This is a genomic window from Pedobacter sp. Bi126 (assembly GCF_918698245.1).
GTDB lineage: Bacteria > Bacteroidota > Bacteroidia > Sphingobacteriales > Sphingobacteriaceae > Pedobacter.
Genome location: NZ_CAKKMS010000001.1, coordinates 1 through 57,671, shown reverse-complemented (window position 1 = coordinate 57,671; position 57,671 = coordinate 1). Strand labels below are relative to the sequence as shown.

The window sequence follows — 57,671 nt, the reverse complement described above, 5'->3', positions numbered from 1 at the left end:
GTTAACCCTTATGCCAATATTAAATTAGCAAAGGGCTTAACTTTCAGATCTAACTTAAGCATCACTAAAACCGATGCTGCATTTAAAAGCTTTACGCCAAAAAGGCCCGAGGTAGGAAAACCGGTATTAAGCAATAGTTTACAGGAAAGCAGCAGTCGTGCCAACGATTTTCTTGCTGAGCAGGTTTTAAGTTATAAAGCAACCTTTGGTAGTCACCAACTAGATCTTACCGGTGGTTATTCTTTCCAGAAAACTAAAAGCAATAGCTTGTCAGCTTCAGGAGCAGGTTTTGACGACGAATCGCCTCAATACAGATACCTGGTTAACGCAACAGTTATCCAGCCGTCGGTTAGCGGGATGTACGAACAGGCACTTTCTTCATTATTTTTAAGGGCGAATTATAATTACAAAGAAAAATATTTATTGTCGCTAATCGGCCGTCGTGATGGATCATCGCTGTTAAGTAAAAATAACAGGACGAAAAACTACGGATCAGCTTCCTTCGGTTGGGTGGTAAGCAAAGAAGATTTTCTTAAAGATGCAACCTGGTTAAATGAATTGAAACTAAGGGGCAGTTATGGCATATTGGGTAATTTAGGATCGCTTAATGCCTCTGCTGTAAATCCATTGTTAAGTGCTACTCAAAGTTATTTCGGGCAAACACCAACTTTACAAAATGGTTATGTACAGAATGTTTTAGCCAATAAAGATTTAACATGGGCAGAATCAAAGCAAACGAACTTTGGTCTTGATTTGACAGTTCTCAACAGATTAAGCCTTAATGCTGATTATTTTATCAAAGAAACAAATAAGATGATCTTAACCAGGTCGCTACCAGGGACAGCAGGTTTAAATACGCAGACCATAAATGCTGGTATTGTAAAAGATAAAGGTATAGAACTGGGTTTAACTTATAATAGTGATAAAAATGCAGCATTTACTTATACCATAAACGCTACTTTAACTAAAATTAACAACAAAGTACAGGAATTGGCACCGGGGTTGGAAAACATTGCTGTGGGTACCAACTTCCGAAATGAACTTGCACCGCTTACCATTCGGGTTGGCCAACCTTTGTACAGTTACTATGTGTTAAAAACGGATGGTATTTTCCAGAGTCAGGCAGAAGCTGATAACTATAAAAACGCTAAGGGAACTAAGATTCAGCCGAATGCAAAAGCAGGTGATTTTAAATTTGTTGATATCAACGGCGACGGATCTATTGATGGTAAAGACCGTTATTTCGCTGGCAGCGCTTATCCTGATTTCTCTTACGGATTGAGCTTTAATGCAAGTTATAAAAATTTCGATTTCAATATTTTTGCTCAAGGTGTACAGGGAAATAAATTGTTTAATGCGGTAAAACGTACCACTTATAGTGCTAGTGGTCCATCTTACAATAAACTGGCCGGTATTCTCGATGCCTGGTCGCAAGAGAATCCTGGTGGTAAAGTGCCGATTGTTTCTACAAGTGATGCCAATGGGAACTTTAATGCTTCCGATTTTTATATCGAAGATGGTTCTTACCTGCGCATCCGTAACGTTACCCTGGGTTACAGTTTACCAAAATCAATCGCCAATAAATTAAAAACAGGTGCGGTAAGGGTTTATGCTACGGCAAACAATCTTTTCACCATTACCAAATACTCAGGCTTTGATCCCGAAATCGGAATGGACAACAATGGAGTGGATGTTGGTCGTTATCCTCAGGCCAGAAGCTTTATCCTTGGTTTAAGTGTAAATCTATAATCACAAAACAACAATGAAAACGAATTTAAAATATATGGCATTTGCCGCCCTTGCTTTTTTCTCTTCATGTACAAAAGAGCTTGATATTGTACCTGAAGGATCTCCATCGGCACAAAATTTCTGGAAAACCAAAGAAGATGCCATAAAAGCAGAAGCTGGGATGTATGAAAATTACAATGCAGAAGATTTTTACGGTCGTGGAATGTTCTGGTTTATCAATGCCAGTGATGATATGGTTACGGGACGTAATAAGCCAGAGGCCGATAATATCAAAAATTTTAACCGTACCTATGTTGGCGGAGGTTATACCGAAACCCAATGGAGCATGCGTTATGCCATTATCAAACGGGCTAACGATATTATTATTAATGTGCCGGCCATAGCAATGGATGAAACCTTGAAAAAACAGATTATTGGCGATGCTTATTTTAACGCCGGACTGGTTTACTTCCAGTTGGCTGCCAATTACGGTAACGATAAAGCCGGAGTACCGATTGTAACGCCAGAAAGTGATCCTTCTCAGCCTATTGCCCGTGCAAAAAATGTAAACGAAAACTACGATTATATCATTTCACTTTTATTGAAAGCAGCAGATAACCTTCCCCTGTTTTCGGCAATGAAACCAGCAGATTACGGTAAAGCACATAAAACGGCTGCCTGGGCATACCTATCTAAAGTGTACCTATACAAAAAAGATTATGCCAATGCCGCTAAATATGCTGATATGGTCATCACTTCAGGGCAGCACGATTTAGTAAATACAGGTTTTGCAGATGTATTTAAAGCAGCCAACAACTGGTCAAAAGAATACATTTGGTCGGTGGTGTGTACGCCAAGCGGTGGCGGAACAGGCTGGGGCAGCAAGCTCCCAGGCGTAATGTTAACCAATAAAGCCTGGGGAATTTACAATGGTTGGGGTTATTATTTACCCACTAAAGAACTTTACGATTCTTACGAAACTGGCGATCAGCGCCGTGAAGCCACCATTTTAAAACCAGGCGATAAATTTATGTTTTTTGGTGCTGAACGTAGTTTTACAAAAGATGCAGGAGCGACTTCAAATTACCAGTTTAAAAAGTATATGGAGCCGTTTTCATATGCTAATCCTATTCCAACACACGTTAATCCGAATGGAGATAATGGCACAACAGATTTAAATGTGCCTTTAATGCGTTATGCTGAGGTATTGCTGATTAAAGCTGAAGCTGCAATTAACCTGAGCGGTGCAGGGGCAGGCGATACCGAACTGAACAAAATCAGGCTACGCGCAGGTTTGGGGACTAAGACAGGAATGACTATCGACGACCTTAAACGCGAACGCCGTAACGAACTTGCAGGCGAATGGGCCGACCGTCACCGCGATTTGGTAAGATGGGGTGATGCTCAGGTAACTTATGCCAAACCATTACACGATTTTGATGGGAGCGTAATTTGGCCTGCAAGAACTTTCAATCCACAGGTACATGATGTTTGGGCCGTACCACAGAGAGAAATTGATAACAGTGCAGGTGTAATTAAACAAAGTCCAGGATGGTAAAATCGAATAAACTGATCCTCTTTTTATTATTGGGTTTAGGGGCACATTCAGTTTCTGCTCAGCAGAAACTGAATGCCGCTAATGGACACAGCCATAATGATTATAAGCAGCAGATTCCTTTGTTAGAGGCTTATTATGCTGGTATGGGATCTATAGAGGCAGATGTTTTTTACCGTAACGGAGAATTGTTTGTTGCCCACGATAGCAGCGAAATCGCCTCAGGCAAAACATTGAAAAAATTATATATCGATCCATTGGTGGCATTTTTTAAAGATCATGCCAACCATCCTTATCCTGATCCGAAACAAAAACTTCAGCTGGTTATCGATATAAAGGAGGATTATGAACACGTAATCCCGAAATTATTGGACGATTTAAAAGGTAATGAATCTGTTTTTAATCAACAGATCAATCCTTCAGCCATTAAAATTGTAATGAGCGGGGCTGTTCCGCCTGCCAAAAAGTTTAAGAATTATCCGTCACTCATCAGTTTCGATGGCCGTCCCGCAAATCAATACACAAGTGATCAGTTAGAGCACATTGGGATGATTAGTGATGATATTTCTCATTATTCGGTATGGAATGGAAAAGGTACCCCAACACCAACCGATTTAGAAAAAATGAAAGCGGTAATTGTCAAAGTACATGCACTGGGTAAACCTTTCCGCTTTTGGGCAACTAAAGATAGTCCGAACAGCTGGAAAGAACTGGAACATATGGGGGTTGATTGGATCGGAACGGATCATCCTGCATTGCTAAAAGATTTTTATCAGAACAGGGCTAAGCTCGAATATAGCAGTTCGAAAGCTTATAAGCCTTATCAGCCAACTTACAAAAGCGATGGATTAAAAAGAAGAGCCAAAAATGTAATTCTTTTAATAGGGGACGGAATGGGACTGGCACAGATTCAGGCAGGCTTGAGTGCGAATTTTGGTCAATCCAACATCATCACGATTAAACATCTTGGCCTTTCGCGTACTGAAGCTTCCAATTCAGATTTTACTGATTCTGCAGCAGGTGCAACGGCTATGGCTACAGGACATAAAACCAATAACCGCTATATCAGCGTCGATTCTACAGGTAAATCACTTCAGTCTATACCTGATATTTTGGCCCCTTATGGTCTTACAAGCGGGATCATTAGCAGTGGTGATATTACCGATGCTACTCCTGCAGCATTTTATGCTCATCAGCTTGAACGATCTATGACGAAGGAAATTGCAGCCGATTTCCAGAACGGTCATGTTGATATTCTGGTTGGTTCCAAACGCAAAAGTTTTACCGAAAATCCAGATCAAAAATTGATAGATAAAATATCGGCCAAAGGTTATACACTACAGAAAGACCTAAAAAGTTTTGTTGCCTCAAATGCAGATAAGCAAGTGGTACTTTTAGACGATTCTGCTACGCGGAAAGTATTGGATGGCCGGGGAGAAATGCTTAAGATTTCGTTCTCAAAAACGGTTGAATTGCTCTCGAAAAATAAAAAAGGATTTTTCATTATGGCAGAAGGGGCACAGATTGACCATGGAGGACACGCAAACGATTTGCCTTTTGCGGTAACCGAACAACAAGATTTCGACCGTCTGGTGGGTGAAGCCTTAAAGTTTGCCGACCAGGATGGAGAAACGTTGGTAATCGTAACAGCTGATCACGAAACCGGAGGACTGTCGCTTCTGGATGCTTCTTATAGAAAAGGAACCGTTCGTGGCAATTTCAGTACAGATGATCATACCAATATCATGGTGCCTGTATTTGCTTACGGTCCTGGTTCGGATGCCTTTATAGGGGTATATCCTAATCATCAGATTTTTTATAAAATCATCGAAGCTTATCGATTAAAGAAAAATTAATGAATCAAGAACTTAAATAAACAACCCCTATGGCGGTGTCTGTATATCACAGCACCGCTTTTTTCTTAACGTTAAGGCAACATGGCAATGCTAATTTTGAAACAGTAAAAAGAATGTGATGGAAAGAAGATCTGCACTAAAAAATATAGGTGGCCTGTTTTTGCTGCCAACCCTGCCAGCACTTTTATCGGCAGCTGATAAAAAGCCAGTGTTAAGAGTGGCGCACATCACTGACGTCCACCTTAAGAATCAATTCAATGCGCCCGCCAGGTTTGTTAAATGCCTGCACCATTTACAGTCGCAATCGCCTAAGATAGACCTGGTTCTAAACGGGGGAGATATTGTTTTTGATATGAACAAAGAAAACATCAATACCATTAACGGTCAATGGAAACTGGTAAACTAGACGATGAAGAACGAATGTAACCTTCCTGTGCATTATTGTTTGGGCAATCACGATATCTGGTGGAATGAAAACACCAAGGGCGAGGTTTTTTACGGGAAGAAATATGCCATGGATAAATTGCAGCTGGTTAAGCCTTATTATAGTTTAGTGCAGAACGGATGGAAGATTATTGTGCTGGATAGTACCCATCTGGATATCGACAATACCTGGTATATTGGAAAATTGGGCGATGAGCAGTTAACATGGTTAAAAAACGAACTCGAAACTACCAGTTCTACAATGCCTGTAATGGTAATGTCGCATATTCCAATCCTTACCGCGCTTTTAATGATAGAAGATGATATTGTAAACAAATGGACCATGCTGGGTGGCGATATGCATACCGATACGGCTAAAATCATCAATCTTTTTTACCAGCACCCTAATGTAAAACTTTGCTTAAGTGGCCACCTGCATATGCGCGATAAAGTGGTGTACAACGGTGTTACCTACCTCTGTAACGGTGCTGTATCGGGTGCATGGTGGGAGGGCAGCAGGAGAGAAACCGCCCCAGGCTATGGACTGGTCGATTTACATGCCGATGGCAGTTTTGAAGAAAAATACGTTAATTATTGATGATGTAAATTTTCGAGTTTCGTCATCCCCGTGCAGACGGGATCTTAATACAATAGTGCCTGGTCAATGGCATTACGATTACTCATCAGTTTTCCTTTTATTCAGAGGCATTCATGAGCACTCCGTGGTTCCTAATCAAGTTGGGGATGACGCCAGCATTTGAATTTATCAACAAGCTTAATGTCCTTAACTTCTTAATGGTCGAAAGCAATTAAAATAACAGTTGCTTTTTAAGATTGCATAACCTTGTGGGAGAACTATTCTTGTTATTCCCTTAACACAGGCTTCATATCTGTATGCTTGCTTTGTTCTAAAAATATTCCTAAATAAATGAAGAAAGAATTACTCACTCTAATAGTAGCCATATCTATCGGTATGGTAGCGTGTAAGAAAAGCCATGAAGAAAGCCCTTTAGAATTTAGCTATCCTGCTGTTGCAGAAGTTTCTGATCCTTCGGTACTTTTCACAACTGCTGCTGGTATAAAAGTGTACAACGGAGGTTTTGGATCAGCTGTTGCCGCCGATCCCAACTCGCCGGATGTTTTTTATATGCTAACCGATAGGGGTTCGAACGTTGCCGGGCAGCTCGCAAACTCAATCATCATCGGAAAACCTGATTTTGATCCACAGATTGGGAAATTCAGGCTGAAAGAAGGGAAATTAGTACTCGAACAAACCATCGAACTTAAAAATGCATCCGGTAATAAATTAAACGGACTTCCAAATCCTGCAGGAATGGGGGCTTCTGGTGAAACTGCTTACGACCTAAATGGACAGGTGATTGTGCCAAGTGCCGATGGAATCGACTCAGAAGGCTTGGTAAGGGCAGCTGACGGATCATTTTGGATCAGCGATGAATACGGTCCACATATTGCACACTTCGATGCAACTGGTAAAACAATTGAACGCATTAATCCATTCGGAACTGGAACCGGTGGACGTACTATTCCGGCTGTATTTGCCAATAGAAGAGCAAACCGTGGCATGGAAGGTTTGGCCATTACTCCAGATGGAAAAACGCTGGTGGGCATGATGCAGTCGCCAATGTACAATCCGTCTAAAGCTGCGGTTGCCAATTCGGTAATATTAAGAATTTTGACTTTTGATATCGCAAGCGGAGCAACCAAGCAATATGCTTACCTGATGGATAACACCTCTTTAACAGGTGTGAGCGATATTGTTGCCGTTAACAGCACTACTTTCCTAACCATCGAGCGTGACGGATTGTATGGAGGTGCAGCAAGCAACCCGGCAACATTTAAAAAAGTTTTTAAAATAGACCTGAGTGGTGCTACCGATATTTCTGATTCCGGCAATGGTGCAACAGGAAAACTTTATGGCGGTAAAACCGTGGAAGAGCTGAACAATGCAGCAGGTTTAAACACAGCCGGAATTACCTCGGTAAGCAAAACCATTGTTTTAGACCTGTTGAAGGATCTACCTTCCGTTTATCCGCATGATAAAGCAGAAGGTTTAGCCTTGCTGCCTGGCAACATCCTCGTAATTTCTAACGATGATGATTTTGGTGTGGTGGATAACGGAGCAAGTGGCTTTGCACAAAAAATATTGCCTTTAACAAATTCGGTCGATAGAAACCGTTTATACTTTGTTAAAATTAAACTTTAAAGCAATTAGCCATGTGTCAATTAACTCATGGCTAATTTATACCATGAAATAACGTGCAAGTTGATATACTGTCTCATTAGTATGCCCATTACTACCGTACTTTTACCCTTTTTTTGCATGGCTATAGGAATTGAGGTTTACATTGTTAAGCTTTGTACAGCCTATCTTAATTTGCCTATGTATTACAGTTGTGCAATTGTTGATGATGAACAGCACGCGATTGATGTACTCCAGGATTATATTGAAGATATCCGTTTTTTAAAACTGTTTAGCGCCTTTAATAATCCATTTGATGCCTTAAAAACAATTAGTGCCGGCGATAAAATCGATTTTCTTTTTTTAGATATAGATATGGATGGAATGAAAGGAACTGAACTATCCCAGCATCTCCGCTCGAAAGCCAGGTTTGTGATCTACGCATCTGCCCACCTCGAAAATGAGGTAAGAAAAATAGATTCTAGCTTTGAATGTTATCTTGGCAAACCGATCTCAATGAAACGTTTTGCTGGTACCATTAATAAACTGATACGACTTAATAATCTGCCGATAAAAAATGAAAATAGCTTATGATCGAACTTAATTACCTTTTTGAACAGGAATTTTTAGAAGATGTATCCTATCAGCTAATACAGTCAAGCATGGAAGACCCATGGTTGGTGCTGTCTGGATGTAAAGTGCTGGGGATTATTGATGAAGTTGAAGGGGACTGGAGCCAGATTATAGGTGGAGATATTCCACCAAAAGCAATTGAGGGGATGGGGGATTTGATTAACATGCAACAGTTTCGCTGGTTGCCGAATCTGATTAAAAAACAGTGGCCAAAGTATGTGCTTGATGTGGTTGTAGAAAATGTAGACCGTTACGAAATAATCTGCCATAAAGAGGCTTGTCCCAAACGTTTTAAACAACGTTTTACATTGGGTATCCATGCGCTGGCACAGCGAGAATCTGCGCTTGTTTTTAAAGTACGGTGCTTGGGGAAATCAGATTGTTATGAGGTGCTTAAAGCGCCTGCAATTGATCGGTACGTTTAATATTTGTCCTGATATTTTTAAAGGTAAACACAGGTGCTAACGCAATCGGAATCTGCTGCATTTTCAAATTCATATTAATTCTTGTTTGTTTTAAGCGCTGATGTCAATGTAATATTTAAATTTGGCCCTACAAACTCTTCCTCAACATGACCTTTGTAGAAAAACTGCAGGCCTTACGCCAGTTAATGGCTGCTCAAAAAATAGATGCTTATATTATTACCTCGGCAGATCCTCACATCAGTGAATATTTACCAGCACATTATAAAGCTATTCCTTTTGCTTGTGGATTCACAGGGTCGGCCGGCACGCTGGTCATCACTCAGGATTTTGCTGGTCTGTGGACTGATTCGCGATATTTTACGCAGGCAGAAACACAATTAAACAATACAGGTTACGAATTGGTAAAGTTGAAAGTGCCACATACGCCCGAATACATCGATTGGTTGTGCCAGGTTTTGCCAAAGGGTGCAAAAGTAGGTTTTAACCATCAGCTTATTACTGTAGGTTTAGCGTTCGAGATGCAGAACAGTTTCACCCAGAGTGAAATAGAAATAACCGACGTCGATTTTATCAGCTCGATTTGGCACGATAGAGTAGGGTTGCCAGAAGAAAATGCCTTTTTAATAGGCGAGGAAGCTGCGGGTCTTACCATTTCGGCTAAAATAAACGAGGTAAAAGCTGCTTTAAAAATAAATGGAGCAGATTATCATTTTATTTCATCGCTTGATGACATTGCCTGGCTTTTTAACCTAAGGGGAAAAGATGTAGATTATAATCCTGTAACCTTAAGTTTTGCTTTAATTACTCCTGCAGCGGTAAAACTTTTTATCGACGGACAAAAATTGTCGCAAACAGATATTGATACTTTAAATCAACAAGGCGTAACTTTGCATCCCTATGCTGAGGTGGCTGATGCATTAAAAAATCTGCCAAAAAACGCGCAGATTTTTATCGATCCTAAACGTACTTGTTTTGGCTTGTATCAGTGCTTGCCTTCAAGTGCCAAAATCGTTTCAGGCATTAATCCAAGCACACATCTAAAAAGTTTAAAGAATAATACTGAGATTAACCACATCCGTAAGGCAATGCTAAATGATGGGGTGGCTTTAACCAGGTTCTTTAAATGGATGGAAGATCATTTAGGAAAAGAAAAAATTACAGAATGGTCTGCAGCAGAGCAATTGGCCGGGTTTAGGGCCGAACAAACATCTTTCGTAGGTTTAAGTTTTAATACCATAGCTGGTTACAATGCCAACGGCGCTTTGCCGCATTACAGTGTAACAGCAGAAAGCAATCAGGAGATTTTAGCCGATGGTTTGTTTCTTGTCGATTCAGGAGGCCAGTATTTGTATGGTACAACTGATATTACCAGGGTAATGCCTATCGGTAATTGCTCATCAACCCAGGCCGATGATTATACCTTGGTGCTAAAAGGCCTGATTGAAGGTTCTAAACTGATTTTTCCAGAAGGTACCAAAGGTTATCAAATCGATTCCATCTGTAGAAAACCACTCTGGGAACATGCCATAAATTTTGGTCATGGAACGGGGCACGGTATTGGCTTTTTTCTAAATGTACACGAAGGACCTCAGAGTATTAGTCCAGCCAACGTAGATGTTGCCTTTAATCCAGGAATGGTAACCTCCATCGAACCTGGGATTTATCGTCCTGAAAAACATGGTGTACGTATCGAAAACCTTGTTTTATGTATCCCTAATGGAAAGAGTGAATTTGGCGATTTTCTCACCTTCGAAACCTTAACCTTATGTTTTATCGATACCGCGATTATCAATAAAACACTTTTGGCAGCAGATCAGATTGAGTGGTTAAATCAATATAATCAAATGGTGTTTGAGAAGCTTCAGCCCCTTTTATCTGATGAGGAAGCTGAATGGTTGAAAGTGAAATGTCAGCCGATTTAATTATTGCCATCCGGAGCTATAATTTATTTCATAAAATAATATAAGTGACAGGTACGTTTTAAGTAGTTAGTATTCTCGAGGCATCGTCATTTCGACCGTAGTGGAGAAATCTTTTAAATTTCATTTAAGTAATTTGGTCCAAAGATCTCTCCATTTCGCTGCGCTACAGTCGAGATGACGACTCTTCTATTGGTATCTGTCAATGATAGCTTAGTCGAATTATTTGTCATCGAGAGAAGAATCGAGGGATAGGAAAGCAATTCCTGCATTTCAATCCACGTCAGTCGCGCTTTCCGCTATAGCCCTCATTTCATTCGGGGCTGCCGCTGCAATCGCGTTTAGATACCTAATGTAGTGCTAATGGGTTACGTTTCCCCTCATGTGTTATTAATCTGCATGCTTTGCCTTATCTGTGGGAACCTATTTTTTTCATCGTGCTTCCTGTCTATTCACCATCAATCCCGCCATCCACTTACCGCCTTACGCCAACTTCCAGTAAATACACCAATTCTTTACCGATTTTGCGCTATTTTTAAGTTCGATGCCTGCTTTATCTTTTAAATTTTAATTTTGATTTAACTACATTCCTAAATTCCCTTTATTATCATGATTATCGAACTAAAAAAGAAGAGAAGCTTATCCATAATAACTTTTAAAGCAATATTTTGCTGTGTTTTATCTTTTCTAAATATTGAGGTAGTTCTGGCCCAATCGCCTTGGATTGCTTTAGGCAAAAAGCCATCTACGCTGGGCCTGGAAAAAGGATTTTCGACTTACAATGCCGGAGCATTCAATCTAAAGCTTGTCAAGTCATCGCAAACGGTAGCGGGCCTACAGCCTAAAATGGTTAAAGATTTCGATTTTGTACCCAGCGACAGTTTAAAAGTGCGTAGTTCAGATGGTTTATATCACTTGGGCGATATCAACTTAAAGTTACGCTACATTGGCGAAGAAGCCTGGAAAAGCTACAGCACAGCCGCAAAACGAAGCCCGGTGAAAAGTATTGCTATGGGTAAAAATGTACTCGCTGCTGCCGATCTTGCTGCAACACTTCCGGCTGATATCCCGCTGCAGGTTAAACGGATGTGGGAAATGTTTAACGGAAAGCTTGTGCTCCGCTTCGAACTGAAAAACAAGACCAATAAAAACGTAGAAATCGGGGCCCTGGGTATCCCGATGATTTTCGATAATATTCTCGAAGGCAGAACATTGGAGCAAACCCATGCAAAAAATGTTTTTTACGATCCTTATATCGGTAAAGATGCCGGTTATCTGCAAGTTACCAGGCTAAGTGGTCATGCACCTTCCTTGCTCGTTGCGCCATTGGGACATACGCCATTTGAGGCTTATAACCCGCTTAATGATGACCGGACGCCAAGAGGGATAGCTTTTGAAGGTTTTTATGAATGGATGGTTTACAGTAAAGCCTATGCAGAAAACGAATGGAAAAATGCCGAGCAGTGGAACACACCGACTTCAACCTCTTTAAAACCTGGCGAAAGCCGAAGTTATGCCCTTCAGTTTATCCTTTCTGGAGCAGCAAAAGATATCGAAAGCAAACTGATCGAAAATAAACGACCAGTAGCGATCTCGGTTCCAGGTTATGTACTGCCTAAAGATGTGGAAGGGAAATTATTTATTAACTACCCTAAAAAGATTAAAGCTATTCAGGTTCAACCCGAAAATGCCTTAAAGGTAAGTGCATTAGGTTCGACCAAAAATGGTTGGAAAAGTTATACTGTAAAGGGAAATACCTGGGGAAGAGCAAGATTGTCTATCACCTATGAAGATGGCTTGGAGCAAAGTATAAATTATAAGGTAATTGAAGCTGAAAGTGATGTAATTGCCAGTTATGGTAATTTTTTAACTACCAAACAATGGTTTAACCAGGCCGATCCTATTTTTAAAAGAAGTCCTTCAGCTATTACGTACGATAATGAAAAGCAACAGCAGGTAACGCAAGACAATAGGGCGTGGATTGCAGGTTTAAGCGATGAAGGTGGTGCAGGTTCGTGGTTGGGGGCAATAATGAAGCAATTGGTGCAGCCCAAAAAAGAAGAAGTTGATAAACTGAAACAATTTGTAGATAGTGTAATGTTTGGGCGGATACAGCTTAAAAATGGTCCTCAGAAATATGGGGTAAAAAAGAGCTTGTTCTACTATGCACCAGATTCGCTCCCTAAAGATACTTATGCCGCAGATATCAATTTTAAAACATGGTCTGCATGGCCCAAAAAAGAAGCTGATAACCTGGGCCGGTCTTATAACTACCCGCATGTTGCGGCAGCCCATTGGGTAATGTATCGGTTGGCGCGTAATTATAGCGGCCTTGTGGAGGAGCAGAGCTGGAAACAACACCTTGTCGATGCCGCTGAAACCGGCATGGCTATGGTTAATATTGCCCCTTATTACGCACAGTTTGGTCAAATGGAAGGCACAGTTTTCTATCTTATCCTAAATGACCTCAAAAACGAAGGGCTAACAGATGAAGCAACAAGGTTAGAAAATGAAATGAAGAAGCGGGCCAACCACTGGCGTTCGCTACAATATCCCTTTGGTAGTGAAATGCCTTGGGACTCTACAGGTCAAGAAGAAGTTTATGTATGGTCGAACTATTTTGGCTACCAGGAAAAAGCAAATGTAACGCTTGATGCGATATTGGCCTATATGCCTGTGGTGCCGCATTGGGCCTACAATGGTAATGCCCGTCGGTACTGGGATTTTCTTTATGGAGGCAAACTTTCGCGTATCGAACGGATGATCCATCACTACGGTTCAGCGCTCAATGCCATTCCTGTATTAATGGATTACCGTAAAAATCCCGGCGATTTCTATCTTTTGCGTGCCGGTTACGGTGGGTTATTGGGCGCGATTTCCAATATCACTCAAGAAGGTTTTGCACCTGCAGCATTTCACGCTTATCCATCAACCTTAAAAAATGACGGCATTACCGGCGATTACGGATCCGGTTTTTTTGGCTATGCGGTTAATACTTCATCGTATATCTTACAGCATCCAGAATTTGGTTGGTTGGCTTTTGGTGGCAACTTGAACAAAACAGGCAATAACGTCAATGTTAAATTAACTACGGCAGCAAAATCATCGGTTTACATTGCTGCTGTAGGACTTTGGATCAGCCTTGATGCGGGTACCATTGATGAGGTAAATTATAATATTGTAAATGACGAAATTCGCTTGAAACTGAGCAAAGCAAATGAATATACATCTACTGCCTTATTGAGGTTGTTACAGCCTGCAAAAATTAATGGCGTTGGTTCTTATGCTGTAAAAGGCAATGGCGTTAAGAAAAGGGGAGGATACGAGTTTCCGCTTGCAAAAGCGCATACAACTGAAATCATTCTTCAAAGATAATATCAATTTTTCTATCGTTTCCGCCCCGTAAACTAAAATTTACGGGGCTTTTTGTTATTAATTAGTGCTGATAATCAATTATATGTATGTTTTATTCGTCTTTTACCTTAATATAAGGTATTCGTATTAATTGTATTTCAGATTATTAAACTTAAATATTCAACTTAATAGAAATGTTTTATAGATCGAAAACCATTGATTTTGTTCTATTTATAGCTACATAATTACTTTATGTTAACTAGTTTAAAATTTAGTATTTTAAAAAGATATATATATTAATAATAATATAGTCCATTTAAATTTAGTAGATCGTCCTCGTTTATAACGAGGATGCATGAGAAAGGCGATTTTATCGCCAATAAAAACGTGCTTATTTGTAAACCCAACTGACGTCTTTCTCGCGCAGGCGGGAATCTTAAAGCTTCAAATATTGCTCATTAACCTTTCTTGATGCATTAAGATTGCCAGTCAAGCTGGCAATGACGGCCAATGCTGAGGATATAGCAAAAGATCTGTCCACATTCTAGGCGCAGGCGGGAACCACAAAGTACTCAGCGGAGCTTAAGCATTACGATTCCCAATCAAGTTGGGAATGACGGAACGACTTATAAATACCCCATGCCATCTATATCTTCGCGGCTAAAAATTGTTAACGCTATCAAAAACTTTCATTAATCACTCTTCCTATGTGCAGATTTTACCTTTCTTCTTCGCTAACCTGAAATTTATTGTGATTTTTGTGCCATAACCATAGCTTATAATTTGCAGATATAAACCATATTTTATCCATTCATTTTAATTCTGATGTAATGAATATGGCTTTTTGGATATTTGCTTAACACATGAAAAATATGTTTGAAAAGAAAGTTTACCTCCAACGAAGAGCAACATTAAAATCAAAGATAAATTCGGGAATATTACTCTTTTTGGGTAATGAAGAAAGTCCGATGAATTATAAGGACAATACCTACCATTTTAGGCAGGATAGTACCTTTTTATACTATTTTGGGATAAGTGAGCCCTCATTGGGCGCTATCATCGACCTTGATGAAGATCAGGTAATCCTTTTCGGTGATGAAATGGGAATTGACGATATCGTGTGGATGGGCAGACAGAAAACACTTGAAGAAAAAAGTTTGGATGCCGGCTTGACCAAAGTTCTGCCTTTAGCGCAACTGGACACTTATCTTAAACAATATCAAGACAAGAAGCGTCAGGTTCATTTCTTACCTCCTTACCGCTCAGAGAATAAGATTAAATTGGCCAGTTGGCTTAATCTACCTGTCGATCAGCTTAAAGAAAAAGCATCTCTAAGTTTTATTAAAGCCGTTGTGGCACAACGATCGATTAAATCTGTCGAAGAAATTGAAGAATTAGACCGTGCAGCAGCAATATCGGCCGATATCCATTTAATGGTAATGCAACAGGCAAAACCCGGCATGTACGAACGCGAACTTGCAGCAAAAATTCAAGGTGCTGCATTGGCTTCGGGCGGTAATTTAGCTTATCCGGTTATTTTAACTGTTCGTGGCGAAATTTTGCATAACCATTATCATGGGAATCAGCTACAGGAAGGTCAATTGGTTTTGAACGACTCTGGTGTAGAAACAGCTTTAGGTTATGCGGGCGATCTTACGCGTACTTTTCCGGTAGGCAAAAAGTTTAGTGCCGAGCAAAAAGATGTGTATGATATTGTACTGAATGCTTACACGCATGGCAAAAATATGTTGGCGCCGGGTGTAAAATATTTAGATGTGCATCTGGCCTCGTGTAAGATGCTGACACGGGGTTTAAAAGATATTGGTCTGATGAAGGGTAATGTAGACGATGCGGTGCAAGCCGGTGCGCATGCCATGTTTTTTCAATGCGGAACAGGCCATATGATGGGCTTAGATGTGCACGATATGGAAGATTTAGGCGAGCAATATGTAGGTTATACAGATGAACTGACTAAAAACACCACCCAGTTCGGGTTGAAATCGTTAAGGCTAGGCAAAGCACTCGAAGCAGGATATGTGTTAACGGTAGAACCAGGTGTTTATATTATTCCCGAATTAATAGACCGTTGGAAAGCCACCAACCAGTTTGCCGAATTTATTAATTACGATAAATTGGAGCAGTTCAGAAACTTTAGCGGCATTAGGGTTGAAGACGATTTTCTGGTTACCGAAAACGGAAGCCGGATGTTGGGTAAACATTTGGCCTTAACCACAGATGAAATAGAAGCGATTAGAAGTGAAGCTTATTAGCAAGGACGGTTATTTGGAATAATTTCTGTTTTTTTTGGAGCACAGGGCTTTTCGGTTTTTTTAAAGGATAGTCCTGCCATCCGCTTTATCCCGATGAAAAAATCGGGATGCCCGCTTCTGTCAGGGCTAGAAAACTAGGATAGAAGCACAGAACCACTGTTAAATAAACCTGATAGAACGGATGCTCCCGATCCTTTATCAGAGCAGGAGGGATAGCAGGGCTGCCATAACCGATGAAAAACTGAAACTGCTTTTCAAATTAATAATACGCCATTTCAATATGATAACCATTAAAAGATGAGAAAATTAACACTTGTAACCTTAACAATAATTTTAGTATTATTCAGTACCATACTTTTTGCGCAGTCGCCAAAGGTTTACACGCTGGCCGATACCTTAAGGGGGAGCTTAAATGCCGAACGTACCTGGTGGGATGTGCAGCGTTACGAACTTTCTGTTAAACCTGATTATAATGATAAAAGTATAAGCGGCTCGAATAAAATCGTATACAAAGTAGTGCAAAATAATAATGGTAGTACCCGCATGCAGATCGATTTGCAGGAACCATTAATTATTGATAGTGTGCTGTACAACGGAAGTTCGAAGGTGAAATTCGAACATGTTGGCAGTGTTTGGTATGTGCATGTTCCGGCGCAAAAGTTATCTGTACTGAATAATGTTCATATTTTTTACCATGGAAAGGTTCACCAGGCCAAAAGAGCACCCTGGGATGGCGGTTTTATCTTCACCACCGATTCGCTTTCGCGCCCATGGATGACGGTGGCCTGTCAGGGCTTAGGCGCTTCAGTCTGGTATCCGAATAAAGATCATCAAAGCGACGAACCTAATCTGGGCGCTTCTTTAACAATGACGGTTCCTGATACCTTGGTAGCAGTAGGGAATGGGCGACTGGTATTCAAGAAGGATAATCACGATGGTACCGTGACTTGTCAGTACAATGTTAAAAATCCGATCAGTAATTATTGCATCATTCCTTACATAGGCAAGTATGTGAATTTTAAGGAGAAATATGCAGGCGAAAAAGGTGCATTAGATGTGAATTATTGGGTGCTTGATTACAATTATCCAAAGGCGAAAACTTATATGCCCGACCAGGTGCATAAAATGATGAAAAGTCTGGAGCATTGGTTTGGACCATATCCTTTTTATGAAGATGGTTATCAACTTATCGATGCTTCGCACACCGGGATGGAGCATCAATCGGCAGTATCTTATGGCAATGGTTATAAGTTTGGCTATAGAGGAAGAGACATGTCGGGCGATGGCTGGGGCTTAAAATGGGATTTCATCATTATCCACGAAAGCGGGCACGAATGGTTCGGCAATAACATTACCACCAACGATCTGGCAGATATGTGGGTGCACGAAGGTTTTACAAATTATAGCGAAACCCTTTTTGTAGATTACATTTTTGGCAATAAAGCCGGTAACGAATACAATTTTGGGATCAGAAAAGGCATCCGGAATGATAGCCCCATTATTCCCCCTTATGGTGTAAATGCGCAGGGCAGTGGCGATATGTATCCAAAAGGAGGGAACATGTTGCACGCCATTAGACACAGTTTAAATAACGACGAGCTTTTTAGATCGATATTGCGTGGGCTCAACCAAACCTTTTACCATAAAACAGTAACTACCGCTCAGATCGAAAATTATGTTTCTAAAAAGGCGGGTTACAATTTTTCAAAAGTTTTTGATCAGTACCTGCGTACCGTGCAAGTTCCTAAATTCGAATATTACCTTAAAGGTGGTAAAGCTTTTTACCGTTATAGCAATTGTGTTAAAGGTTTCAATCTGCCTTTAAGCCTGAAAAAAGAAGGTGTTAAAACGCTTAAAATTATTCCATCGCAAAGCTGGCAACAGGTTGCATTGGCTAAAGGTCAGGATGCGCTTTTTACAAAATCGGGTATCGAATTTATGTACTACCTAGAGGTGAAAAACACAAAATAATTCATTGGAAGTGCTGTTGGATGTTATCATCCGACAGATTTTATTAAAAGGTATTCTTTTTCGTAAGGATGCCTTTTTTGTTATATCTCATTATAGTGCTGTTGGATGTTACCATCCGACAGATTTTATTAAAGGTATTCTTTTTCGTAAGGATACTTTTTTTTGTTATATCTCATTTCTCCTACAAGAGCCTCAGCTTTTCCAAATCAACTGTGTCTGCTTTAAATGGCGCATTTATGACCAATATTGGTTAAAATCCAACAATATTCCCGTAAGCGGATATGCTAACTTTGAGCATCATTTAAATGGGTTTGTTGCTAAATAAACTAGCTGAGTGATGTTTTGGTCAATTAAAACTAAATTTTTGGTTTTAAAAGCAGGCCTTGTTTTCTTGTATATAATTATTAAAAACATAAATTACAATGAGTATTAAATGGACTGGGGTTTTCCCTGCTGTAACAACAAAATTTACGGCAAATGATGAGTTAGATTTTCCGGCTTTCGATTTAAATATCGAAGCGCAGTTAGAAGCAGGTGCTGAAGGGATTATTTTAGGTGGGTCGCTTGGCGAAGCCAGTGTATTAACCGATGAAGAAAAGTTCGGCCTGTTATCGCATACCTTAACTGTTGTAAATGGCCGAGTGCCGGTTTTATTGAACATTGCAGAGTCAACTACCAAAAAAGCAATCGAAGTAGCTAAAAAAGCAGAATCGCTTGGCGCACAAGGTTTAATGTTGTTGCCTCCAATGCGTTATAATGCTGCTCCAGATGAAACTTTAGCATTTTTTGGTGCCATTGCTGAAAGCACAAGTCTGCCGATCATGATTTATAACAATCCTGTTGATTATAAAATCGAAGTAACTTTAGATATGTTTGAGGTTTTAACAAAATATGATAACATCCAGGCGATCAAAGAATCAACGAGAGATGTATCGAACATAACCCGATTAATCAACCGCTTTGGCGACCGCTTCAAAATTTTTACGGGTGTAGATCCATTGGCGATGGAAAGTATCGTGATGGGTGCTCATGGATGGGTTGCAGGTTTAGTAGATGCTTTCCCAAGAGAAACAGTTGCCATTTTCAGACTGATTAAAGAAAACCGCATTGCTGAGGCGCTAACCATTTACCGTTGGTTTTTACCTGTACTTGAGCTGGATATTCATGCAAAATTGGTACAGTACATTAAATTGGCTGAGGTAGCAACCGGATTAGGAACAGAAGCTGTTCGTGCACCCCGTTTACCAATAAGTGGCGCAGAGAGAGAAAAAGTATTGAAAATTATTAATGATGCATTAGCTGTTCGTCCGGAACTACCTGAAGGTAGCTGGGGAAAATAGTTTAAAAACCAAATATGAACGGAAAAAATATTGTAGCCAGCACTTATGTAGAAGTTAATGAAAGAAGCCTTAAAGCTGTTAATCCCGCAACGGGATTAACGCTTGACGGTGAATTTTTTAAAGCGAACGATAGCCTTGTTAATGATGCCTTAACATCGGCAACATCGGCTTTCCAAAGCTATAGAAACCTAAATAAAGATCTTAAAGCCGCTTTTTTAAATGCCATTGCCGATGAAATCGCTAATCTTGGCGGGGAGTTGGTAGAAAGGGCTTCGGCAGAAAGCGGTTTGCCTTTAGGTCGTTTACAGGGCGAATTGGGCAGAACCACAGGCCAGTTAAGGTTATTTGCCAATCTGGTTTCCGAAGGCTCTTGGGTTGATGCAATTATTGATACTGCACTGCCTGAAAGACAACCTTTACCACGGCCTGATATTAGACGAATGCTGATTCCAATCGGGCCGGTAGTAGTTTTTGGTGCAAGTAATTTTCCACTTGCTTTTTCAGTTGCAGGTGGCGATACAGCGTCAGCACTAGCTTCTGGTTGCCCGGTAGTAGTTAAAGCACATCCCGCACATTACGGAACCAGTGCAATGGTAGGCGGTGCCATTATCAAAGCTGCCGAAAAAACGGGAATGCCTAAAGGTGTTTTCTCTTTGTTGTATGATGATGGTTATACCATTGGAGCTGGCTTGGTTCAGCATCCATTAACAAAAGCAGTGACATTTACAGGTTCGTTTAAAGGAGGAATGGCCTTGATTAATCTTGCGCAACAGCGCGAACAGCCTATTCCGGTTTTTGCCGAAATGGGAAGCATTAATCCGGTAATCTTTCTTCCCAAGGCAATAGAAAATCAGGCAGAAGAACTGGCTAAAAAATATGCTGCATCAATTACTTTGGGGGCTGGTCAGTTTTGTACCAACCCAGGTTTATTGTTAGCGGTTCAATCGCCGGCACTCGAAAATTTTAAAGCCGTTTTAAAAGAGGCAATTTCAACTATTCCATCTGCAACTATGCTTACCGAAGGTATTGCCAATAATTATGGTAAACTTTCTGTTGAGGTAGTAAATGAAGGTGGCGTTGCGCTTTTATCGGCATCAACAGTAAAAAATAGTGAGCTTCAAAATCAATCAGAGGCGAAAGTTGCTCAGGTAAGCGCTGCTGATTTTATTAAAAATTCAAAACTTCGCGAAGAAATTTTCGGCCCATATTCGTTGCTGGTTGTTGCTCAGGATATTGCTGAACTTGAAAAAGCCATTGATATTCTCGAAGGACAACTTACCGTAACCCTAATGGCCGAAAAACAGGAGCTTCAGCATTATCAAACTTTGGTAAATAAGCTGACTGATAAAACCGGAAGGATTATTTTAAATGGTGTGCCTACAGGCGTAGAAGTTTGTGCCGCTATGCAACATGGTGGACCATTTCCTGCTACCAACGATAGCCGTTTTACTTCAGTTGGTTCAACAGCAATCAACCGTTTTGCAAGGCCATTGGCTTATCAGGATTGGGAACAGGAATTGTTGCCCGATGAATTGAAAGACGGAAACCCTTTGGGTATTTTCAGAACGGTTAACCAGATATTAACGAAATCTCATGAGTAAAACTTTTTTTTGTGTAGATGCACATACTTGCGGAAATCCGGTTAGGTTAGTTGCAGGCGGCGGGCCTCAGCTTATTGGCTCAAATATGAGCGAAAAGCGTCAGCATTTTTTGAAAGAATTCGATTGGATCAGAACAGGTTTAATGTTCGAACCACGCGGTCATGATATGATGTCGGGCAGTATTCTTTATCCACCTCACGATCCAGCCAATGATGTAGCTGTGCTTTTTATCGAAACCAGTGGCTGCCTTCCAATGTGCGGCCATGGTACTATCGGTACCATTACCATTGCTATTGAGGAAGGATTGATTCAGCCCAAAATACCTGGGGTGATCAGAATGGAAGCCCCGGCCGGATTAGTTTTGATTGAATATAAGCAGGAAGGTAAAAAGGTTAAATCGGTTAAGCTGAAAAACGTAGCTTCTTATTTGGCTGCAGAAAATTTAGAAGTAGAATGCCCGGATTTAGGTACGCTTACTTTTGATGTAGCTTATGGCGGTAACTTTTATGCCATTGTAGACCCACAGGGAAATTTTCCGGGACTGGAAAACTACACCGCTTCGCAACTGATTACCTGGAGCCAGACCATTAGAAAACGCATCAACGAACAATATACTTTTGTACATCCTTTAGATCCGACGATAAATGGCTGTAGCCATGTGTTGTGGACCGGTAAAACAATCGACCCTACATCAACCGCCAGGAATGCAGTTTTTTATGGTGATAAAGCCATCGACCGTTCGCCATGTGGAACAGGCACTTCGGCCCGTTTGGCACAATGGTTTGCTAAAGGAAAACTAAAACAAGGAGAAGATTTTATCCACGAAAGTTTTATCGGCAGCAAGTTTATAGGAAGAGTAGAAGAAGTTGTAGACCTGAACGGAATTAAAGCCATTATACCAAGTGTAGAGGGTTGGGCAAAAATTTATGGCTACAATACCATTAAAATAGATGCCGAAGATGATCCATATGCACATGGATTTCAGGTGATTTAGTGAGTTTTAAAAAGCATATCAGCAGTATAAATTAAAAGAATGTCGAAAGTATTAATTATAGGTGGTGGAATAGTAGGTTTAACTTCAGCGTATTATCTGCAGAAAAAAGGCTACGAAGTTACAGTTTTAGATAAAGGAGATATTACCGACAACTGCTCTTTTGGTAATGCAGGGATGATTGTACCAAGCCATTTTGTACCCTTGGCTGCACCGGGTATGATAAAGCAAGGTATCCGTTGGATGTTTGACAGCAAAAGTCCGTTTTATGTTCGCCCGTCTTTAAATGGTAACCTCATTAACTGGGGTTTGAAATTTATGAAACATGCCACGGCAAAACATGTGAGCCAATCGGCAGCTCCTTTACGCGATTTATCGCTACTGAGCAAAAAACTATATGAAGGCTTGGCAAAAGAGCCTGATTTCGATTTCGAATTAACCAATAATGGTATTCTGGCATTTTATAAAACAGAAAAAGCAGGAGAAGAAGAAGCGCATTTAGCTGCAAGGGCAATTGAACTGGGTTTGGATATGGCTGTATTAACAGCCGACGAATGCCGCGCATTACAACCCGATTTAAAATTAGATGTTTTGGGCGCAGTACATTATCGTTGCGATGCACACCTTTACCCAACAAAGTTGATGAATGCTTTGCTTCAATATTTATTAAACAATGGTGTTAAGATAGAACGTGGCAGAGCGGTTGATAATATTGAAACGGCAGGTAATCGCATTATGAAGGTTTTTACGGGCAATACTGCCTGGGAAGCCGATCAGTACGTTTTGGCAACTGGTTCATGGTCGCCTGCTGTGGCTAAAATGGCCGATGTTAAAATATCTTTAATGCCAGGTAAAGGTTATTCTTTTATGGAACCAGAACCTCAGCAACGGCTAACTATTCCGGCATTGCTATGTGAAGCCAGAGTGGCCATAACACCAATGAACGGACAGATTAGGTATGGCGGTACAATGGAGTTAGATAAAATTAATACCCGCATTAATATGCAAAGGGTTAAAGGGATAGTGGAATCGGTTCCAGCATATTTTCCAGATTTAAACCCCGCACTTCCGGCAGAAAAAGATATCTGGTATGGTTTCCGTCCGTCATCACCTGATGGTTTGCCTTACATTGGCAGAAGCGAAAAAAGAGAAAATCTTATTATCGCTACCGGCCACGGTATGATGGGGTTAAGTTTAGGCCCCGCAACCGGTTTGTTGGTTAGCCAGATTGCTTCGGGCATGGCTACTGATCTAAAAATGGAGCCATTTGCAGTAGTTAGATAATATACTAAGGATCCAGTTATTCGAGGAATGTCATCATTGTGAAGCCAATTTTGATTAGACGAAGCAATCTTTACCTATGGTAGGAAAGATTGCTTCGCCGTTTCCTCCTCGCATCTGATAGCTATCGGATGACGCTCGATTTTACACATCCATTACTGGTAAATGATTTGGAACGTAATCCAACAAGCTTTAATGGCTAAGAGGTTGTATCATAAAATGTAATTTACTTCGAATTTGTCACGTTGTCCAAAGGACTCCTACGGAGAGCCTGTCGAAACGCCTTGCAAGACATTTAAAACGGGTGCTTCGACAAGCTACCATTAACTTTGTTTTGCAAGTAATTATTAATCAGCATTTTAACAAATTTGGCGTTCCCATCCAGCTAGGCCATAGTATGGTATCCACGTTCTACTTAAATCCGGCCTAACAAATTTTTCGGGCTGTACTGCCCAGGCCTGCCTGCTGGCTTCGAAAGAAAAATTTTCAGCCGGCAGTTTTTGTTTCTTTTTGATGTCAAAAAGAAAGAGCCCTTCGGCGGCGGCGAGCCGAGGCAAGAATGAGCCTCTGGGCGAAAAAAGGATATGCGTCATTCATATTGATTTTTATCCAATAAATTATTCCTCAGGATCACAATTCTATATTTAGGATGGAGACTCTCGACTTAACTCCGTTTCATCACAATTTCCTCAAAAAACGTCGGTATAGGCTACTAAATCCAAAAATAACAGGCTTTACCTGTTTAGTTTAATCGTTTTAGATCTTGCTTTACAGTAGGTTAACTAAATATATAGTGCTTTACAAGCTGCCTAATTCATCATCAAATCCGTCATATATTATCAAAATATAGCATGATTTTAACCTTATTTGAGTTTTATTGGTTTATTTGAGTTAATATTTATACATTCAATTCGTAATCAAACTCAACCAACTAAACCAAAAATTATGAAAGTATTACCATTTACCATGCTTGTTCCCGATGACAAGAGTGTGATATCGGAACATATTGAACTTCCATATTTTTACCAGTATCTGCACCGACATGATGAATGGCAGATTACTTATATAGAAAAAGGAGAGGGCACGTTAATTGCGGGGAATGACATGCATGCTTTCCGATCGGGCGATATTTTTGTAATTGGGGCAAAACTTCCACATCTTTTTAAAAGCAACCCCGAATATTTCTCTGCTGATAACAATAAAACAATCAAAGCGTGTTCGATTTACTTTAATCCTAACGGTATATTAGCTGCTTTGTTCAATCTTCCCGAAATGAAGATGGCAAGTGGTTTTTTAGCTAAAAACAAACATGGTTTCAAAATTCCTGCTGCATTTACTAAAAATATGGTAGCCAAAATGTTCAATGTTCACCAGGCATCAGGAGTTGATGTGCTGTTTAACTTCCTGAAATTGGTTAACAGTCTTCAGGATTTAAATGAGAATGTAGAATCGTTATGTTCGGATATGTATTCTTCTAACGTAACCGAAAATGAAGGGATGCGGTTGAGTAAGATCATTAACTTTATCACCGAAAACTACAACAATCAAATTTCTTTAGAAGATGTAGCCAATGCCGCGTTTATGACTCCTCAGGCCTTCTGCAGATATTTTAAGAAACATACCGGACATACTTTCGTTTCCTTTTTAAACGAAGTTAGAATTAACGATGCCTGTAAAAGCCTTATTTCGGGTGAGAAAGCCGATTGCATTTCAGGTGTAGCCTATAAAGCTGGTTTCAATAGCATTACCAATTTTAACCGGGTATTTAAAAGCATTATTGGCCAGTCGCCAAGAGCATATATCGATACCTATAATAATGTGAGCAGGGTGAGCTACGTAGGCGCTTAACAAAAAACACTTTTATTTTTCACAAAAAAGCTAGCCATTTTTCAAATGGAGGCAAATGCTATTCGTTAAATTTAACCAACGCTAAATGCAAAACAAATTGAAATTTTTTGCCCTTTTGTTAGTGGTAAGCCTGTTATCAGGTACTTTTGTATTAGCCCAAACTTCAAACGAAAGTTTGTACGAACAAACCAGCGAAATGGGCACGCTGATAGTAGGCTACCAAAGGGATGTAGATGCCATTAACGATTTCTACTATCCTTATTCTGCAGGAGGTACTTATTCTTTCCCGATGACTACTTTTAAAAGCCCGGAACAAAGAAAACGTCTGCAAGACATTAATAAAGATTATTTAAGCAAGTTAAAATCGGCCAAATTTGAAGGCTTTAGCATTTATGGCAAAGTAGATTATATCCTCCTTAAAAAACAGATAGAATCTTCTGTTTGGCTCTTAGGTAAAGAGGAAACAGAATATAATGCCCTGTCGAGATATTTCACCTTCGCCGATGCGATTTATGCACTCGAAAAACTAAGAAGAAGGGGCACTTATAAAGAAGGATCTTTACTGGCTGTCCAGATGACCGAAATTGCGAAACAGATTGACACCCTGAGCCAAAATTTCACAAAGCAAGCAAGCCTCAAACCCGATCAGCTTAAAATGGCAACGGCCATAATCTTAAGTTTAAAACATCGTTTAAAAGGCTTTTATCAGTTTTATATGGATTATGAACCTGGTTTTACCTGGTGGGCACCTAAACCTTACGAAAAGTTAGATCTCGCTTTGACCAACTACGCCAAGTTTTTTAACGATAAAGGAGATCCTGTTGCTGCAACAAAATCAAACAAACCAGAAATTAAGGGAAGTCCCATCGGAAGGGAAGAACTGATCAGGCAATTAAATGCCGAACTTATTCCTTATACACCAGAAGAACTGATTCTGCTTGCCGAAAAAGAATTTAAGTTTTGCGACGAAGAACTTTTAAAAGCATCAGCAGCAATGGGCTTCGGTAAAGACTGGAAAAAAGCGCAGGAAAAAATCAAGAACAGCTATGTACCCTTAGGTAAACAGCCAGAGTTGATTGTAAAATTACAGGATGATGCCTTAAGCTTTATAAAAGCCAACGATCTGATTAATATTCCTCCTCTTGCTGAAGAAACCTGGGGTATGGTCATGATGTCGGCCGAACGCCAATTGGTAAATCCATTTTTTACCGGCGGGCGCGAAATTAGTATTTCTTATCCAACAAATTCGATGGAAGAAGATGATAAGTTAATGAGTATGCGTGGTAACAATCCTTATTTTTCAAGGGGAACGGTACAGCACGAACTCTTGCCTGGTCATCATTATCAATATTTTATCAATAACCGTTATAAAAGCTACCGCGATCCTTTTAAAACCCCTTTTAGCGTAGAAGGCTGGCCATTGTACTGGGAGCTTTTACTTTACGATAAAGGTTTTGCCAAAACTCCTGAAGAAAAAATGGGCATGCTTTTCTGGCGCATGCACCGTTGTGCCAGGATTCTTTTTTCGCTAAACTTTCATCTTGGTAAATGGACTCCTCAGCAGTGTGTCGATTTCCTGGTCGATCGTGTAGGTCACGAACGCGCCAATGCAGAAGGCGAAGTACGAAGATCTTTCAAAGGCGATTATAGTCCTTTGTACCAAGTGGCTTATCTTACCGGCGGTCTTCAGCTATTTGCCCTGAAAAAAGAACTGGTTGATAGTGGTAAGATGAGCTTTAAAGCTTTTCACGATGCGGTGATTAAAGAGAACTTAATTCCTGTAGAAATGATCAGGGCTACTTTAACCAATCAGCCTTTAACCCGCGATTTCACTACCTCATGGCATTTTTACGGCCAACTTAAATAAAAACTCACCAACCATTTGAACCACCAAGCAACAGAACACATGATTGAAAAAGAAACCACACAATTTAAACCCTCACTTAAATTGATGGATGCAACAATGCTTGTAGCCGGAAGTATGATCGGCTCAGGTATTTTTATTGTAAGCGCCGATATTACCCGGAATGTAGGCAGTTCCGGCTGGCTGTTAGTGGTTTGGTTAATTACAGGTTTTATGACACTTACTGCTGCTTTGAGTTATGGCGAATTAAGCGCCATGTTCCCAAAGGCGGGTGGACAATATATTTATTTGAAGGAAGCATATAATCCGCTGATCAGTTTTTTATATGGCTGGAGTTTTTTTACGGTAATTCAAACGGCAACTATTGCCGCAGTAGGTGTGGCATTTGCCAAGTTTACCGCATATCTCGTGCCTGCACTAAGTGAAGATTTGGTAGCCATCGATTTAGGTTTCTTTACCATCTCACCCGCTCAACTATTGGCCATTGGGGTGATTATATTACTCACCTATATTAACAATAGGGGGGTAAACGGCGGTAAAGTGATCCAAACCACCTTTACAGTGGCCAAATTGTTAAGTCTGTTTGGCCTTATTGCATTTGGACTTTTCTTTTTAGATAAAGGAATCTGGAAAACCAACTGGGAAAATATGTGGGTTTTAGGACCGCTATCAGCCGATGGAAATATTGGCTCTTATACCACTTTGGCGGCTTTTGGTGCCATTGCAGCAGCAATGGTGGGTTCGATATTTAGTAGCGACTCCTGGCACAACGTTACCTTTATTGCTGGCGAAATCAAAAACCCTGCACGGAATATTGGCCTGAGTTTAGCCTTGGGAACCATAATCGTAACAGTGCTCTATATTCTTACCAATGTGATGTATACCGGGGTACTTTCACTACACGATATCGCCTATGCTGATAAAGATCGGGTGGCGGTTTCTGCTGCTAATCATATCTTCGGTACAGCCGGTACCATCATTATTGCATTAATGATTATGGTTTCAACTTTTGGTTGCAACAACGGTTTAATTATGGCTGGTGCCAGGGTGTATTACTCAATGGCCAAAGACGGGCTTTTCTTTAAAAAAGTAGGTATACTCAACAAAAATGCAGTTCCTGGTTTTGGGCTATGGATTCAGTGTATTTTTGCTTGTTTATGGTGTATCAGCGGAAAATATGGCGATCTGTTGGATATGATCTCGTTTGTGGTGGTGATGTTTTATATGCTCACCATTTTTGGAATTTTTATCCTTCGTAAGAAACGGCCTGATGCCGAGCGGCCTTACAAAGCTTTTGGCTACCCTGTGCTGCCAATTATCTATATGATAATGGGACTGGCTTTTTGTATCTTGCTGATTATTTTTAAACCTAAATTTACCTGGCCTGGATTAATCATCACCTTAATTGGTATACCGGTTTATTACCTGATTAAAGGAAGTATTGCCCGCCAGGATTCTAAAGCAAAAGAAGCGGTTGATATGAACGGTTAAAATATTGATGTTATTCATCAAAATCTAAAGGAAATCTGAAAAGCCGTAGCACTATATTTACCATAAAAAATCTGTAATGACCACTTATCCAAGCGCTAAAAAAGCAATAGCGATCATCTTATTAAGTTTTGTTTCTTTTCAGCTGCTGGCGCAGCAGGCGGGTTTGCAGCCCTATGCACCAAGTGCTGCTGAAGTGGCAAATGCTTACCAATTATCTACTAAGCTGGATACTGCGTTACGCAATATCCCAACCAACAACGATCTTATTCCCTTTTGGAAAAAAGATGGAAGTGCATTTTGGTACAAAAAGAACCTTCCTAACAGAACATGGGAATATTATTATGTAGATGCTGCAACAGGTAAACGTAAAGCAGCATTTGATAACAATAAACTGGCTGAAAATATAGAAAAGATAACAGGTAAAAAACAGAATCCATTAAAACTTCAGTTTGCTGAATTGTATTTCGCCGATCAGGGTAACACAGCAAAACTAAAAATACAGGATAAATGGTATCAATTAAACTTGAGCGATTACAGTTTAGCGGATACCAAAGACACTACAATTTATCGTTACAATGCCAAAAGACCTTTGCAGCAAAGCAGATCGCGCTGGCAACGGAACCGTGAATCCAGAAAATCGCCTGATGGTAAAAATGAAATCCTCATAAGGGGTGGAAATATATTTGTGATTGATCTGGCTACCAAAGCAGAAACCCAATTGAGTACCGATGGTAGTGCCGATAAACCATATGGCGAATTTGCATGGTCGCCTGATGGAAAAAATATTGTTGCCTATAAAATCGATCCGAAAGAGACTAAAAAAGTACATTATGTATTAAGTTCGGTTCCTGGAACTACCCGTGGTGAATTAAAATCAAGAGAATATGCCCAGCCAGGCGATGACTTTACCGCTTATCAGCCCTATGTTTTTAATGTAGTGGCTAAAACTGCCATTAAAGTAGATGCAGATCCAATTGATTTCTTTGGTGCACCAGAATTGCATTGGCGCGGTAATAACAGCAGGTATTATACCTATGAGAAAGTAGATCGCGGCCATCAACGTTTTAGGGTAATTGAAGTGGATGTTTTAACCGGGAAAACCAAAAATATTATCGACGAAAAAACAAAAACCTTCATTTATGAGCGGCGCATTTATACCCATTACATACCTAAAACAAATGAAATATTGTGGACCAGTGAGCAGGATGGATGGCAACACCTTTATCTGGTTAATGGCATCACAGGAAAACAGACGCTGGTTACCAAAGGCAATTGGGTAGTTAGGGATATCGATAGTGTAGATGTGGTTAAACGTCAGATTTGGTTCAGGGCAAATGGAATGAATGCTGGTGAAGATCCTTATTTTATCCATTATTACCGGATTGGGTTCGATGGAAAGGGACTGGTAAATCTTACACCCGAAAAAGGTAACCATAACCTCAGTTTTTCTCCTGATCGTAAATATTATATAGATACTTATTCACAGGTAAATGTGCCGCCTGTTAGCGAGTTAAGGTTAACTGCGAACACCAAAAAAATAAGCGAAATTGAACATGGCCAATCAGCTATTTACTTGGCTACAGGAGTTAAACTGCCTGAAGTGTTTGTATCTAAAGGAAGAGATGGCATAACCGACATTTGGGGCATTGTTTGCTTTCCTTCAAAAATGGATCCGAACAAAACTTATCCTGTTATCGAAAATATTTACGCAGGTCCTCATGATAGTTTTGTGCCCAAAAGTTTCTTGCCTGCCAGTGAAATGCAGAGCATTGCCGAATTAGGCTTTATTGTAGTACAGATTGATGGAATGGGTACCGCCAACCGATCTAAAGCTTTTCATGATGTATGCTGGAAAAACATAGCAGATGCGGGTTTCCCTGACCGGATATTGTGGATGAAAGCTATGGCGGGGAAGTATCCAAATGCTGATATTTCAAGAGTGGGGATTTATGGCACTTCGGCGGGTGGGCAAAGCTCAACAGGTGCACTATTATTTCATCCAGAGTTTTATAAAGCTGCGGTTTCTGCCTGTGGTTGTCATGATAACCGCATTGATAAACAATGGTGGAACGAACAATGGATGGGCTATCCCGTTGGGCCGCACTATGGAGAACAATCTAACATTACCAATGCACCAAAATTACAGGGTAATCTGTTTCTAATTGTTGGTGAAGCAGATGAAAATGTACCGCCAGAATCAACCTATAGACTTGCAGATGCATTGATCAAAGCAAATAAAGACTTTGATATATTAAGCATTCCGGGTATGGGTCATAGCGATGGCGGTATTTACGGACGGAGGCGTAAACGCGACTTCTTTGTAAAACATTTATTGCATGCCGAACCACCAAACCCAAATTTGTTAGTTCAATAGTCGTTGGTTGATAGGTGATTAGCTACTTTTTTGTTGACTATTTGTTCATTCTAAATTTAATAACATAATCTTTCTCTCGTTCGATCATAAAAAATAATTGTTATTTTGCTGCATTATCTAATCATCCTTTAAACATGTTGCAAAGAATTAAAATATCCAGTCTGTTTTTACTTGTTCTACTGTTCAGTGCGTTTGCGGGCAATGCATCGAAGATAGATTTCTATCAGATCAAAATTTACCACTTGAAAAACGATGCACAAGAAAAAACGGTAGATGATTATCTGCAGAAGGCATATTTACCCGCATTGCACCGTATTGGAATTACAAAAGTAGGCGTGTTTAAACCCATTGTAGGCGATCAGGCTGCGGTTGCAGAAAAGCTTATTTATGTATTTATTCCTTTGAAATCATTCAATGGCGTTCTGGAACTGGATGAAAAGTTAGCCAGAGATAAACAATATGCTATTGACGGTAAAACCTACCTTGATGCAGCTTATACCGAGGCTCCTTACGAGCGATTAGAATCTATTGTTTTAAAGGCTTTTGATGATGCTCCTCATTTTATGCTGCCTAATCTAAAATCGCCGATGAAAGAAAGGGTGTACGAATTAAGAAGTTACGAGGCACCTACGGAGAAATATTTTAAGAATAAAGTTGAAATGTTTAATAAGGGCGATGAAATCGGGTTGTTTAAAAGACTTAATTTTAATGCCGTATTTTATGGAGAAGTAATCGCTGGTAGTCGAATGCCTAATCTAATGTATTTAACCACTTTCGAAAATAGGGCAGATAGAGATGCACACTGGAAGGCTTTCTCCGCAGATGATTATTGGAAAAAGCTCTCAGCAATGCCGGAATATCAGCATAATGTTTCTAAAAACGACACTAAATTTGTTTACCCAACAGACTATTCAGATTTTTAAGAAAGGTAAAAGAAAGACTAAGGCTAAAAGACTAAAGCTGAAAGCAAGGTAAACTAAATTAAACCCTTGCTTCCATGGCAAAAAAATAATCCAATCCAGATAGATCCTGAAACGAGTTCAGGAGGACGACCCCTGGGACCGAGCTATGAAAACTTAATGTCCTTAATTGCTTAATGGTAGAAAAGAAGGTAGATATCTTTTGTGGGCTACTCACAAAAATATTTCATTGTTCTTACATTCAGTCAGAATCAACTGATTCACCGTGTCTTCAAATTTTACAAAATCGAGCGGTTTAAATAAAAAACAGTTGCCCTTATCAAAGGCATCAATGGCCTTGTTGTCATCGGCACTTACAAATACAACAAATTTTACGCTGTTTCGAAGCATTCTGGCTATATCAACTCCTGATATTTCCATTTGGACATCCAGAAATAGGAAATCAATTTTTCCGTATTTCCAAAAGGCGGCCATGGCATCTATTGCATCCGTAAAACTTCCCTTTAGCTGGAGTTTTTCTATTTTGGAAACAAAGTGTTCAAGTGTTTTTATACTCATTTGGCTGTCATCTATAATTACACAGCTATAGGATTGTGATAGAGGGAAATTCATTCGTAGTAAGCAATTTTACAAACACTTACAAAATGCTTGCCATTCGATTATTTTTTAAGTTCATAATGCAAAAACGCTTTGTTTAAAATATAAATAATCAATATTTCATGGTCAAGTAGTGCTAAAAATGAACTATTTGAATAAGATCATTAAGGTGGTAAAATCTGTGGCTAAATGTTCACTCGTCATTTGTTCATTGACTATTGTATTGATCATTAAACATCGATTACAACCTTAATGCCCTAATTTCTTAATGATAAGAAGATTAGTCCGTGAAAGTCTGCGTTTCCATGGCAAAAAGCTGACCAGAAAGATTCTGAAATAAATCTGATAGTTATCGGATCAGAATTACGCAATTTTAGATCCTGAAACAAGTTCAGGAGGACGATCACTGAATCTGTTCTATAAATCGATCTTCTACGACCTTAATGCCCTTAATTTCTTAATCATAGAAAACATCACGCTATCTCTGGTAAAAAATTAGATAGGCAAACGATTGCGCGGTTTTTGTGCCTAAAAACGCACCATTTCCTTTAAGGTGTTTGTTAACTTTATCCCCATAGCAACTAAAATTATCAGCTTGCTGACATAAACACATAACCAAATCAAAATTTAATGACCCCGCATTATTTTCTTAAACATTTTAAAATAACCAACCCCAAAACCCAACCTAACCGCGTTGTTTTGGCATGTGCGTTTTTTTTAATTACTGCTCCGTTTTTTGTTTCTGCTCAACCAGCTGCTCAGAAAACCAATCAGGTAGCCGAAAAGGTTACTAAAGTGCTTGGCGCAAAAAAGATCAATACCACCACAGTAGAAGTGTTGCTTTCTGATAATCAACGTTTAACGTTAGATTTTTACAGCGATCATATTTTTCGTCTTTTCGAAGATCCTACAGGAGGTTTTATACGCGATCCGGAAGCAAAACCAGAAGCCAAAATTTTAGTCGAAAACCCACGCAGGCCAGTTTCAAAACTGGATATTAAAGATGAGCATAATCAACTGTTCATATCTACCGGTAAGATTACCGTTCTTTTCGATAAAAATACTTCGCTGATCAAAATTATCAACCTTGCTACACAAGCCGTTGCTGTGGAAGAATTAGCACCGATTCAGTTCGAAAAAGGAAAAGTAACCCTTAGCTTAAAGGAAAATCCACAGGAGTATTTTTATGGTGGCGGCGTACAGAACGGCCGTTTTTCTCACAAAGGAAAAACCATTTCTATCGAAAACCAAAACAGCTGGACGGATGGGGGAGTAGCTTCACCAACACCTTATTATTGGTCTACTAATGGTTATGCTGTAATGTGGTATACCTTCAGTAAAGGAAATTACAATTTTGGTGCTAAAGAAAAAGGATTGGTAAAATTGGCACATGAAACCGATTACCTGGATGCTTTTTTTATGATTAACGATGGTGCAGTACCCTTATTGAACGATTTTTATCAGCTTACCGGAAATCCGATTTTGTTACCGAAATTTGGTTTCTACCAGGGACATTTAAACGCTTACAACCGCGATTTTTGGAAAGAAGACGAAAAAGGAACTTTATTTGAAGATGGTAAACGTTACAAAGAAAGTCAGAAAGATAATGGCGGTATAAAAGAGTCGCTTAACGGCGAAAAAAATAATTATCAGTTTTCAGCACGTGCGGTGATCGACCGTTATAAAAAACACGATATGCCATTGGGCTGGGTACTTCCAAATGATGGTTATGGTGCAGGTTATGGTCAAACTGAAACATTAGATGGCAACATTCAGAACCTAAAGAGTTTTGGCGATTATGCCCGTAAAAACGGCGTGGAAATTGGGCTTTGGACACAATCTGATCTTCACCCTAAAGCAGAAGTGAGTCCGTTATTGCAGCGCGATATTATTAAAGAAGCGAGAGATGCAGGCGTTCGTGTATTAAAAACAGATGTAGCATGGGTTGGTGCCGGTTATTCGTTCGGATTGAATGGTGTTGCCGATGTAGCGCAGATTATGCCTTATTATGGCAATAGTAGCCGCCCGTTTATCATTTCATTAGATGGCTGGGCGGGTACCCAACGTTATGCCGGGATTTGGTCGGGTGATCAAACAGGTGGCGTTTGGGAGTATATCCGTTTCCACATCCCTACCTATTTAGGTTCGGGTTTATCTGGTCAACCGAATATTACTTCTGATATGGATGGTATTTTTGGTGGTAAAAATCTAACCATCAACACCCGCGATTTCCAATGGAAAACCTTTACACCAATGGAATTAAACATGGACGGTTGGGGCGCTAACGAAAAATATCCACATGCATTGGGCGAGCCCGTAGCTTCGATTAACCGCAACTATTTAAAACTGAAATCGGAGTTGATGCCCTATACTTATAGCGTAGCTAGAGAAGCAGTTACCGGATTGCCCATGATCAGGGCAATGTTTCTGGAATATCCAAATGCCTATACCAAAGGTACTTCAACACAATATCAATACCTCTACGGACCTTCTTTCTTAGTGGCGCCAATTTATCAGGCTACAAAATCAGACGAAAAAGGTAACGATATCCGCAATGGTATTTATTTACCAGAGGGAACATGGATTGATTATTTCACCGGAGAAAAATATACTGGAAACAGCATTCTCAACAGTTTTGACTCGCCGTTATGGAAATTGCCTGTTTTTGTGAAAAATGGCGCCATTATTCCGATGACGAATCCGAATAACAATGTTTCTGAAATCAATAAGGCAAGCCGTATTTATGAATTATATCCTTTTGGAAAAACTTCATTTACAGAATATGATGATGACGGTGCAACAGAAGCCTATAAATTAGGAAAAGGTGCTTCTACTTTAATCGAATCAGCACTGGATCAAAAAAACAATGTCCTGGTTACCATTCATCCTGCAAAGGGCGATTTCGATGGCTTTGTGAAAGAAAAAACAACCGAATTCGTAATTAACGTTACCGAAAAACCAAAAAGGTTAACGGCAAAAGTTGGGAACAGTAAAATAAAATTATCAGAAGTAAACTCTAAAGATGAGTTTTTAAAACAGTTTAACGTTTATTTCTACGATGCAGCCCCGAACTTAAACCGTTTTGCTACAAAAGGAAGCGAGTTTGAAAAAGTGGCAATGGTTAAAAACCCGCAATTGTTGGTTAAACTTCAATCTACTGATATTACCATCAATCCGGTAATACTTAGTATAGGCGGTTTTAAATTCGAGCCTGTAGATAAACAACGGGTATCAACAGGGAAATTAACTGCTCCTGTTAATGCAAAGGTGAGTGATAAAAACAGAGAAGCTTATACGCTTACTCCAAGCTGGAGTAAAGTGAGCAATGCAGATTTTTATGAAATCGATTTTAACGATATGCATTATACTACTATTCGAGATACTGCCTTGTTGTTTGATGGTTTATTTGCCGAAACAGCTTACACCTTTAAATTGCGTGCGGTAAACAAAGATGGCTACTCGGATTGGACCGAAATTAAAGCAACAACCAAAACCAATCCTTTAGAGTTTGCTATTCAGGGTATTGTTGCCGAAACTACGGTAGAAAATCAAGGAGGTTCTGGTATCAATAAATTATTCGATTATGATGAAGGTAATACCTGGCATACCAAATGGGGTGTTAAAGCAGTTCCTTTTGATATGATCATTGATCTGAAATCGATTAATCAACTGGATAAATTCCACTACCTGCCACGCACAGGAAGAGGAAACGGAATTTTATTAAAAGGTAAAGTATTTTATAGCAATAATAAAGAAAGCTGGACAGAGGCTGGTGCATTTGAATGGGCCAATAACGACGAAATTAAAATATTCAATTTTACTGCACATCCTGCTGCACGGTACATCAAAATTGCTGTTGCTGACGGTGTAGGTGGTTTTGGTTCAGGTAGAGAACTGTATGTATTTAAAGTTCCTGGTACCGAAAGTTACCTTCCTGGCGATATCAATAACGACGGTCTAATTGATAAGAACGATTTAACTTCTTACATCAATTATACTGGTTTAAGAAAAGGTGATGCTGATTTTGAAGGTTATATCAGCAATGGCGATATCAATAAAAACAATTTGATTGATGCCTACGATATTTCAGTTGTGGCTACACAACTTGAAGGAGGTATAAAAAATGCTAAAATTGATAAGGTTGCAGGTAAACTGGAAATCAGTACTACTAAACAAGCTTACAACAAAGACGAAATCATCGAAATTAAAGTAAAAGGAATAAACCTGAAATCAGTAAATGCTTTAAGTTTTGCCCTGCCATACAATGCACAGGATTATGATTTTGTAAATGTTCAGCCTTTAAATACCAAACAGATGGATAACCTGACCAACGATCGCCTGCATACCAGTGGCGCAAAGGTTTTGTATCCAACCTTTGTAAACATAGGCAACAAAGATGCTTTAAACGAAACTTCCGATCTGTTTATCCTGAAATTAAAGGCAAAACGCAAACTACAGTTCGGGCTTAAGATTAGTGAAGGCATTTTAGTAGATAAGAATCTCAATTCAGTTAAATTTTAGTTAGTAGTAGTTAGTTTTGCGAAGAGGTCGGTTTTTAACCGGCCTCTTTTTTATTGGCACTAACCTGAACACAAGAATAGATTCGGTAATAAGTTTGCAAATTGTATCTTTACAACTCGTCTATTTCAAAAGAGACAGGGTTTAGCTAGGCATTCTCCCATCAAATTTTGTTGTTCAACTATGAGATTAATTAGTCTAACTTGTTTTCTTCTACAATTTTTTTTCCTCTTTACTCATGTTAAAGCGCAGGTATCCCATGTCGATAAACGGCCTGTAATAGCAGGCCATTATGTAATTAAAACATACGGCATAAATGAAGGACTCCCTTCAAAAAACACAACAGCTGCCTTAAAAGATAAAAGGGGATTTATATGGGTAGGTACCGAAAACGGTTTGTGTAAGTTTGATGGTTATTCTTTTAAAATTTATGTAAATATCCCCGGCGATACAACATCGCTAACCAATAACTATATCAATGCTGTTGTAGAAGACCAGAATGGTGCTTTCTGGGTGGCTACCATGAACGGTTTAAATAAATTCGACCCTGTAACAGAGAAGTTTCAGCGTTTTTATCATCAAGAAAACAAAAGAACATCGTTGAGCAATAATAAAATATGGTCGCTACTCATTGATAAAACAAATAAGCTCTGGATAGGTACCGACGATGGTTTTAACCTTTTTAACAAAAACTCAGCATCTTTTACAGTTTATCAGCCCGACATTAAAAATCCAAATGCCATTAAAGGGAAATCGGTTAATGCCATTGCAGAAGATAAAGAAGGAAATTTATGGTTAGGCAATTGGAGCAAAGGACTAAATAAATTTGATAAAAAGACACGTCGCTTTACCAATTACATACAAAAGGAAATAGCGGGCGAAAAAAATCCGAACGATATCTGGACACTTAGTATAGATGCCGATGGCATGATATGGGTTGGTTGCTATTGGAAAGGCGATCTGTTCAGATTCGATCCGAAAACAGGGAAATTCAACACCTACAGTAGTAAAGGCACTGGTAACACTTCAGTATTTAGTGTATTAAATTTAGGCGCAAAAAAAATGCTGGTTGGCGGAAACTCCGGATTATTTTGGGTAAACACCGAATTAAATAAATGGGAGAAAATAGAAGAACTCGAATTTTTTGCCAATGGAGGTCTATACCGCGATAAAACAGGAATGATATGGATTTGTGGTAAAAATGGTCTCAGTAAAATAGACTTTAACCAATATAAATTTAATTTTATTTCCCTTCCTTTTGGGCAGGCCGACATCAAATCCATCATCAGTTATGGTAAGGATTTTTGGGTAGGCACAAACAAAGGTTTGTTTAAATATAATCCTGATAATCGTTCAGTAATTAAACTGCTGCATACCAGTAATGCAAATAGTTTATCGAGCTCTGATATTATTAACCTATCTACCGATTTAAATGGCAGGCTCTGGGTATTGGGCGAAAATGGTTTCGACCTTTATGAGGAGAAAGAGCATAAATTTGTTCACCATCATCACCGTTCGGCACTTGGTAGTTTTTTTAACGAAGATGTTTTTAGAGATTTAATTGAGGTAAACAATAACGAATATTATCTGGCTACCGATGCTGGTTTGAAAGTGTATAACGATAAAACCCGCAGTTATACACATTACTTTAACGACCCTAAAAACCAGGCTTCATTGAGTAATAACCATTTGTACTGCCTTTTAAAAGATGCGCAGGGCAATGTTTGGATCGGAACATATGGGAGTGGACTCAGCCGCTTTAACCCTAAAACCAGAAAGTTTAGCAATTACATGATCGATAATTCAAGAAAAGGTGGCATTAGCAATAACATTGTAAATAGCCTTTATCTGGATTCGCACCAAAATGTTTGGATCTGCACCCGCGATGGATTGAATAAATATGTAGCTAAAACAGATACTTTCGAAATATATTCAAAGCAAAACGGTTTTGCGAGCAATGTTTTTACCGATCTGGTAGAAGACAATAATGGCAGGTTATGGGTAACAACCGAACAGGGGATTTCACTCTTTGATCCTGTAAATAAAATGGTAAAAAATTATGATGAGAAAGATGGTGTTTATGCCAATGCCGCTATCTGTAAAAATGAAAAAGGAGAAATTTACCTGGCAGGAAGTAAAGGAATCGTTTACTTTAATCCACAGCAGCTAAAATATAATAAAACGGCTCCGGCGGTTTATTTTTCCGATTTTTCTATTTTTAATAAATTAATTCTGCCGGGTGATGATTCTCCTTTAAAATTACCGGTGTACATGACTAAGGAGATTATTTTGCCCTACAGCCAAAGTGTGCTTTCTTTTGGTTTTGTAGCACTTAATTATACACTTTCCGAAAAAAACAAGTATGCTTATTTTCTCGAGGGTTTCGATAAGAAATGGAATTACAGTGGCAGTGAACATAAAGTTACCTATACCAATTTAAATCCCGGTAAGTATGTGTTAAAGGTAAGGGCATCAAATAACGATGGCATCTGGAATATGGAGGGCAATTCTATCGCAATTACCATTACACCGCCATGGTACCGTACCTGGTGGGCTTTTTGTATTTACGGACTGGCTTTCTTTGGGATGATTTATGCCTATCTTAAATACCGTGAGCATCGCTCAAACCTCGAATTTCAGGTGAAACTGGCCCATGTAGAAAGTGAAAAAGAGAAAGAACTCAGCGAGAAGAAACTTTCTTTTTTTACCAATGTATCGCACGAGTTTCGTACGCCACTTACCCTAATTATCAATCCGGTTAAAGAGCTTTTATACAAGAACGATAAAAATGTTGATACCACTGATTTAAATATTGTTTACAGGAATGCAAAACGGCTTTTAAGTTTGGTAGATCAATTGTTATTGTTCAGAAAAGCAGATACCTATGGCGGAAGATTAAAAGTAGCTCCGGTAAATCTGGTGAGTTTGTGTAAAGAAGTATTCCTTTGCTTTGTGCACCAGGCCAGGTCTAAAAATATTGTATTTGAGTTTATATGCGCCGATGAATTGATCCCATTTTATGCTGATAGGGAAAAAATAGAGATTGTGTTTTTTAATCTCCTGGCAAATGCCATAAAATTTACGCCCGAAGGCGGTACGGTTAAAATGATTGTAAAAAGTGACCAGGAAAATATAAATGTGCTTATAGAAGATACAGGCTGTGGTATTACCAGCTTTGCAGGAGAAAAACTCTATGAGAAATTTTATCAGGATCCGGGAAATAAATCAGCAAAAGGAGGTTTTGGTATTGGTTTGTACCTCGCTAAGAATTTTATAGAAATGCATGGTGGAGCGATAAGTTATACCAGCGTTGAAAATAAAGGCACGGCATTTAATATTGCCTTATTAAAAGGAATAAGCCATTTTAAAGATGCGGTAATTTTGCAGGAAGAACTGGTAGATACCGATTCATCATTATTTAAAGAGCTAATAGAGGATGAAATAACGGCAAATAATATTGTAAAAGCAGCAGAAGAACCATTGATTGATAGTCAGCTCGCTGTGGATTTAAAAACACTTTTGATTATTGATGATAACGTTGAGATCAGAGAATACCTGAAACAGGTTTTCAGAATGGATTACCACCTTTATGAAGCGAGCAACGGAGAAGACGGGTACGATATGGTAAAAGAACTATTGCCCGATATTGTGATATGTGACGTAATGATGGATGGTATAACCGGGATAGAACTTTGTAGTAAAATAAAAGAAGATGTAGCCGTTTCTCATATTCCTATTATCCTGTTAACCGCTATTTCTGCGCCAGAGGTTAAACTTAAAGGAATAGAAGGCGGGGCCGATGATTACATTAGTAAACCTTTTGATAAAGATTTTTTAAAAGCGAGGGTAGCCAGTATACTAAAGAGTAAAAATGCGCTGCAAAAATACTTTTATAACGAGATTACCCTCAATTCGAACAGCACCAAAATCTCTGCAGAATACAAAGAGTTTTTGGATAACTGTATCCATATTGTAGAAGAACACCTGATTGATCCCGATTTTAATATCGATATACTTACTGCTGCTATCGGTATGTCGAGATCTAATCTTTACCGCAAAATAAAATCCATTTCTGGTCAGTCAGCGAATGGTTTTATCCGTTTCATCAGGTTGAGAAAAGCTGCTGAAATTTTTATCAATACCGATAAAACCATTCAGGAAACTTCTTACTTGGTGGGTATTAACGATCCGAAATATTTTAGAGAGCAGTTTTATAAGCTCTTTAACATGAACCCATCGCAGTACATTAAAAAATTCCGCAAGCCGTTTTCCAATAACATTAATACCACAGTTAAAAAAGGTAAATAGCAAGTAGCCATTCATCTGTTATTTTTAATAATCGGCCTCAAAGCATTGTTTTAGGGCTTTTTCGGTTTGTTTACCCCTCTAATTTGGACTGTTTGTACCCCTTAGGAGTTGTTTGTTGGCGCTAATTTAGCCTTCTAATAAAGCAGTGCTATAATCGCAATTCCGACAGAGGGTTCTGTTGGGTAGGTTATAAAATTGATCTGCTAACCAAATATTAAACTTGCAAACCAATATGAGAAGAAAAGTTCTGAAAGGATTTTTGCCAAAATTCTTTACAATTAAAACACTGGCATTTCTATTTATCGTATCCATCAGTTTACCGGCAATGGCATCTTTAGTTTCTGATAAAACAGGGATAAAGAGTCAGCTTAAAGAAATTGTGATAACAGGTACGGTAACAAACGAAACTGGCGCTACATTTCCAGGTGTAGCGATTAAAATTAAGGGAACAGAAAAAGCAGTGCAAACAGATGTGAATGGTAAATACAGCATCAATGTTTCGGCTAAAACTGACATACTTATTTTTTCATTTGTAGGCTATACCAACCAGGAGCAAGCGGTTGGTGATAGAACAACCATTAATGTTCAGCTTAGTGCCGATACCAAAACGCTAAATGAATTAGTGGTTGTTGGGTATGGAACACAGAAAAAAGCAACATTAACCGGTTCAATCTCGCAGGTAAAAGGAGCCGACCTGGTTAAGAGTCCGCAACCGAATTTATCCAATTCATTAGCCGGCCGGTTTTCTGGGGTGGTAATTAACAATAGGAGCGGTGAGCCGGGTTTTGATGGCTCAAACATCACCATCAGGGGTTTGGCTACAACCGGGAGCAACAGTGTATTAGTTGTTGTAGATGGAATACCCGGACAAATTGGTGGTCTGGAACGCCTAGATCCAAATGATATTGAAAGCGTTTCGGTATTAAAAGATGCCTCTGCCGCTATTTATGGTAACAGGGCAGCCAACGGTGTAATTTTAGTGACTACGAAAAGGGGAAAAACAGGTAAACCTACTATCAATTATAGTTTTAACCAGGGGTTTAGCTCGCCAACAAGATTACCTAAAATGGCTGATGCGACAACCTATGCACAGATTATGAATGAAATTAGTTTCGATTCAAATCCCGCAGGCGGCCTTAATCAGTCGTACACTGCAGATCAGATTGAGAAATTTCGCAATGGCTCCGACCCATTGTTATATCCCAATACTGATTGGATTGACCAAGCCTTAGAAAAAACTGCGCTGCAAAGCCAACACAGTCTTTCTATTAACGGGGGCAGCGAGGATGTAAAATACTACATGTCGTTAGGTACTGTTTCTCAAGATGGTTTGTATAAAAATGGGGTAACCAAATACAATCAGTATAATTTCCGCACAAATATAGATGCCAACGTTTCTAAATACCTTAAAGTTGGCTTATCGGTATCAGGCAGACAAGAAAACCGTCTGTTTCCTCAGGTAGGGGCTGGCGATGTTTTCAGATCCATTTATAGGGCAAAACCTATTGTGTCGGCTTATTATCCAAATGGTTTACCAACAACCGGTATCGAAAATGCAAATCCAGCCGTACAGGTTACAGATATAGGCGGAACAAATAAATCGCCAACGCAGGTTTTAAATGGTATTTTAAGGGCAAGTTTTATTATTCCTGGAGTAAAGGGGCTTTCTGTTGATGGTTTCTTCTCTGCTGATAAATCCAACGTATTTACCAAAAGCTTCAGCAAACCATATCTACTCTACCAATACGATCCTTCATCTAAAAACTATAATAGTGTAATTGTTGGTGGCAATAACCAAAAAGCTACCTTGACCGAAAGCCATAAAAATGAATCGTTGCTTACCACAAATATCAAACTAAATTATGCACGTAAGTTTAACCTGCATGATATTAATGCTTTTGTGGGTTACGAACAAAGCGAAAATCATTTAGAATATTTCGATGCACAACGTTTTAATTTCCTTTCTACTTCTTTGCCTGAACTTTCTCAGGGAGGTACTGCCGCTACGGATTTCTTAAACTCAGGCTATAGCACAAATTATAACCGCCGAAGTATTATTAGTCGTTTGGCTTACAGTTACGATGATAAATACCTTTTTGAAGGGCAGTTGCGCGTAGATGGATCATCAATTTTTCCTCAGGGTAAACAGTATGGTTATTTTCCTTCAGTTTCTGCAGGGTGGGTAATCTCAAGAGAAAAGTGGTTTAATGAAAACGTTAAATTTGTTGATAATTTAAAAATCCGTGCTTCATACGGAGCACTTGGTAACGATAACGTAAATGGTTTCCAGTACTTCGATAATTATGTTCTTGTTGGAAATGGATTTGTAGCCCAAAGCCCGGGTGCAACATCATCAACCATACAGCCGGGTGTAAATTTAGTTAAACTTGCAAACCCGAATATTACCTGGGAAGTAGCCAAAAAACTCGATATCGGTTTCAATGCCGTTATATTTAAAAACTTCAGTATCGAAGCCATCTATTTTCAACAAAAAAGATCTGATATCTTGGCCACCCGTAATGCATCATTGCCAGGTTCTTCAGGAATTGTAAACCCTTTCGGTTCTGACCCGCTGGTACCTTCAGAAAATATTGGTAAAGTTAATAATACTGGTTTTGAAGCTACTTTAGGTTATAACCATAATGGCGAAAACTTTAAATGGAATGCATCAGGCAATATCACTTACGCAAAAAGCAAGGTAATTTTTATTGATGAAGCCAGCGGTACACTAGATTATCAACGCCAAACCGGCAGACCATTAAATGCTAATCTACTTTACAATAGCATTGGCATATTCAGAACTCAACAAGAGTTAGATGCTTACCCACATGTAAGTGGCGCTAAAATAGGCGATCTTAAATACCTCGATTATAATAATGATGGCAAAATAACGGCCGATGACCAAACCAGAACGCCATATAGTAATATCCCTCAGATTACTTATGGTTTTACGCTTGGCGCTTCTTATAAAAACTTTGATGTATCGATGGTGTTGGCTGGACAAACACAGGTAAGCCAATATGTTTTGCCAGAATCTGGTAGTATCGGTAACTTTTACAGCAGTTGGGCCGATAACAGATTTAGTGCATCTAATCCGAACGGAACTTACCCAAGGGTAACTGACCGTGCTTCGAATGCCATTAGCGGTGGGCAGTTTAACAATACTTTTTGGTTAAATGATGCCTCATTCTTAAGGCTTAAAAATGTAGAAATTGCCTATAACATTAAGGCCAGTTTCTTAAATCGGATCAATGTTTCGGGATTAAGGCTTTATGCGAGTGCATTTAACTTGTTCACCATTTCTAAAGTAAAAGATTACGATCCTGAAGGAACCAGTGGTAGTGGACAGTTTTATCCACAGCAACGCATTATTAATTTGGGCGCCAACATTAAATTTTAAACATCATGAAGAACAAATCAATATATATATCACTTTTAGGCCTGTCTCTTATCTCAACGGGTATTGCAGGCTGTAAAAAAGATTTTTTAAATGTAGAACCAACAGATCGGATCTCTACAGCTTCAATAGAAACCGATACGGCTGTTTTTGAAGCCTATGTAACCAACCGTTATATCGCCAGTAGATTGCAGGATAAGGAGGGCGACGGTTCTTCACCGGGTTTCGGCAGAGGTTTTGAATATAGCATGTGGAGCTCATTTACGGATGAATCTATTTATAATAATGATGATGCCACCTGGTTGATCCAAAGAGGACAGCTGGCACCTGAAAATTTAGGCAGTGCGGGTGTATATTGGGGCAGGAGCTACAAAAGCATCAGAGAATGTAATTACGGTCTGGAGGTACTTGGTAAAATTGGCATGAGTGCGGTACATAAAAAACAGCTTGCGGCCGAACTTAAATTTGTCAGGGCTTTCCGTTATCAGGATCTGATCCGGAATTATGGTGGTGTCGTTTTAATGGGCGATAAGGTAACGAACCTGACCGACAATTTACAGGATCCGGCATTGTTTCAACGGGCCTCAATTAAAGAATCTATAGATTATGTAACGGCACAGCTAGACCAGGCTGCAGCAGATTTACCTTTGGATAATAGCAGTAGTTGGATGGTAGGAAGGGCAACAAAAGGCGCTGCACTTGCGCTAAAATCCCGCTTACTTTTATATGCTGCTAGTCCGTTGTATAATGCTGGTACCTGGCAGGCAGCTGTTACGGCAGCGCAGGCAGTTATTTCGCTAAATAAATATGGAATTTACACGGGCGGTTATGGAAATTTATTCTTAACTGACCAAAGCAATGAAATTATTTTCGCGAGGTTGTTTACAAAAAATGCGAACCATACCCATTTAGAAATTGCCAACGGACCAAACGGTTATGGCGGCTGGGCTGGTAATACGCCTTTGCAAAACCTGGTAGATGATTACGAAATGGCCAACGGTAAAGCCATTACCGATCCTACATCTGGTTACGATAACAACGAACCATACAAAGGTCGTGATCCTCGTTTTGCAGCCACTATTTTATACAATGGTGCAGCATATCGCGAGCGTAATGTAGAAACCTTTATTCCGGGAGGAAAAGATAGTAAAGATGGAAATGATAACTGGAATACAACCAAAACTGGTTATTACCTTAAAAAATTTATGAATGATGCTTATCCATTGCAAAACCCTTGGGGTAATGCAGGGTTTCAGCCTTGGATTTATTTTAGATATGCAGAAATTTTGCTTAATTATGCAGAAGCTGCAAACGAAGCTTATGGCCCTGATGCTGTTCCTTCCGGATCAACAATGTCGGCAAGGCAAGCTATTAATATGGTAAGGGCAAGACCAGGAGTGAATATGCCTGAATTGGCCGTTGGGCTTACCCAAACACAAATGCGCGATGCGGTTCGTTATGAGCGTAGGGTAGAGCTTGCTTTCGAAGAACATCGTTTTTATGATGTAAGAAGATGGAAAATTGCCGATGTAACCGAAAACAAACCTGCTGCTGGAATGATTATTACCAAAACGGGTACTACATTTACTTATACACCTAAAGTTGCTTTAGACGGGCGTAAGTTTGAAACCAAACATTATTGGTTACCAATACCTAGGGCCGAAATTTTAGCTTCAGGCGGTAAATTGCAGCAAAACCCTGGTTATTAATAAGACAACTTAACCATCAATGATAAAGTATTATAAACAAATCGGCTACTTTCTTACTAGCATTTCCTTGTTTTGCTCTGGTAGTGCTGCGGCCCAGCAAACTGTAAAGATTGAAATTGACCCATTGGTTCAATTTCAAACAATAGAAGGTTTCGGGGCATCTGATGCCTGGACTTGTCAATTTGCTGGATTATGGCCTGCAGAGAAAAAGGATAAGATGGCCGATTTGCTTTTTAGTACCCAAATTACAAAAACGGGTCAGCCCCTGGGTATTGGCCTTAATATGTGGCGTTTCAGTATTGGTGGCGGCAGTGCCGCCCAAGGTAAGGCAAGCGATATTGGCGACGAATGGCGTCGCCAATACGCTTTTCTGCAACCCGATGGTAGTTATGATTGGAATGCGATGCCAGGGCAAACCTGGTTTTTAAAGGCCGCTAAAACCCGTGGCGTAAAACAGTTTATCGGCTTTGTAAACAGTCCGCATGTGCTTTTTACCAAAAACGGTAAAGCTTATTCTAGCGATGGTAACTGCAACCTGAATTTTGATAAACTTCCCGATTTTTCAGCCGATATGGTAGCCACAATTAAAGGGCTGAAAAAAACTACAGGAATCGAATTGGATTACCTTAGTCCGGCAAATGAGCCACAGTGGAAATGGAATGAGCACAATCAGGAAGGTTGTCCCTATAACAATACTGAACTTGCTCAGCTTTATAAAGGCGTAAATGATGCATTCGCGAAAAATCAGATCAAAACCAAAATACAGATAGGAGAGGCCGGCCAGCTCGATTATTTATACGATAATGGAAACACGGCAAAGGGAAATCAGGTCTATCAGTTCTTTAATCCTTCATCTCCGAATTATGTCGGCAACTTATCCAATATTGATCAATCTATTTCTGGTCATAGCTATTTTACCACAAGTCCTGAACAAAAACTTATAAATACCCGAAAAAAAACAGCTGAAGCAGTAGCCCAGATAAAAGGTTTAAGGTATTGGATGTCTGAATATTGTGTGCTGGGTGACGATGTGCTTAAAGGCGAAGGGCGTGATTTGGGCATGGTAACAGCCCTTTTTATTGCGAAGTTGATCCACCATGACCTCGTTTTATCAAATGCTACATCATGGCAGTGGTGGTTAGCCGTATCGACTGGTGATTATAAAGATGGGCTGGTATATATCGATAAAAATAAAACAGACGGAAGGGTGTACGATAGTAAAATGTTATGGGCTTTAGGCAATTATAGCCGTTTTATCAAAGAAGGTAGTAAACGTGTTGGGGTTAGTATAATAAACGGAAAAGAAAACCAGATTTACATATCAGCATATCTGGATAATAGCAATCTGGTTACTGTAGCCGTTAATACTAGTGAGCAAGATATCAACCTGGATCTGGAAATAAAAGGAAGTAAACCAAATGTGGTGCAAACCTATGTTACATCTGCAGCATATAATTTATCACCATATAAGCAATATAAAAGTAACCAGGGTATTAGGGTTCCGGCTAAATCTATTACCACAATAGTAAGTTAGTAAACCCAGTTTGGGGATGCTTGAATATCCAAAAATTTAATCCTTTTCCAATTTTGTTCTCTGGAACAAAGCACCTTATCTATGTAGGGAAAGGAAAACTGTGCATATAATTTTATAAAACATAAATACACATCTTCATGAAACATACCTTCAAATACACCATTTTTAAGGTAATTTTAATTACTTGTTTTGCCAGCTTAGGTGCTTTTGCACAGGCTCAGCACACTTTTAAACTTGCAGACTCTGTTTTTCTGCTTGATAATAAGCCTTTTCAAATAATATCCGGCGAAATGCATTACCCCCGCATACCAAGAGAAGCCTGGCGCGATAGAATGAAAATGGCTAAAGCGATGGGCTTAAATACCATTGGCACTTATGTATTTTGGAATGTACATGAGCCTCAAAAAGATAAATTCGATTTCTTGGGCAATAATGATATTGCCGAATTTGTGCGCATTGCAAAAGAAGAAGGATTATGGGTATTGCTTCGTCCTAGTCCATATGTATGTGCCGAATGGGAATTTGGCGGTTATCCATTTTGGTTGCAGAACATTAAAGGTTTACAGGTAAGGAGTAAAGAAGCACAATATTTAAAAGAATATAAAGAATACCTTACAGAGATTGGTAAACGGTTAGCGCCATTGCAGATTAACCATGGTGGCAACATCTTAATGGTACAGGTAGAAAACGAGTATGGTTCTTATGGAAATGACAAGGAATACCTGAAGATCAATACTCAGCTCTTTAAAGATGCCGGTTTTGACGGCGTACTTTCTACCTGCGATCCTGTTCCTGCATTAGAAGGTGGTCATTTAGCGGGTCTGCTTCCAGGTGTAAACGGCATCGATAATCCTGCGCAGATCAGAACATTGATCAATAAATATAACAATGGTACCGGACCTTACTTTGTACCAGAATGGTATCCGGCCTGGTTTGATTGGTGGGGTACAAAACATCATCAGGTAGACCCAAAAACGTATGCCAATAAATTAGATACTGTACTTAAAGGAGGGATTTCCATTAACATGTATATGTTTCATGGCGGTACAACCAGAGGTTTTATGAATGGGGCAAATTATAACGATTCTACAGCTTACGAACCGCAGATTAGTAGTTATGATTATGATGCACCTTTAGATGAGGCAGGTAATGCGACACCAAAATTTATGCTTTTCCGCGAAGCGATTAAAAAGAATTTGCCTGCAAACCAAAAGCTTCCTGTTGTACCTGCTGCCAAGCCGGCAGCTGCATTGCCTGTAATTACTTTTACCAAATCAACAGACATCTTCAACCTGGTTGGCAAGCCTCAATTAAGTGAAAAACCATTAACCTTCGAAGCCCTTAACCAACCTTATGGTTTTGTATTGTACAGCAGCACAATCAAAGGTGGACGCAAAGGCGTAATTAAAATCAGCGAGTTGCGCGATTATGGCCTGGTATATATCAATAAAAAACTTGTTGGTGTTTTAGATAGAAGGCTTTACCAAGATAGTTTAATAGTTAATCTTCCTGCCGGCAATGTACAACTGGATATTTTAGTAGAAAACATGGGTAGAATTAATTTTGGTCCTTACCTGCTTAAAAATAATAAGGGGATAACCAAGAGCGTAACGTTCAACGGTACTGAGATTAAATCGTGGAAAATGTACCCACTGCCGTTTGATAAAATAGATGCCCAAAAAACACAGCCTAAAGTAAATAGCCAATCTGCGGCGGCCCTTAAATCGGCATCCTTTAATTTAACCAAAGTTGCCGATACTTATTTAGATATGCGCAAATGGGGCAAAGGCGTGGTTTGGGTTAACGGACATAATTTGGGGAAATATTGGGGCATTGGACCTCAACAAACCATTTATTTGCCAGCAGAATGGTTAAAAAAAGGAAAGAATGAAATTGTAGTTTTCGAACTGCTTAAACCTACACAGCATACATTAACCAGTTTAGATAAAGCTATTTTAAATGAGTTAAAAAATAAATAACATTTCGATTTTCTTCTGGTTAACGCCTCACTAACCAAATATTAAATCATTACCTATGAAAATTAAAACGTCAATTGCAACAATGGCCGTTATATTAAGCGTATGCTTAATGGGCTGTGAAAAAAAAGAACTAACAGAAACTCCGCTCGAAATTGAAAAAACGGAGGTCACGGATGCTCAAAAAGCAGCTGCAGAATCGGTTGGTGCTGCGGGTATTGCAGGTGTAAATTGGGCAGATGGCCGCGATAATTTTGTTGACGGCTGGGTAATCCCCTCAGGCTTAACCGCTGGTGATGATTATACCACTGTATCAGCTAAAGCAAATGCGATATTAACGGGTTTCCAAAATAACATGCCAGGTGTAAATACGGTAAGGTTACCAATTAACCCGCCAAGTGTATCCGATTCGTGGTGGGGCGCATATACCGGGGCAATAGATCGCGCTTTAAGTAAAAACATGAAGGTTATACTTGCTTGTTGGGAGAGTGCATCCTCCCATAATGGTACTATCGATGACACGACTCAGTTTTGGGCCATGTGGCAAACCGTAGTTAATAAATATGGAAGTAATGCAAACGTATATTTCGAACCCATGAATGAGCCCTATGGTTATACATTGGCCCAATTAACCACTATTTATGCTGAATGGCTTTCCCGTTACCCCAATGTAAGCAAAGGCCGGATTCTTTTAGGTGGTACGGGCTATTCGGAAAATGTAACAGCTGTTGGTGCAGATAGCCGATTTTCGAGCTGCCTCTTATCCCTGCATAATTATGCATTTTGGGCTACCAGAACACAATCGGCTTGGGAAGCCGACTGGCGAAGCCGTTTTGGTAGTTATGCAAACCGTACCGTGGTTACCGAATATGGTGCAGCCATGACTACGGGTAAAAATTATACCGGTTCGGTTGGTAGCGATAATGAAATTGCCTATATAGTTGGTTCTACCAATGTATTTAGAACCGATAAAGTTGCCAGTGTGTACTGGCCAGGGCTTAGAGATAACGACAGTTACAGTATTCAGAACCGTGGCGGAAGCGGAACAAATATTACCTTAACAACTACCAATCAATCGGGGTTAACCCGCATCAGATATGGTTGGGGTTTATAATAAGATTTAAGCAAAAGAGATTGTACCATAAATATAGATTTGTCATCCTGAGCTTGTTGAAGGATTTGCTTAAATACTATTTAAGTTGTTTCGGCAAGCTCAACATGACAGCATCGGAGGTGAAATCGCCTTTATGATACAATCTCTTTTGCTTTATCACGATAAACATAGTTAATTGCCAAAAATCTCATCTGGAAATGGTACTGCTTTTCCAGTCACTTTTTCTGCAGGCATTTGTGCCCCGCGTTCTTTTAAGGTTTTGCCTAAAAATATGGCTAATTCCGCGCAAACGTTTGATATTTTGATATTGTCAATCTATGCTTTTATCGTATTGGAATATTAACAAGATGTAATTAGGTTATTTGTTTGATCATGAAAAACGAGGGTAGATGCAAATAAGTTTTGGGGTGTTAAAACATCATTTTTATGTTATATGTCAGTTTTAATAACAAAGAGGTAGGAAAAGTAAATAAATAATAAAATTTCTGATTGTATTTAACAACATGATCTCTAAAGATTTAACGCTGTTTTGTTTAATTAATGTTAAGTTTTTATTAAATAGATTGACTTTGTTCTTTGCGGGAATGAATTTAATTTCTAACTTCGCAGCCTCGAAAGGGACAAAATGATTCCGTAGCTCAGCTGGTAGAGCATTACACTTTTAATGTAGTGGTCCTGGGTTCGAATCCCAGCGGGATCACAGAAAGCTTCACAGAAATGTGAGGCTTTTTTGTTTTACTCCCGCTTGGATTCGAACAGAAGCGCCGGCCTGGGTTCGATTTGTAAAAGGCTCAGGGCTGAGTTCGGGATTTTGCAGGCTGAGCCAATCCCAGCGGGATCACGGCAAAGACTATTAAAAAGTATAAAGCCCAGCAATCGCACGATTAACAGGGTTTTTGCTTTTAGGGGAGAATATTCAAAATATCTATGAGATCCCATATAAAGTATGCGTTATCCATATGTTTTAAAACGCTCCCAGTTCGAATTAAAGTGTTGCTGTTCAGTGTATTGTATTACGGGTATCTTGTGCAGATAAAATGCAAGCTAATTTTTTTAATTTTAATGTTATCGTTATAAACCAATTTTTAGCGCGCTTAATTTCCGTACAATTTAAAATTAAGATGATCGAATTATTCATGAATTAAGTTTGGTCACAAAAACTGGTGTGTTGGTGTAATTTTTTTGTGGCTATTTTTTCAAAAATGGTAATTCGCTACTTCTAAACAACAATTTAGAAAAATCTAAATCAACAATTAAACATGTACAGCTATGTCTCTCAAAACTTTTACAACTTTTTCCGCCTATTCCAGTTTTATTCCCTGTCAACATCTTCTAAACAGGAATAATATTTTGCTAATTTTTAGTTGTCCAGTCCAGACCGATCAATAAAAGTAAAGCAGGCTTAAGTTTTCCAAATAGACCTGGATTTAACCTCTTTTTATATCGTTTACCGATTGATCTGCCTACTCCCGGTTTCGTCCAGATCTAAACTAACATGGATTTGTTTAATTCTGCACTTATTGGGTACCTATACTACTGATCATTATCGGTTTATGTAACCCATTAACATCCTCCAGAAATACAATCACGGCTGAGGAGCGCACAACGGATTTGCATGAGGTGAAATGAACAGACTTCTCCTTAAAATTAGAAGGGCTGACCTTGCATCTGATAGTGAAAGACAAACAGCTAAACGCACAAGATGGGCAGGCAACAAAGCTGTATTAAGCATACTTTCTGCATTAGAAAAACCGAAATAAACGATCAATTTAAAAAATAAAAAAATGAAATACAGTTACGCTCTTTTAATGATGCTTTTGCCAATTTTTGCTTTAGCACAATCGCAAACAGGTACCCGAAATGATGCTGGTATAACCGGTAATGAGGGTGCAACTTCTGGTTTCTTTGAAACCTCTGTCCCCGTAAACTACCCCGCTGGAGCCTCCAGTTGGTGGCATTTACTAGATGTTAGACACAGTAATGGTAATAACAACTATGCGATGCAGCTAGCCGGGAGTTTTTTTGATCAAAACCTTTACTTCCGCAAAACAAATTCCAACGGCGCGCAACCCTGGTTTAAAGTACTTACTGATGATGGGAATGGACAGCTGAACTTTAATAATCTGCGGGTAACCAGTCCAGGTACTCATATTGATATTGTTAACGCCCCTTATAACGGGCAGTTGGAGATTCAGGCAAACACCGGTAGCCGCTCAACGGTAAGTGGTGCACAGTTAGAGTTTATTATTCCTGCAAATACAGATGGCTCCAATTTTTGGGGGCAGGCCAGAATTATCACAGTAGCAGGAAACCAAAACAATGGTGATGCCACAGGAAAGATGATATTGGGTACCAGGAGATCTTTTTCAAAATCGCCGGGGGTAAATGGCTGGGCATACGGTGATGATCTTGTGATTGATGGAGGTGGTAAAACTGGAATAGGAACATTATCTCCTACATATAAGTTGAATGTGTCGCAGGATATCACAATGAATACAGATATTGATGTTGCTCAGTTTGGCGTTTCCGGTAGCAGCGATCCAGCCAAGCGGGTAGTGATGGGTTATGATGTAAACGGTGCAGGTTTTGGTTTTATCAAAGCAGGCTGGTTTCAGCACCAGTGGACCAATTTAGCGCTACAGCCTAATGGTGGTAATGTAGGTATCGGCATTACCAATCCAGCAGAGAAACTTGCCGTAAATGGAAATATCCGTGCAAAAGAGATTAAGGTAGAAGCCGCTAACTGGCCAGATTATGTTTTTGATGAAAGCTATGATGTTGGAACGTTGAAAGGATTGGAAAGCTATATCAGAACCAATAAACACCTGCCCGAAATGCCTTCTGCAAAAGAAATTGAAGCAAATGGAATAGCGGTTAGTGAAATGTTCAAGCTTCAACAGAAAAAGATAGAAGAGCTAACCTTACATCTTATTGAGTTAAGTAAGAAAGTTGAAGTTCAGGATGCATATATCAAAACACTAAATAAAAACGTAAAGTGATCAGCGGTTATCCGTTCTAAGTCTGGAATTCAATACCTTTTTAAATTTTAAGCAAAACCAAATCAATGAAAACTTTATTGCTCTCACTCCTGACTTTCAGCGAGCATCGCCCTATCTAATCACAGATTAAAATATTTTAATAATGAGAATTGAAAATAAGATTTTAAAAACAGCTGTACTACTTTTGCTTATCGGTTTGCATAAAGTAAATGCTCAGACTCCTGTCGAAGGAGGTGTAAGCACATTTTTGCCAAAAGTTATACCACCTTCCCCTACAGCCGCCTCGTTAGGGAAATATGGGGATATACCAGTTGGCGAATATACGGGTACAGCAAGTATTAATATTCCAGTTCATGTAGTTTCAATTGGTAAATACTCTTTACCAATTACATTGAATTATTCTTCATCCGGACTAAAAGTAGAAGAAAAATCGAGTTGGGTAGGCTTGGGCTGGTCGCTTAGTGCCGGTGGCGTTATCACAAGGTCTGTGCATGGTAAGGCTGATGAAAAACCAATGGGTTATTGGGCCCTTGGGAACAAGACAGATGCACAATTATTCAATGTTGAAGAGGGACAGCCTTTACCTGGTTCATCAGTAAGTAGTCCTGTTTGGAACGGAGGTTATGACTTGGAACCAGATATTTTTTATTACAATTTTGCAGGTAAATCAGGGAAGTTTGTTATGGATGCAGGTGCCGGACACAATGCTCATTGTATTAACTATAAAAATTTGAAAATTGAACACAATAATTCTTTAAGTAGCTTTACCATTACAGATGATGATGGTTCAATTTACCTATTTGATGCATTAGAAAGCAGCACAAGTGACGGGAACACTTTTACTTCGGCTTGGTATTTATCTAAAATTACTACATCTGCAGGCGAAATAGTTTTTACTTATAGCAGCGTGAACGAGTTTAGTAGCGGTGTACAAAAATCAGAAGTTGATTATACTAATCTTTCCCCCGCCTATCAGGCGAATAAAGAGGCTTCGTCATCGGCATCGTCTATTGAAATTGAGGGAAAGGTACTACAACAAATTGATGCTTTTGGCCAAAAGGTTAAATTTTACACCTCTAAAAATAGGCTCGATATACCTTTGAGTTCGGTACTTGATTATATAACCGTTGAGGATTATAACGGAGTTATTACTAAGAAATTTACATTTGGCCATAGTTATTTTGGGGATGTGAATTCAATGAGGTCGAATAAGAGTGATGATGTTAGGCTAAAACTTGATAATTTTAATGAAATTTCTACTGTAGATGGTGCAGTATTAAAATCACACCTTTTTGAGTATTATTCACCAGAAGCAGTGCCAGCAATAGATTCTAAATCACAAGATTATTGGGGATATTACAATGGAGTGCAAAATAGTACACTTTTAGTAAAAGTGGATCCTCTGGATTATGCACCTGCAGACAAAATTATTCCTGGGGGGAATCGAGACTCGAATCCCAGTCGGGCAATGACTGGAGTGCTTAAATCAATAACTTACCCAACCGGAGGCTCTTCGACGTTCGTTTATGAGGGAAATGATTGCGGTTTCGCTAATGTGGGAGGGGAAAATAAAATACCACATGGTGTTAGTGCCATAGCAGTAAAATCATCCACTGTAAATATACCTATCGCTAAACAAACATTCTCTCTTTTAACAGAACAAAAACTGTATTTCAATGTAAATGGGAAATATACAGGCCCTGCGCCGGTTGAGAATGGTCCCAGTGTTTTTATTAATTTAATTAACAGTGATGGGAGCAAAACGGTAAAGTTTTCAAGGTATATGGTTAATAATAATACCACCGAATACATTAATCTTGATGCGGGAGATTACGAGCTGATCTCAAGTGTAGATGGAACAGGACAAACAATGTCTGCGAATATGAGCTACATTACCTATGGAGAACCATTTAAAAAAATACCTATAGGTGGACTTAGGATTAAGCAAGTAATCAATTTAGATCCGGTAACAGGGTTAAAAAGTTCGGAAAACTTCAGCTACGTAATGAAAGATGACCCAGATCGTTCCTCAGGGGTAGTAATGTCAAACCTAAGATTTGTTGATTTTGATCATGGATACATCGTTAGAACCTCATATTCTTCTAATTATTTAGGTACAACGCAGGGAAGCAATGTAGGCTATAAAATGGTAACATCTTATACAACTTCAGACGATGTACCTGCTTTATCAAATGGAAAAAAAGAGTCCTATTACACCACCGCCCCTGTTAATTTGTTTGGACAAACATACGGACTTGTAAATGGCTATTTAACAAATACAAATGTACCGTCGACCACGCTGGTTACTGATTTTGATGTTTATAGAGGATTTCTTACTAAAGAATTAATTTACAACAGTCAAAACGTAGCTGTTAAGGAAACTTCTCATAATTATAACTTCGATGAATCCTTAAGCTCTAGTTCTCCTAACTATTTTGATCTTCCAGTAAAAAAAGGATATAATTTTACGATATGTACGGGTGGCTGTCCATCAGGGCCTGCTAATCTTTCTAACTTATTAAAAGCAAAAATAATATGTCGTTGGATTTATAAAACGAGCACTATTGAAAAAAGCTTTGACGTAAATGGTTTAAATCCTGTCGAAAATTCTACATCCTATTACTACGAGAACCCTGTTCATGCGCAAACAACAAAAATCGAAACAAGAGACAGTAAAGGACATTTGATAACAACGGTAAATAAATATCCACAAGATGACTTTACAGATTTAACTTCAATAGCAGAAACCGCAAGACAATCTTTAATTTCCAAACATATTATTAACCCAATTTTGCAACAAAGTATTTTTAGGGATGGTACTCTTATTGAAAAAACGCTAAATAATTATAAAAATTGGTCTGCGTCTATTGTCGAGCCGGAAACAATTTACAAGCAAAACGGTGCTTATACTTTAGATGCTCGGATTCAGTTTTACAATTACGATTACTTAGGAAATCTTTTAGAATGGAGTATGTCTAATGGGCCAAAGGAAATCTATTTGTGGGGGTACAACAAGCAATATCCTGTAGCTAAAATTACTAATACGGATTATGCAACGGTAAGTAGTCTTATAAATCAGGCTTTATTGGATAACCCAAATGATGACAATACTTTAAGGACTTATTTAAACACACTTAGGGCCGCTTTACCTAATTCATTTATTAATACTTATACCTACAAACCATTGGTCGGCATGACCAGCCAGACCGACGCCAAAGGTATGACCACCTATTATGAATATGATGCCTTCCAGCGTTTAAAGGCTGTTAAAGACCAGAACGGCAATATCTTAAAACAAACCGACTACCACTATAAAAACTAACGCCTCTATGAAACAGCATCTAAAACATTTTTGCGCTGCAGCAGCATTTCTGCTGTTCTGCAGCCGCTCTTCCGCCCAAAAGGTTATATCAGCCTATAACGGAGAAAGCGAGATCAGCGCACCATTGAGTGTAACCCTGACCGATGGTTTCCA

At 39.3% G+C, this 57,671-nt stretch carries 30 protein-coding genes, 1 tRNA gene and 1 pseudogene (1 of these 32 running past the window's edge); 31 read left to right on the top strand and 1 reads right to left on the bottom strand.

Annotated features, from left to right (window positions below; all coding sequences use genetic code 11):
- The 20 genes and pseudogenes from LQ201_RS00160 to LQ201_RS00060 all read left to right on the top strand — a co-directional run.
- A protein-coding gene (locus LQ201_RS00160) for a TonB-dependent receptor (protein ID WP_230144266.1) crosses the window boundary here: on the top strand, window positions 1–1,749 show its 3' portion. 1,485 nt of this gene lie to the left of the window's left edge; the window shows 1,749 of its 3,234 coding nt (coding positions 1,486–3,234); its start codon lies beyond the left edge, outside the window; its stop codon occupies window positions 1,747–1,749.
- Between the two features lie 13 nt (window positions 1,750–1,762).
- A complete protein-coding gene (locus LQ201_RS00155) occupies window positions 1,763–3,286 on the top strand; it encodes a RagB/SusD family nutrient uptake outer membrane protein (RefSeq protein WP_230144267.1) in 1,524 nt (507 codons plus the stop codon).
- Entirely contained in the window at window positions 3,280–5,139 is a 1,860-nt protein-coding gene (locus LQ201_RS00150; RefSeq protein WP_230144268.1) for an alkaline phosphatase, read from the top strand. The genes LQ201_RS00155 and LQ201_RS00150 overlap by 7 nt, the downstream gene beginning before the upstream one ends.
- A 118-nt stretch (window positions 5,140–5,257) precedes the next feature.
- A pseudogene (locus tag LQ201_RS00140) lies at window positions 5,258–6,160 on the top strand (metallophosphoesterase).
- Window positions 6,161–6,490: 330 nt separating this feature from the next.
- Window positions 6,491–7,786, top strand: coding sequence for an esterase-like activity of phytase family protein (locus LQ201_RS00135; RefSeq protein WP_230144271.1), 1,296 nt, complete (start codon window positions 6,491–6,493; stop codon window positions 7,784–7,786).
- A 117-nt stretch (window positions 7,787–7,903) separates the two neighbouring features.
- Window positions 7,904–8,356 carry a LytTR family DNA-binding domain-containing protein gene (locus tag LQ201_RS00130; protein WP_230144272.1) on the top strand — a complete coding sequence of 151 codons (453 nt, stop codon included), beginning with the start codon at window positions 7,904–7,906 and terminating at the stop codon, window positions 8,354–8,356.
- On the top strand, window positions 8,353–8,820 hold the full coding sequence (locus tag LQ201_RS00125; RefSeq protein ID WP_230144273.1) for a hypothetical protein: 468 nt from the start codon (window positions 8,353–8,355) through the stop codon (window positions 8,818–8,820). Before LQ201_RS00130 ends, LQ201_RS00125 begins: the two co-directional genes overlap by 4 nt.
- A 146-nt stretch (window positions 8,821–8,966) precedes the next feature.
- On the top strand, window positions 8,967–10,742 hold the full coding sequence (locus LQ201_RS00120) for an aminopeptidase P family protein (protein WP_230144274.1): 1,776 nt from the start codon (window positions 8,967–8,969) through the stop codon (window positions 10,740–10,742).
- 606 nt (window positions 10,743–11,348) lie between these two features.
- Window positions 11,349–14,114 (top strand): DUF5695 domain-containing protein, encoded by a 2,766-nt coding sequence (locus LQ201_RS00115; RefSeq protein WP_230144275.1) that lies wholly within the window; start codon window positions 11,349–11,351, stop codon window positions 14,112–14,114.
- Between the two features lie 842 nt (window positions 14,115–14,956).
- Window positions 14,957–16,363: an aminopeptidase P family protein gene (locus LQ201_RS00110; RefSeq protein ID WP_230144276.1), complete on the top strand. Its 1,407-nt coding sequence runs from the start codon at window positions 14,957–14,959 to the stop codon at window positions 16,361–16,363.
- A gap of 297 nt (window positions 16,364–16,660) precedes the next feature.
- Window positions 16,661–18,334 (top strand): M1 family metallopeptidase, encoded by a 1,674-nt coding sequence (locus tag LQ201_RS00105; RefSeq protein ID WP_230144277.1) that lies wholly within the window; start codon window positions 16,661–16,663, stop codon window positions 18,332–18,334.
- Window positions 18,335–18,756: 422 nt separating this feature from the next.
- On the top strand, window positions 18,757–19,674 hold the full coding sequence (locus tag LQ201_RS00100; protein WP_230144278.1) for a dihydrodipicolinate synthase family protein: 918 nt from the start codon (window positions 18,757–18,759) through the stop codon (window positions 19,672–19,674).
- A 14-nt stretch (window positions 19,675–19,688) separates the two neighbouring features.
- Window positions 19,689–21,275: an aldehyde dehydrogenase (NADP(+)) gene (locus LQ201_RS00095; RefSeq protein WP_230144279.1), complete on the top strand. Its 1,587-nt coding sequence runs from the start codon at window positions 19,689–19,691 to the stop codon at window positions 21,273–21,275.
- Entirely contained in the window at window positions 21,268–22,269 is a 1,002-nt protein-coding gene (locus tag LQ201_RS00090) for a 4-hydroxyproline epimerase (protein ID WP_230144280.1), read from the top strand. The genes LQ201_RS00095 and LQ201_RS00090 overlap by 8 nt, the downstream gene beginning before the upstream one ends.
- A 39-nt stretch (window positions 22,270–22,308) precedes the next feature.
- Window positions 22,309–23,550 (top strand): FAD-binding oxidoreductase, encoded by a 1,242-nt coding sequence (locus tag LQ201_RS00085; RefSeq protein ID WP_230144281.1) that lies wholly within the window; start codon window positions 22,309–22,311, stop codon window positions 23,548–23,550.
- 942 nt (window positions 23,551–24,492) lie between these two features.
- The gene (locus LQ201_RS00080) at window positions 24,493–25,395 is read left to right on the top strand and encodes an AraC family transcriptional regulator (protein ID WP_230144282.1); all 903 of its coding nucleotides are present in this window, start codon (window positions 24,493–24,495) and stop codon (window positions 25,393–25,395) included.
- Window positions 25,396–25,480: 85 nt separating this feature from the next.
- The gene (locus LQ201_RS00075) at window positions 25,481–27,262 is read left to right on the top strand and encodes a DUF885 family protein (protein WP_230144283.1); all 1,782 of its coding nucleotides are present in this window, start codon (window positions 25,481–25,483) and stop codon (window positions 27,260–27,262) included.
- 39 nt (window positions 27,263–27,301) lie between these two features.
- Window positions 27,302–28,750 (top strand): APC family permease, encoded by a 1,449-nt coding sequence (locus LQ201_RS00070; protein WP_230144284.1) that lies wholly within the window; start codon window positions 27,302–27,304, stop codon window positions 28,748–28,750.
- A gap of 76 nt (window positions 28,751–28,826) precedes the next feature.
- Complete coding sequence (locus LQ201_RS00065) at window positions 28,827–31,124, top strand: S9 family peptidase (protein WP_230144285.1); 2,298 nt, start codon at window positions 28,827–28,829, stop codon at window positions 31,122–31,124.
- Window positions 31,125–31,258: 134 nt separating this feature from the next.
- On the top strand, window positions 31,259–32,047 hold the full coding sequence (locus LQ201_RS00060; protein ID WP_230144286.1) for an NIPSNAP family protein: 789 nt from the start codon (window positions 31,259–31,261) through the stop codon (window positions 32,045–32,047).
- A gap of 210 nt (window positions 32,048–32,257) precedes the next feature.
- Here the strand turns inward: LQ201_RS00060 and LQ201_RS00055 are convergent, their stop codons facing one another.
- Window positions 32,258–32,656 carry a LytTR family DNA-binding domain-containing protein gene (locus LQ201_RS00055; protein ID WP_230146579.1) on the bottom strand — a complete coding sequence of 133 codons (399 nt, stop codon included), beginning with the start codon at window positions 32,654–32,656 and terminating at the stop codon, window positions 32,258–32,260.
- Between the two features lie 615 nt (window positions 32,657–33,271).
- Between LQ201_RS00055 and LQ201_RS00050 the strand changes: the two genes are divergently transcribed.
- The 11 genes from LQ201_RS00050 (at window position 33,272) to LQ201_RS00005 (ending at window position 57,518) form a co-directional block, all read left to right on the top strand.
- Window positions 33,272–37,162 carry a TIM-barrel domain-containing protein gene (locus LQ201_RS00050; RefSeq protein ID WP_230144288.1) on the top strand — a complete coding sequence of 1,297 codons (3,891 nt, stop codon included), beginning with the start codon at window positions 33,272–33,274 and terminating at the stop codon, window positions 37,160–37,162.
- A 180-nt stretch (window positions 37,163–37,342) separates the two neighbouring features.
- On the top strand, window positions 37,343–41,467 hold the full coding sequence (locus LQ201_RS00045) for a two-component regulator propeller domain-containing protein (protein ID WP_230144289.1): 4,125 nt from the start codon (window positions 37,343–37,345) through the stop codon (window positions 41,465–41,467).
- A 232-nt stretch (window positions 41,468–41,699) separates the two neighbouring features.
- Window positions 41,700–44,867: a TonB-dependent receptor gene (locus LQ201_RS00040; protein WP_230144290.1), complete on the top strand. Its 3,168-nt coding sequence runs from the start codon at window positions 41,700–41,702 to the stop codon at window positions 44,865–44,867.
- 5 nt (window positions 44,868–44,872) lie between these two features.
- Window positions 44,873–46,573 carry a RagB/SusD family nutrient uptake outer membrane protein gene (locus tag LQ201_RS00035; protein ID WP_230144291.1) on the top strand — a complete coding sequence of 567 codons (1,701 nt, stop codon included), beginning with the start codon at window positions 44,873–44,875 and terminating at the stop codon, window positions 46,571–46,573.
- A 19-nt stretch (window positions 46,574–46,592) separates the two neighbouring features.
- Window positions 46,593–48,107: a glycoside hydrolase gene (locus LQ201_RS00030; RefSeq protein ID WP_230144292.1), complete on the top strand. Its 1,515-nt coding sequence runs from the start codon at window positions 46,593–46,595 to the stop codon at window positions 48,105–48,107.
- Between the two features lie 137 nt (window positions 48,108–48,244).
- Entirely contained in the window at window positions 48,245–50,086 is a 1,842-nt protein-coding gene (locus LQ201_RS00025; protein WP_230144293.1) for a beta-galactosidase family protein, read from the top strand.
- 55 nt (window positions 50,087–50,141) lie between these two features.
- Entirely contained in the window at window positions 50,142–51,197 is a 1,056-nt protein-coding gene (locus LQ201_RS00020) for a cellulase family glycosylhydrolase (RefSeq protein ID WP_230144294.1), read from the top strand.
- A 627-nt stretch (window positions 51,198–51,824) separates the two neighbouring features.
- Window positions 51,825–51,897 (top strand) — tRNA-Lys (locus LQ201_RS00015).
- 925 nt (window positions 51,898–52,822) lie between these two features.
- On the top strand, window positions 52,823–52,957 hold the full coding sequence (locus tag LQ201_RS25650; RefSeq protein ID WP_256449123.1) for a hypothetical protein: 135 nt from the start codon (window positions 52,823–52,825) through the stop codon (window positions 52,955–52,957).
- A gap of 24 nt (window positions 52,958–52,981) precedes the next feature.
- On the top strand, window positions 52,982–54,196 hold the full coding sequence (locus LQ201_RS00010; RefSeq protein ID WP_230144295.1) for a hypothetical protein: 1,215 nt from the start codon (window positions 52,982–52,984) through the stop codon (window positions 54,194–54,196).
- Window positions 54,197–54,338: 142 nt separating this feature from the next.
- On the top strand, window positions 54,339–57,518 hold the full coding sequence (locus LQ201_RS00005; RefSeq protein ID WP_230144296.1) for a hypothetical protein: 3,180 nt from the start codon (window positions 54,339–54,341) through the stop codon (window positions 57,516–57,518).
- Window positions 57,519–57,671 lie beyond the last annotated feature (153 nt).

Excerpts from the sequence above, each read along its gene's own strand:
- LQ201_RS00105 (WP_230144277.1), top strand. The coding sequence starts at position 16,661 with ATGAGAAAATTAACACTTGTAACCTTAACAATAATTTTAGTATTATTC.
- LQ201_RS00150 (WP_230144268.1), top strand. The coding sequence starts at position 3,280 with ATGGTAAAATCGAATAAACTGATCCTCTTTTTATTATTGGGTTTAGGG.
- LQ201_RS00135 (WP_230144271.1), top strand. The coding sequence starts at position 6,491 with ATGAAGAAAGAATTACTCACTCTAATAGTAGCCATATCTATCGGTATG.
- LQ201_RS00055 (WP_230146579.1), bottom strand. The coding sequence starts at position 32,656 with ATGAATTTCCCTCTATCACAATCCTATAGCTGTGTAATTATAGATGAC.
- LQ201_RS00060 (WP_230144286.1), top strand. The coding sequence starts at position 31,259 with ATGTTGCAAAGAATTAAAATATCCAGTCTGTTTTTACTTGTTCTACTG.
- LQ201_RS00050 (WP_230144288.1), top strand. The coding sequence starts at position 33,272 with ATGACCCCGCATTATTTTCTTAAACATTTTAAAATAACCAACCCCAAA.
- LQ201_RS00115 (WP_230144275.1), top strand. The coding sequence starts at position 11,349 with ATGATTATCGAACTAAAAAAGAAGAGAAGCTTATCCATAATAACTTTT.
- LQ201_RS00100 (WP_230144278.1), top strand. The coding sequence starts at position 18,757 with ATGAGTATTAAATGGACTGGGGTTTTCCCTGCTGTAACAACAAAATTT.
- LQ201_RS00065 (WP_230144285.1), top strand. The coding sequence starts at position 28,827 with ATGACCACTTATCCAAGCGCTAAAAAAGCAATAGCGATCATCTTATTA.
- LQ201_RS00020 (WP_230144294.1), top strand. The coding sequence starts at position 50,142 with ATGAAAATTAAAACGTCAATTGCAACAATGGCCGTTATATTAAGCGTA.
- LQ201_RS00085 (WP_230144281.1), top strand. The coding sequence starts at position 22,309 with ATGTCGAAAGTATTAATTATAGGTGGTGGAATAGTAGGTTTAACTTCA.
- LQ201_RS00080 (WP_230144282.1), top strand. The coding sequence starts at position 24,493 with ATGAAAGTATTACCATTTACCATGCTTGTTCCCGATGACAAGAGTGTG.
- LQ201_RS00120 (WP_230144274.1), top strand. The coding sequence starts at position 8,967 with ATGACCTTTGTAGAAAAACTGCAGGCCTTACGCCAGTTAATGGCTGCT.
- LQ201_RS00005 (WP_230144296.1), top strand. The coding sequence starts at position 54,339 with ATGAGAATTGAAAATAAGATTTTAAAAACAGCTGTACTACTTTTGCTT.
- LQ201_RS00125 (WP_230144273.1), top strand. The coding sequence starts at position 8,353 with ATGATCGAACTTAATTACCTTTTTGAACAGGAATTTTTAGAAGATGTA.
- LQ201_RS00155 (WP_230144267.1), top strand. The coding sequence starts at position 1,763 with ATGAAAACGAATTTAAAATATATGGCATTTGCCGCCCTTGCTTTTTTC.
- LQ201_RS00090 (WP_230144280.1), top strand. The coding sequence starts at position 21,268 with ATGAGTAAAACTTTTTTTTGTGTAGATGCACATACTTGCGGAAATCCG.
- LQ201_RS00075 (WP_230144283.1), top strand. The coding sequence starts at position 25,481 with ATGCAAAACAAATTGAAATTTTTTGCCCTTTTGTTAGTGGTAAGCCTG.
- LQ201_RS00130 (WP_230144272.1), top strand. The coding sequence starts at position 7,904 with ATGGCTATAGGAATTGAGGTTTACATTGTTAAGCTTTGTACAGCCTAT.
- LQ201_RS00110 (WP_230144276.1), top strand. The coding sequence starts at position 14,957 with ATGAAAAATATGTTTGAAAAGAAAGTTTACCTCCAACGAAGAGCAACA.
- LQ201_RS00035 (WP_230144291.1), top strand. The coding sequence starts at position 44,873 with ATGAAGAACAAATCAATATATATATCACTTTTAGGCCTGTCTCTTATC.
- LQ201_RS00095 (WP_230144279.1), top strand. The coding sequence starts at position 19,689 with ATGAACGGAAAAAATATTGTAGCCAGCACTTATGTAGAAGTTAATGAA.
- LQ201_RS00030 (WP_230144292.1), top strand. The coding sequence starts at position 46,593 with ATGATAAAGTATTATAAACAAATCGGCTACTTTCTTACTAGCATTTCC.
- LQ201_RS00045 (WP_230144289.1), top strand. The coding sequence starts at position 37,343 with ATGAGATTAATTAGTCTAACTTGTTTTCTTCTACAATTTTTTTTCCTC.
- LQ201_RS00025 (WP_230144293.1), top strand. The coding sequence starts at position 48,245 with ATGAAACATACCTTCAAATACACCATTTTTAAGGTAATTTTAATTACT.
- LQ201_RS00010 (WP_230144295.1), top strand. The coding sequence starts at position 52,982 with ATGAAATACAGTTACGCTCTTTTAATGATGCTTTTGCCAATTTTTGCT.
- LQ201_RS25650 (WP_256449123.1), top strand. The coding sequence starts at position 52,823 with ATGAACAGACTTCTCCTTAAAATTAGAAGGGCTGACCTTGCATCTGAT.
- LQ201_RS00070 (WP_230144284.1), top strand. The coding sequence starts at position 27,302 with ATGATTGAAAAAGAAACCACACAATTTAAACCCTCACTTAAATTGATG.
- LQ201_RS00040 (WP_230144290.1), top strand. The coding sequence starts at position 41,700 with ATGAGAAGAAAAGTTCTGAAAGGATTTTTGCCAAAATTCTTTACAATT.